Genomic DNA, 56,697 nt, shown 5'->3' with positions numbered 1-56,697 from the left:
CGATCGCCGGCCCGAACTTCGGCAGCAGGATCGAGCCGGACAGGTCGCAGAGGTAGTAGTTGTACCAGGAGCCGTAGGTGCCGGTACGGGTCTGGCGCTCCAGCATCACCGGCAGCCGGGTCAGCACCTCGTCGAGCACTGCCTGGTTGTCGGGCTTGTTCAGGGTCCTCATCACCTTGCGCAGCTGGGCGATGTCGCTCTTGAGGTACGGCCGGCTCTGGGTGAGCAGGTCGGCCAGGCTCGCGGTGAGGTTGGAGAGGTTGGAGACCGAGTCGCCGATGGCCTTGCGGTCCCCGGACAGCTTGCCCATCCAGGTGCGCAGCTCCACGACCAGCGTGTTCAGCTGGTCGTGGCGGTCATCGACGGTCTCCAGCATCGCGGACAGGTTGTCGATGACGTTGCCGATCAGCTGGTCGCGGTCGGCGAGGTCGTTGGTCAACGAAGCCGCGTGGCTCATCAGCGAGCCGATCGTGCCCCCCTCCCCCTGCAGCACCCGGATCAGGTTCATCGAGAGGTCGTTGATCTCGGCCGGCTGGAGGGCCTGGAAGAGCGGCTGGAAGCCGTTGAACAGCTCGGTCAGGTTCAGTGCGGGCCGGGTGCGGGAGAGCGGGATCGTGCCGCCCTCGGGGAGCTTCGCGGCACCCTGCTTGCCCTCGACCAGCGCCACGTAGCGCTTGCCCACCAGGTTCAGGAACCGGATGTCGACGCGGGTCGCCTGGGTCATCGGCACGTCGGAGGCGACCTTGAACGTGATCTCGGCGGTGTTGCGGTTCTTGATCTCGACACCCTTGACCTCGCCGACCGAGACGCCGGCGACCCGGACGTCGTCGCCCTTCTTGATCATGCTGGCCGAGGTGAAGATCGCCTTGTACTCCGACTGGGAGCCGAAACCGAAGGAGCCCATGATCGCGAAGAGCGTGCCCGTCACGATCACCGAGGCGAGCACGAAGACACCGAGCTTGAAGGCGGACAGGATCGTGGCGGTGTTGCGCGAGGCAGCCATCAGTCCCCCTCGATCTTGTTCACGTCGGAGCCGTCCTTGAGGTCCAGCGGTGCGATCGGCACCGGCGGGTTGGGCAGGCCCAGGCACCGAGGGCCGGTGCCCATCTCGCCGTACTCCGGGCGGTCCTCAGGCGTGTAGGCACGCTTCTGCGTGGCCGCGAGGCTCATCGTCTGGGCGACCCGGCCGCTCTCGAAGATCTCGTTGAGGCGTTCGGTGTAACCGGCTGCGCCGTTGAGCAGGCACGGGAACTCCGGGGAGTAGGTGTCGAGCAGCTTCATCAGCGGCCGGGCCAGCGCGGCCTCCCGCACGATCGCCTTCTCGTTGGTCTTCAGCACGCGGGTGGAGGTCGCGCCCAGCCCGGTCACGCCTTCGAAGAATCCCTGGATCTGGGGCTCGATCGAGGAGACCGTTCGGGCAGTGGTGGTCGCGTTGCGCAGCAGCCGGACGAGGTCCGGGGCCGCGATGGCGTAGCTCTGGCTGACATCGGCGAGCAGGACGAGGTCCTTGCGCAGCGTCGGCAGGTGGACGTTGACGTCGGTGAGGTAGGAGTCCAGCTTCACCATGGTCGCGCCCAGCTGGTCTCCCCGTCCCCGGAGGGCGTTGGCCAGTGCCGTGAGGGTGGTGCTCAGGTCCGCGGGGCGGATCGAGCGCAGAAGCGGGAACAGGTCGGCGAGGATCGTCTGCAGCTCGGAGTTGGTCCGCACCCGGGAGGAGGGGATCACGTCGCCGTCGCTGACCATCTTCTCCGAGGGCTCCTCGGGCGGGATCAGCGAGATGAACTTCTGCCCGAACAGGGTCGTGGGCAGGATCTCGACGCTGATGTTCTCCGGGATGCTCTTGGCCGCGGACGGCCGCAGCCCGATCTTGATCTCGGCCTCGTTGCCGTCCTGGCTGATTCCCCGCACCTGTCCAACCAGGGCCCCGTGGATCCGCACGTCGCCGTACTTCGCCAGCTGCAGCCCGGCGCGGTCCGCCTTGACGGTCACCATCGTCACCGTGGTGAACGTCTTGTTGAACACGCCGATCGAGAGCCCGACGAGCAGCGCCATCACGGCGATGAAGACGATGCCCGCGAGCACCAGCCGCCGATGCTCGGCCTTGGTGTCGTGAATGACGTTCACCAGCACGAGATCACCCCCGCGGCGCTCATCCGGTGATCCGCACGGTGGTGGTGGAGCCCCAGATCGCGAAGCTGAGGAAGAAGTCGGCGACCACGATCGTCACGATCGAGGTCCTGATCGCGTTGCCGACCGCCGTACCGACACCGGCCGGGCCGCCGGAGGCGGTGAACCCGTAGTAGCAGTGGATCAGGATCACCGCGACCGCGAGGAAGAGCAGCTTGAAGAAGGACCACAACATGTCGATGGGTGGCAGGAACTGCAGGAAGTAGTGGTCGTAGGTGCCGGCCGACTGCCCGTAGATCAACGTGGTGATCAGGCGTGGGGACAGGTAGGAGGCCGCCAGCGCGACGATGTAGAGCGGGATCACCGCGATGAAGGCGGCGATGATCCGGGTCGTGACCAGGAAGGGCAGCGCCGGGACCGCCATCACCTCGAGCGCGTCGATCTCCTCGGAGATCCGCATGGCGCCCAGCCGGGCGGTGTAGCCGCAGCCCACGGTCGCGGCGAGGGCGATCGCGCTCACCAGCGGGGCCACCTCGCGGGTGTTGAAGTACGCCGAGATGAACGCCGTGAACTTGGCGACGCCGATCTGGCTCAGCGAGGCGTAGCCCTGGATGCCGACCTCGGTGCCGGCGAAGAACGCCATGAACGCGATCACGCCCACGGTCCCCGCGATGATCGAGAGCCCGCCGACGCCGAAGGAGACCTCCGCGAGGATGGCGAGGATCTCCTTGCGGTAGCGCTTGATCGCGACCGGGGTCCACGCGAGCGCCTTGATGTAGAACAGCAGCTGGTCGCCGCGCTGCTCGATGCCCAGGCGCCGCTCCCGCAGGAGCTCCTTGCCGATGTCGGTGACGGTCGCCATGGCTACAGCCCGTCCTGGGGAACGACCTGGAAGTAGATCGCCGTGATGATCGAGTTCAGCGCGAACAGGACCATGAACGCGATGATGACCGCCTCGTTGACGGCACGGCCCACGCCGCTCGGGCCACCGCCGGCCTTGAGCCCCTTGTAGGCCCCGACGATCGCGGCCATGTAGCCGAACATCACCGCCTTGACCATCGAGACGTAGAGGTCGGGCAGGCTCGCGAGGGCGGTGAAGCTGGACAGGAACGCGCCCGCGTTGCCGCCCTGGATGATCACGGTGAAGAAGTAGCCGCCACCGATGCCGGCGGCGATCACGAGTCCGTTGATCCCGAGGGCGACGAAGACCGTCGCCAGCACGCGTGGCACCACGAGACGCTCGATCGGGTCGATCCCGAGCACCTCCATGGCGTCGATCTCCTCGCGGATCTTGCGAGCTCCCATGTCGGAGCAGATCGCGGACCCGGCCGCGCCGGCGATGATCATCGCGGCCGCGATCGGAGCGGCCTCGCGGACCACCGCGAGCACGGCGCTGGCGCCCGCGAACGACTGCGCGCCCAGTTGTCCGGTCAGGTTGCCCACCTGGAGGGAGATCACCGCACCGAAGGGGATCGATACCAGGATCGTCGGCAGCAGCGTGACGCTGCAGATGAACCAGGCCTGGTCGATGAACTCACGGGTCTGGAACTTCGTGGTGAACACGGCCTTGGTCACGTCGACGACCATCGCGGCGACTTCTCCGGGTCCGCGGACGACGGACGCAGCAGTGAAGCCCATCGAACCCTCCCTAGCCCCTGAATCCCGGTCGCGATCTCGCCGGCAGGCCACCCCCGTGACCGCCGCAAACCTAGAACTTGTTCTCGTTTCGTGCAACAAGGCACACGTGCTTGTGGACGTATGAACGAGCCAGCGTCCGGAAGGTCATGGATGTGGCCGCGATCACAAGTTACGGCCCTAGACTCCGTGAGTGGAGGAATCGGCTCGAATGATCAAGAAGTGGCCAGGAGGGCTCAACCACCCCTCTGCCCTGCTGCTCCTCGCGCAGCTGCTGGCGGTGCTCGCCTACCCCTTCCTGGACACCTCACGGGCCGGGTCAGCGGTGCTGGGGGTGATCTCCATGGTGGCGGTCGGCCTGGCCCTGTGGGTGGTCCGCAGCACCCCGGCGCTGACCTACATCGCGGTCGGGCTCGGCGTACCGGCGCTGCTGATGACCGTGCTGGAGGCGTTCATGCCCGGGGAGACGTGGGTGGTGCTCGCCAGCGCCCTGCTGCACGCACCGTTCTACCTCTACGTCTTCTACGGCACGATCCGCTACGTCTTCCACGACGAGAAGGTGACCACCGACGAGCTCTACGCGATCGGGGCCGCCTTCACGGTGCTCGCGTGGAGCTTCGCGTTCCTCTACGTGGCCGTCGAGATCATCTGGCCAGGCTCGATCGACCCGCTGAGCAACGGGTCGGGCCGCTTCTTCGACCTGCTGTTCTTCTCGTTCACCAACCTGACCAGTGTCGGGCTCTCCGACATCCTGCCGACGGGCAGCCATGCCCGGTCGGTGGTGATGATCGAGCAGGTCGCCGGGGTGCTGTACGTCGCGATGGTGATCTCGCGACTGGTCGGGATGACCGTCTACAACAAGCGCCGCTGAGGCCCGTCTGACGACGGGTCCGGCGCCTCCTCCAGGGCGTGGACGAGCTCGTCGGGGTGGTCGAACCCGCCCTGCTCGATGATCAGGGCGCGCGTCCGTCGCCGGTAGCGCACGATCTGCACCAGGCCGATCCCCCACAGGACGTACTGAACGCTCATCGCCCACCGGAAGGCCTCCGGCGGGTAGTCCGAACCGGTCCCCGGGGTGCGCCAGTCCAGCACCAGCCCGATCGCGACCACGAGGCACAACGAGGCGTAGAAGCCCCCCTGGTTGATGATCCCGGTCGCGCTGGCCAGGCGGCGCGAGGGGTTGGAGGTGCGACCGAGGTCGAAGCCGATCACCGATGCCGGTCCACCCAGCCCCACCACGACCGCCAGCACCACCAGCACTCCCAGCGGCGCGTCACCCGGCCACACCAGCACGACCGTCCACACCGCGACGATCGCGCCCACGACCGAGAGCACCATCGTGGAGCGGTGCCAGGGGTGCGCGCCGACGAGCCAGCCCAGGCCGGGGCCGCAGATCGCGTGGGAGAGGACGAGCAGGGTGAGCAGGACCCCGGCAGTCGAGGGCGAGCGGCCCTCACCGAGCACGAAGAACGGGTACCCCCACAGCAGGGTCAGTGCGGTCGCGCTGAACTGGGTGCTGAAGTGCATCCAGAACCCCAGGCGCGTGCCCGGCTGGGCCCACGACTCGGCGAGGCTGACGCCGATGGTCCGGGGGGACAACCGAGGGCCACGCAGGTTGCGGCCCTCCGGCGCGTCGTGGAGGACCAGGAGCACCAGCACGAACAGGACGACCCCGACGCAGGCCGCGCCGAGGTAGGAGCCCGTCCACCCGAGGCGGGCCAGCGCCAAGGTCATCGGCACCGCGGCGGCGATGGCGCCGAACTGCCCCGCAATGCCGGTCAGCTGGGTGATCAGCGGGATCCGCCGCACCGGGAACCACGAGCTGACCAGGCGCAGGACGCAGATGAACGTCATCGCGTCCCCCACCCCGACGAGCGCACGCGCCCCCAACGCCAGGGCGTAGCTCTGCGCGAAGGCGAAGCCGACCTGGCCCAACGTCATCAGCACCAGTCCGACGAGCATCACGCTGCGCGAGCCGAACCGGTCGACCAGCAGGCCGACGGGGATCTGCATCCCGGCGTACACGAGGAGCTGCAGCATGGTGAAACTGGCCAGCTGGGTGGCGGAGATGTCGAACCGCTCCGCAGCGACCAGCCCGGCGACGCCGAGGGAGGAGCGGTGGAACACGGCCAGGACGTAGACCATCAGCCCGACGGCCCACACCGTCCAGGCTCCCCGGAAGGAGGACCGGAAGGAGGACCGGGAGGAGGGCCGGACGCCGGATCCGGCCCGAGACCGAGACCGAGACCGAGAGAAGGTTGTCACTGGCACCAATCTACGCGAGCAACAACTCCCTCGCTCAGCTGCGGCCAAGGCCTCACTACTGCTCGGCCCGTGGGTCCGCCGCGATGATGCGGCGGTCGACCTCGCTCGCGATCCGGTCGAGCAGCTGCTCGACCTCGGTGACGGAGTACCCCTCCCGGATGCGGGTCGGGGTGAACCTCGCCGCGTCGACCAGCGCCCGGACCGAGCCGCCCTCGGTGACGGCGACGGCGAGGCGGTCGAGGAAGTCGTCGACCTCGGGCATCTCGTAGCCGGTGCGCAGGCGCACCGGGGTCAGCAGCACGTCCGCTATCTCGGCAGCGAGGTCCTCGTTCACTGCGGCGGTTCGCTCATCTGGTGCTCACTTGGTCGCTTCCATCATCTGGCGCAGCTCCTTCTTGAGGTCGGAGATCTCGTCGCGCAGCCGCGCCGCCACCTCGAACTGCAGCTCTGCGGCTGCGTTGTGCATCTGGGTGGAGAGCTGCTGGACGAGCTCGGCCAGGTCGCTGGAGGGGATGCCGGCCGTGTCCGGCAGCCGCTCGTGCATCTTCGAGAGGCCCGGCACCGGCGCCTTCTTGCTCTTGTCCCCACGCGCACCGGTCCCCTGCCAGGTCTGGAGCAGTGCCTCGGTGTCCTCGTCGTCACGCGCCAGCATGTCGGTGATGTCGGCGATCTTCTTGCGCAGCGGCTGCGGGTCGACGCCGTGAAACTTGTTGTAGGCGACCTGCTTCTCGCGACGGCGGTTGGTCTCGTCGATCGCCATCTCCATCGAGGGCGTCATCCGGTCGGCGTACATCACCACCTGGCCCGAGACGTTGCGGGCGGCACGCCCGATCGTCTGGATCAGGGACTTGTCCGAGCGCAGGAACCCTTCCTTGTCCGCGTCGAGGATCGCCACCAGGGAGACCTCGGGGAGATCGAGGCCTTCGCGGAGCAGGTTGATACCCACCAGTACGTCGTACTCCCCCAGGCGCAGATCGCGCAAGAGCTCGATCCGTTTCAAGGTGTCCACCTCGGAGTGGAGGTAACGGGTGCGGACGCCGTTCTCGAGCAGGTAGTCGGTGAGGTCCTCGGACATCTTCTTGGTCAGCGTGGTCACCAGCACCCGCTCGTTGCGCTCCACGCGCAGCCCGATCTCGTGCATCAGGTCGTCGATCTGGCCCTTGGTCGACCTGACCACGACCTCGGGGTCGATCAGCCCGGTCGGCCGGATGATCTGCTCGACGACGTTGTCGATGCCCCCGCCCTTGCTGATCTCGTACTTGCCCGGGGTCGCGGAGAGGTAGATGGTCTGGCCGATGCGGTCGAGGAACTCCTCCCACTTCAGCGGGCGGTTGTCCATCGCGCTGGGCAGCCGGAAGCCGTGGTCGACCAGGTTGCGCTTGCGGGACATGTCGCCCTCGTACATCCCGCCGATCTGCGGGACGGCGACGTGGGACTCGTCGACCACGAGCACGAAGTCCTCGGGGAAGTAGTCGAGCAGGCAGTTGGGGGCGCTGCCGGGGCTGCGGCCGTCGATGTGCATCGAGTAGTTCTCGATGCCCGAGCAGGAGCCGACCTGCCGCATCATCTCCACGTCGTAGGTGGTGCGCATCCGCAGCCGCTGGGCCTCGAGCAGCTTGCCCTGCTTCTCGAAGGTCGCGAGCTGCTCCTCGAGCTCGGCCTCGATGCCGGCGATCGCCCGCTCCATCCGCGCCGGGCCGGCGACGTAGTGGGTCGCCGGGAAGACGTAGAGCTCCTTGTCGTCGGTGATCACCTCGCCGGTGACCGGGTGCAGCGTCATCAGCCGCTCGATCTCGTCGCCGAAGAACTCCACCCGGACCGCGTGCTCCTCGTAGACCGGGAAGATCTCCAGGGTGTCCCCGCGGACCCGGAAGGTGCCGCGGGTGAAGGAGAGGTCGTTGCGGGCGTACTGGATCTCCACCAGCCGCCGCAGCACCGAGTCGCGGTCCATCTCCTCGCCGACCTTGAGCCGCAGCATCCGGTCGACGTACTCCTGCGGGGTGCCGAGGCCGTAGATGCACGAGACCGTGGAGACCACGATGACGTCGCGGCGGGTGAGCAGCGAGTTGGTCGCGGAGTGGCGCAGCCGCTCCACCTCCTCGTTGATCGAGGAGTCCTTCTCGATGTAGGTGTCGGTCTGGGGGACGTAGGCCTCGGGCTGGTAGTAGTCGTAGTAGGAGACGAAGTACTCCACCGCGTTGTCCGGGAAGAGCATCCGCAGCTCGTTGGCGAACTGGGCCGCGAGGGTCTTGTTGGGCTGCATCACCAGGATCGGGCGCTGGAGCTGCTCGGCCACCCAGGCCACGGTCGCGGTCTTGCCGGTGCCGGTGGCACCGAGGAGGACGACGTCCTTCTCCCCTGCCTTGATCCGCTTGGAGATCTCCGCGATCGCGGTCGGCTGGTCGCCGGAGGGAACGTAGTCGGACTGCACGTCGAACGGCGCCACACGGCGCTCGAGATCGGTGACGGGACGCATGGAAACGAGCCTACGGGGGACCACCGACAAGCGCAGCGGCGTCCGGGGCCGCTCGGGGGGACGTCAGGGGACAAACGAGTCGTGTGGCCGTTCCCCGCACTCTGGTTGGATGGCGGGGTGTCGTCCCGTCATCCACTCGTCAACTTCGACCACCCGGCGCTCCGCATCGTGAGACGGACGATGCTCGTGGTCTTCGGGATCCCGGTGCTGGTGGCCACCGCGATGAGCCTGGTCGACTCCTACCGGCGACGCGGCAAGAAGCCCAAGCCGTTCCCCACCCGCACCGCCCAGGAGGTGCCGGTCGGCCAGGGCACGGTCACGACGTACAGCTACGGCCAGGACCTGTACGACGACATGCTCGCCGCCATCGAGGGGGCGCAGCGCCAGGTCCTCCTCGAGACCTACATCTGGAAGGGCGACGCCGTCGGGCAGCGGTTCAAGAAGGCGATCACCGACGCGGCCGACCGCGGCGTGGACGTCCGCGTGATCTACGACCAGTTCGCCAACCTCGTCGTACGCCCGCCGTTCAAGCACTTCCCCTCCAGCGTGAAGGTGCTGGTCTTCCCGATGTACTCGGCCGGCTGGCGGTTCTTCGACATCAGCCGCTACGGCCGCGACCACCGCAAGATCCTGGTGGTCGACGACGAGGTCGCCTTCGTGGGCGGCTACAACCTCGGCTCGGCCTACGCCACGGAGTGGCGCGACACCCACTGCCGGATCACCGGCCCCGCCGTGTGGGACCTCAAGCGCGCGTTCGCCGACTTCTGGAACCTGCACCGCGACAAGCGGTTCCGCCGCAGCGAGCACCCGATGGACCTGCCCCCCGCCCCCTCGTGGGAGCCCAAGATCCGCCTGCACCGCAACGTGCCCCGGCTGTGGATGTTCCCGATCCGGGCGATGTACCTCGAGGCGATCGACCGCTCGCAGCACCACGTGTGGCTCACCGTGGCCTACTTCCTGCCCGACGAGGACTTCGTGCGCACCCTGGTGATGGCGGCCCGCCGCGGCGTCGACGTGCGGCTACTGCTGCCCGCCAAGTCCAACCACATCGTCGCTGACTGGCTCTCCCGGGGCTACTTCCGCCAGCTCCTGGACGCCGGTGTCCGCATCTACCGCTTCCGGGGCGCGATGGTGCACGCGAAGACGGCCACGATCGACGGCACCTGGACCACCATCGGGACCGCGAACATCGACCGGCTGAGCATGACGGGCAACTACGAGGTCAACGTGGAGATCATCGACGAGGCCCTGGCCGCGGAGATGGAGCGGATCTTCGAGACCGACCTCACCAACGCCCTCCCGCTGACCCTGACCGAGTGGGAGGCGCGCGACGTCTACAGCAGGTTCACCGAGCTGATCCTCAAGCCGCTGCGGCCGTTCCTGTAGGTCGCTTGTCGGCGGCTCCCGGACGGCGAATACTGAGTCGCGTACGCACTCACTCGTGCCGATCTCGTTGCCGGAGGGCCACATGACGACTGAAACCGCTGCAGGTCTCGACAAGCTCGAGCGGTCTGGGAACGGGCAGGACCAGATGCGCACCGGCGGCCCCGAGCTGCCGCAGGAGCGGCGCCTGGTCACCGAGATCCCCGGGCCCCGGTCGCGAGAGCTCCACGAGCGGCGTACGGCGGCCGTCGCCTCCGGTGTGGGCAGCACGCTCCCGGTCTACGTCGAGGCCGCCGGCGGTGGCGTCGTGGTCGACGTCGACGGGAACTCGCTGATCGACCTCGCCAGCGGCATCGCGGTCACCAGCGTGGGCAACTCCGCCCCCGAGGTCGTCCGACGGGTCACCGAGCAGGTCGCGGCGTTCACGCACACGTGCTTCATGGTCGCCCCCTACGAGGGCTACGTCGAGGTGTGCGAGGCGCTGGCCCGGGTCACGCCCGGCGACCACGCCAAGAAGACCGCGCTCTTCAACTCAGGGGCCGAGGCGGTCGAGAACGCCGTGAAGATCGCCCGGGCCCACACCGGCCGGGACGCGGTGGTCGTCTTCGACCACGCCTACCACGGCCGCACCAACCTGACGATGGCGATGACGGCCAAGAACATGCCCTACAAGCACGGGTTCGGGCCGTTCGCCGGCGAGGTCTACCGCGCGCCCATCTCCTACCCGTTCCGCGAACCGGTCGAGATGACCGGCGCGCAGGCCGCGGCCCGGGCCATCGACGTCATCGAGAAGCAGGTCGGTGCGGACAACCTCGCCTGCGTCGTGATCGAGCCGGTGCTCGGCGAGGGCGGGTTCGTCGTACCCGCTGAGGGCTTCCTGCCGGCGATCGCCGAGTGGTGCACCGAGAACGGCGTCGTGTTCGTCGCCGACGAGATCCAGTCGGGCATGTGCCGCACGGGCGCCTGGTTCGCCTGCGAGCACGAGGGCGTCGTGCCCGACCTGGTGACGGTGGCCAAGGGCATGGCCGGCGGGCTGCCGCTCTCCGCTGTGGTCGGCCGCGCCGAGATCATGGACGCGCCGCACGGCGGCGGCCTCGGCGGGACGTACGGCGGCAACCCGGTCGCCTGCGCCGCGGCCCTGGGAGCGATCGCCACAATGGAGGAGCTCGACCTCCCCGCCGCCGCGAGGCGGATCGAGGACACGATGACCACGCGCCTGCGCGCGCTGGCCGAGAAGGTGCCCGCGATCGGCGACGTCCGCGGCCGCGGCGCGATGATGGCGATCGAGGTGGTCCGGCCGGGGACCACCGAGCCTGACGCCGCCCTCGCCGCGAAGATCAGCGCCGGCTGCCACCAGGCCGGCGTGCTCACCCTGACCTGCGGCACCTACGGCAACGTGCTCCGCTTCCTGCCCCCGCTGGTGATGCCCGAGCACCTGCTCGACGAGGCACTCGACGTGCTCGAGGAGGTCGCGCTCGGACTGGCCTGAGCCCGATAGTTGCACCCGCGCACCCGTGCTGCGTGCCAGTCTGCGCCTTTGACTTCGTGGCGAGACGCTTCCCCCTGAGGCCCTCCAGGAACCCGGGTCAGCAGAACCCGTCAGGGAGAGAAGCTGTTTGCGTCCTCGTCTGCTCTCCCCAGTAATGGGGTCTTACTGGGGGGCCTATTGACCGCCGAGCGCGCCACGCGTTTACCGGATCTGCCGATGACCGGATGCCCCGGCCCGGCAGTGGCATGTTGGGCATAGACGCCATATGAGGCGAGGGGAGGTGCGGGGATGGTGAGAACAGCCGTGGGTACGGGTGACCAACCGCCTGACCCTCCCTACAACGCGGAGGCTCACGCCGAGGCGACGCTGAACGCGCTGCGGCGCATCCGCCGCAACCGACGCACACTCACTCAGGCCGACGCGGAGAACATTGTCCGCGAAGAGGCGAACGCGAGAGCGGTCAAAGTTCCGGCTCACGTCGTACGCCACATGGCGCGCAACGCGCTGCGGTCCTTCTGGTGGCCCTTCCTCCATCCAAGGCAAGCACGAGGCGAGGGCTACCGCTTCATGTGGGAGCGGGACTCTGGGTGAGGATCATCTAGCGTCCGGGCGAACATCCGCTCATGCCGCGATCCGCGCGCGGTCATGCCGAGAGCCAGCGCGCTGGTCCGGTTGACGCCCCTTCACCGGAGGCTTCGCCGGACGGGTCTTGCGGGACGAGAGGGGGGTCGCGCGGACGGCTGACCGCCAGTTTCCCGCAGGAGGTTCGGCTTACGGGACGGCGGGATCCGGCGCGGCCCGCGTGTCGTGGTGTGGATCGCTGTGACGCGAAGCGGTCGCCGGGGGTCGCGTTGGCAGTGGCATCGCGGGGTGACCGAGGTGGTCGCCCTCGCATTTAGGGTGTCGACATCTGGTTGGGCGACAGAAGGGAGGCGTCATCATGGCTGATGAGCGTTCAGTTCAAGCTCACTACCGTGCTGTCGGATTGCTCGATCGCATCGTCGCTGGTTTGCGCGAAGCGGGTAAGGACCCTGACGCGCCGACTGTGGATGACCTTGCGCCGGCCGATGAGTTTCACTCGGCCGGGCGCGCTGCTACGAAGGATCTCGCCGCACTCGCTGCACTCAAGCCCGGAACACGGGTGCTTGACGTGGGCAGCGGCCTGGGCGGCCCGGCACGATTCCTCGCCGCGACGTACAGGTGTGACGTCACCGGTATTGACCTTATGCCTGAGTTTTGCACCGTGGCCACCGAGCTGTCCCGCATGACGCGCCTTGCAGAGCGGACCCAATTCCGTCGAGGCAATGCTTTGGCGCTACCGTTTGATGATGGCGCGTTCGATTGCGTGTGGACGATTCAGACGCAAATGAACATTGCCGAAAAGCGCCAATTTTACGGTGAAATTACGCGCGTCCTGCGACCCGGCGGTCAGTTCGTGTTCCAGGACATCTGTGCGGGCAACGGACAGCCGCTCGATTTTCCCGTTCCCTGGGCGAGTGAGCCGGGGCAGAGCCACCTGATTTCCCCGGAAGACTTGCGAACACTCTTGCGCAAGTTGGGCCTCAAAGAGCACACGTTCCGGGACGTCTCTTCGACGATCCTTGCCTGGCTGGACGCAAACCGACCGCCGGCGGGCACATCGCCTCCTCTTGGAATGCACCTGGTGCTTGGCGAGCGACATGCCCAGAAGCGTGCCAATTCCGGCCGCGCCTTGCGTGATGGGCGGGTGAGGTACGTTCAGGGTGCGTATCTCAAGCCCGAGTGAGTGCCGATGACAGGTTCTTGGAGCCCTTCGGCCGCACTGGGTTGCGGTGCAGCTCGCGCAATCGCTGCAAAAGTCGCCCAACTACCCGGTGGAGCGGACCGCTGGCTCGCATCGGGTCGCCGCGGCCGCTCACCGCAGCGTTGAGTTCATGCACAACGACGATAAGGACCATCCAACACGCTGGCCTGCGGGGGAGCTGAGGAAGGTGAACCCGTCGAGCATCATGCGGCTGTCTGTCATCCCGGAAGGGGATCGTCTTTCGGAGCATCCGGATCTGCCGCGATCCGTGCAGTCAGGTGTCCGAGGCGTCGACACCCGTCAAAGGACAGGTAAGACTTGCGGGCATGCGGAGTCAAGAGGGTCGCGACACGGTGACGGTCGCCATCTCTACGGCGCTCTTGATGTTCGCCCTTGTCCTGGCGGCTGGCGCAGCCCTGATGTTCCTGGTGGATCGGTTCTTCGGAGAGGGCGCTGTTCTAGACGTGCTCGGCTACGTAGTGCTCACCTGCGCGACGGGCGTCTCCATCCTCTACCTCTGGCATCATCGGCGGCCTTAGCAAACGTCCTCTTCTGCCGCGATCGGTGCGCCGACATCGGTATGAGGGACGCGGCGGGGCGCCTTGTGCGAAGCGAACCGCAGTACTTCGTACTCCTTGGCTGACCCATTCGTCTCGAAGGCTTCCGCCGCGCGCGTCGCCTCGGCCTCGGACGCCTAGCGCTGAGCCTGTTTGATCCGCGGGGTCCACTCCGACTGCCACACGCTTCGCAACCGGATCATCAAGATCGTGCTGTGGTCCTTCATGGGCATCACCGTGCTCTCACGATCTACTTCGGCTGGCACTACATCGCCGACGACATCGCCGGCGCCGTGATCGCGTTCATCTCCTTCTACCTCGGGGGGCTCGCTACCGGTCAGAAGTTCGGCGAGCGCGGCCGGCACCCATCCGACCACCACGACGAGCGAGATCCCCATCGAGGCGGACAGTGCCCCCGGCTAGGACCCGCTCCGCAACTCGTCCCACGCGCGCGTCGCGAAGCCCTCGTAGTCGAGCACCAGGCCGTCCTCGTCCACGGTGAGCCGGAACGCGCCGTGCAGCGGGTCGCTGTACTCCCAGGCATCCGGCCCGCCGGCGGGGTCCAGCCGTGTGTAGGTCTGCTCCACCCGGGAGACCCTCAACGTCGGCACCTCGACCCACGCCACCGAAGTCGTGGCCGACTCGCCCGCGTCCAGCGACTGCAGGCGCCTGATCGGGAACGTGTTCGTCAGCGGTGTCGCGGCGATGTCCACATCCACGCAGCCGTCGAGGATGGGCGCCCGCTCTCCGTCCTGCCACCACCGGTCGCCCTCGGCGCGGAGGTGGAGGGTGGCCACCCCGGTGGAGAACGCCTCTACGTGGGCGGCCACGGTGCGCCACGCCTCGTCCAGCTCGACCTGGAAGGTGCAGGAGATCGGGGCGTCCGCGTCGAGGAGGACCTCTGTCGCGCGAGCCGTCCAGCCTTGGCGGGCCTGGGTGAGCCGGGCGGTGCTGTGGCCGGTGGCGGGCGGAATACGTCGCCACATGACCAGGCGGAGATCTGCACTCACGCGACGCATTCTGCCAGGAACGCGTGAGTTACCTCGTTGTAGCAGTCAAGGCGACGCGCGTATTACAACAGAGTAATCTGCTGCTGATCGAGCGCTGACATTCCGATGAGCGGCGGCTCAGCCAGCCGCCAGGATCCGGCTCAGGAACTGCCGGGTGCGCTCGTGCTGCGGGTCGGTCAGCACCTCGGCCCCACCCCGCTCGGCGACGCCGCCTGCGTCCATGAACAGCACCTGGTCGGCCACGTCGCGGGCGAACCGCACCTCGTGGGTGACGACCAGCAGGGTCCACCCCTCCCCCGCCAGGTCCTTGATCACCCCGAGCACCTCACCGACGAGCTCGGGGTCGAGCGCCGAGGTCGGCTCGTCGAAGAGCACCGCCTGGGGCTTCAGCGCCAGCGCCCGGGCGATCCCCACGCGCTGCTGCTGCCCGCCGGAGAGCTGGGCGGGGTAGGTGTCCTCGCGGTCGGCCAGCCCCACCTGGGCGAGCAGGCGGCGGGCATCCTCCACCGCCTCGTCCTCCGGGCGCTTCTGCACCTGGACCGGCCCCTCGATCAGGTTCCCGAGGACCGTCTTGTGCGGGAACAGGTTGTGCGACTGGAACACCATCCCGGAGCGGGACCGGAGCGCGGTGATCTCACGGCGCCGCTCGGACTTCGACTCGGGGAATGCGCTGAAGTCGACGCTGGCGTCGCCGATCCGGACCAGTCCCGCGTCCGGTGTCTCGAGCACGTTGAGCGACCGCAGGACCGTGGTCTTGCCGCACCCCGACGGGCCGAGGAGCACGGTCGCCGTACCTTCGTCGGCGGTGAAGTCGACGCCCTGCAGGACGTGGTGATCACCGAAGGACTTCTCCAGTCCGGTGACCTCGATCAGGGGGGCTTGGGTGCTCATACGGCGAACCTCTCCAGGCGGCGTTCCAAGCGTTGCTGCACGAGTGAGAGCACCCAGCAGATGACCCAGTAGTAGAGGGCGGCCAGCACGTAGAGCGCCATGAACTTGCCGCTCGTCGAGGCGGCGTTCTGGGCCACCCGGAACAGGTCGGTGAGCAGCACCACCGCCACCAGTGAGGTGTCCTTGACCAGCGACAGCAGGGTGTTGGACAGCGGCGGCACCGCGATCCGGGTGGCCTGCGGGAGCACGATGCGGCGCATGGTCATCCGGTAGTCCATGCCGATCGTCGTGGCCGCCTCGAACTGTCCACGGGGCACCGACAGGATCGAGGCGCGGATGATCTCAGCGGCGTACCCGCCGACGTTGAGGCTCAGCGCGAGCACCGCCGCGGTGAAGCCGGGCAGGTCGATGCCGATCTGGGGCAGGCCGTAGAAGACGATGAACAGCTGCACCAGGAGCGGCGTACCGCGGATGGCGGAGATGTAGAACCGGGCGGGCGCGTCGAGCAACCGGTTGTTCGAGAGTCGGGCGAGCGCGGTGACAAGGGCGAGCGCGAGGCCGATCAGGAAGCTGATGATCGTCAGCGGGATGGTCACCTTGACCGCCCCCACCAGCATCCGGCCGGCCGTGTCCTGCACGACCTTCCAGGTGCTGCGGCCGGCGTCGGAGCCCTTCAGGTCGACGTCGTCGGGGTCCTCCACCGACACGTCGGACTTGAAGTAGGACTTCGAGATCTTCGCCAGCGTCCCGTCCTGGCGCAGCTTCTTCAACGCCGCGTCGGCCTGCTCGCGCAAGCGCGTGTCGCTCTTGCGGAAGGTCAGTGCCTGCTCGGAGATTTCACCGCCCGCGTTGCCGGCGATCACCACGTCGTCGGAGCCGGTGGAGGCGAGGTAGTCGAGCACGGCGATGTTGTCGTTGACGATCGCGTCCACCCGGCCCTGCTTGAGCAGGGCGGCGGCCTGGGCGAAGCCCTCGACCGACTCCACCTTCGCGCCGGCGTCGCGGGCGACCTGGGCCCAGTTGCTGGTCTCGGACTGGGCGGTGGTCTTGCCCTTCAGGTCCGCGAGCCGGGAGATCCCCTTGGTCCCCTTGGCCACGACGATCACGCCGCGCGAGTACGTGTACGGCTCGGAGAACAGGTAGCCGGCCTGCCGCTCCGGGTTGATCGTGACCTGGTTGGCGATCACGTCGATCCGCCCGGAGTCCAGCGCCGGGAAGAGCGCGTCGAAGGTCCCCTGGACGAACTCCGGCTTCCAGCCGGCTTCCTTCGCGACCGCCTTGACGACCTCGATGTCGTAGCCGGTGAGCTGGTCGGTCCGCGGGTCCTTGTAGGTGAACGGCGGGTAGGTGCCCTCGGTGCCGACCTTGACCAGGCGCGGCTCCGGGTCGTCGGCGGCGTTCGCGCTGCCCGGGATGACCAGCACGATAGTCAGGGCCATCAGCAGCAGCACCAGCCGGCGTACCCGAGCACTGGTCCGTTCGGGGGCGCGCCTGCTCACGGTTCTCACCACTCGTTCACTGTAGTGAAATCCAGCGTCCGCGGGCCCGCCGCTTCGTGGCGTGGAATCAGCTGCCCTCGCGCTGCCCCCACGGGCTGCCGTAGGCGGTCAGCAGGTCGAGGAACGGCACCGCGTCGAAGGCCTCCGGACCGAGGACGCCCGCGCCCGTCCAGACGCCGGTAGCGAGCAGCTCGAGCGCGACCACCGGGTTCACCGCGGTCTGCCAGACCACGCACTGGTGGCCGTACTCGCGCATGGACCACTCGTTGTCGACCACGTGATAGAGGTACGTCGCCCGCGGCTGGCCGTCCTTGCCGGTCCCGGTCACGAACAGGCCGGCGCAGGTCTTCCCGGTCATCTTGTCCCCGAGCGTGGCCGGATCGGGCAGGCAGGCGGCCACCACGTCGCGCGGGCTGACCGCACCCCCAGGGACCTGGACCTTCTCGGTGCGGTCGAGCCCGAGCTTGTGCAAGGTCTTGAGGACGTCGATGAACTCCTCGCCGAGGCCGTACTTGAAGGTGGCTCGCTCGCAGTCGACCCACCGCGGCATCAGGAGCACCTCCTCGTGCTCGACGTTGACGCACTCCACCGGGCCGATGCCCTCGGGGAACTCGAAGACCTCGGGCTCGCTGAACGGCTCGGTGGTGAACCAGCCGCGGTCGCGCTCCCACACCACGGGCGGGTTCAGGCACTCCTCGATCGTGGTCCAGATCGAGAAGGACGGCGCGAACTCGTGCCCCTCGACGCTGAGGTTCGCCCCGTCGCGGACGCCGAGCTCCTCGATGTGGCTGAACAGGTGGTCGGCGGCGTACCGCGCGAACACGTCGGAGAGACCCGGCTCCACCCCGATGCCGCACAGCGCGAGCCGTCCCGCCCGCTCCCACTGCTCGGCCACGGCGAACTGCTCGTCGCCGAGCTTGACCCCGGTGCGGGAGTACGGCGCCTCCGGGTGCGGCTGGGACAGGGACATCGCCATGTCGAGGTAGTCGGCGCCGCCGGCGTACGCCCCCTCAAAGATCGGCATCACGAACCGCGGGTCCACCGCGTTCATCACGTGGGTGATCGCGTGCTCGCGCACCAGCGCCTCCACCGACGAGGCGTCGGAGGCGTCCACCTGCGCGGCCGCGAATCGGTCGTCCCCCAGCGTGTCGACCGCCTTTCGCGACCGCGCGTCGTCGTAGTCCGCAACGACGCACGACTCGAAGAAGTCACGCCGCGCGGCGATTGCCGTGAAGGCGGACCCGACTCCGCCAGCCCCGACGAGGAGGATTCTCATCTCACTCGCCGAAGTAGGACATCACGTGCTTGATCCGGGTGTAGTCCTCGAGGCCGTACATCGAGAGGTCCTTGCCGTAGCCGGAGTGCTTGAAGCCGCCGTGCGGCATCTCCGCGACGATCGGGATGTGGGTGTTGATCCACACGCACCCGAAGTCCAGGTCGCGTGAGAACCGCATCGCCCGGGAGTGGTCCTTGGTCCACACGCTGGAGGCGAGGCCGTACTCCACCCCGTTGGCCCAGGCGAGCGCCTCGGCCTCGTCGGTGAACTTCTGCACGGTGATCACCGGGCCGAAGATCTCGTTCTGGATCTGCTCGTCGTTCTGGCGCAGCCCGGAGAGGACGGTCGGCTCGTAGAAGTAGCCGCTCTCGCCCTGTCGGTGACCGCCGGCCGAGACCTGCGCGTGGTCGGGCAGCCGGTCCACCATCCCGGAGACCCGCGCGAGCTGGTCGGCGTTGTTCAGCGGGCCGTAGAGGATGTCCGGGTCGTCGGGCATGCCGGTGCTGGTGTTCCTGGCCTGCTCGGCGAGGGCGGCGAGGAAGTCGTCGTGGACCCGGGGGCCGACGAGGACGCGGGTGGCGGCCGTGCAGTCCTGGCCGGCGTTGAAGTAGCCGGCCGCCGCGATCCCCTCCGCCGCGGCCTCGACGTCCGCGTCGTCGAAGACGATCACCGGCGCCTTGCCGCCGAGCTCGAGGTGGACCCGCTTCACCTGCTTGGCCGCGGCACCGGCAACCTCCATGCCGGCGCGGACCGAGCCGGTGATCGCGACCAGCTGCGGGGTCGGGTGGTCGACGAGCGCACGTCCGGTGTCCCGGTCCCCGGTCACCACGTTGAAGACACCCGGCGGGAGGAACTCCTGGGCGAGCTCGGCGAACAGGGTGGTGGACGCGGGCGTGGTGTCGCTGGGCTTGAGCACGATGCAGTTCCCGGCCGCCAGGGCGGGCGCGACCTTCCAGACCATCATCATCAGCGGGTAGTTCCACGGGGTGACCTGCCCGACCACGCCGATCGGCTCGCGGCGTACCCAGGAGGTGTGGTCCTTGAGGTACTCCCCCGCGGACTTGCCCTCCAGCACCCGCGCGGCGCCGGCGAAGAACCGGAGCTGGTCGATCGCCGGCGGCAGCTCCTCCTCGATGGTGAAGCCGATCGGCTTGCCGGTGTCGCGCGACTCCACGTCGACGAAGTCCAGGGACCGCTCCTCGAGGGCGTCCGCGATCTTCAGCAGGGCCTTCTGGCGATCGGCGGGAGTGGCGTCGCGCCAGGTCTCGAACGCGGTCGAGGCGGCCCGGTAGGCGCGGTCGACGTCCTCGGGACCCGACTTGGGAGCGGTGGCGTACACCTCCCCCGTGGTGGGGTCGATGACGTCGTAGGTCTCCCCCGACGCCGCGTCGACGAGCTCTCCGTTGACCACGTTGCGGAACCTGGTGTCTGCCATGCGGTGAGCGTAGTCATTGCGCGACGGATTCGATAGGTCCGACCGGCCTTCACCAAACGATTCCATCGAGATTCGCCGCATCGGCGCGCCGAATCGTTTGCCACCCATGGCGCGGACGGGGCAGACTGACCTCTCCGCCGTACACGACCCGAGGTGCCACCATGACCGATGCCAGCCAGGACGAGGCTCGCCAGCGCGCAGCCAAGGACCACCTCTGGATGCACTTCACCCGGCACTCGACCTACGACACCCACGACGTGCAGACGATCGTGCGTGGCGACGGTGTGCACGTGTGGGACTCCCACGGCAACCGCTACCTCGACGGCCTCGCGGGGCTCTTCGTCGTACAGGCGGGACACGGCCGCACCGAGCTCGCCGAGGCGGCCGCCAAGCAGGCCGCCGAGCTCGCGTTCTTCCCGCTCTGGTCCTATGCGCACCCGAGCGCGATCGACCTCGCCGAGCGGGTGGCCGGCTATGCGCCGGGCGACCTGAACCGGGTCTTCTTCACCACCGGCGGCGGCGAGGCCGTGGAGTCGGCGTGGAAGCTGGCCAAGCAGTACTTCAAGCTCACCGGCAAGCCGACCAAGCACAAGGTGATCAGCCGCGCGATCGCCTACCACGGCACCCCGCAGGGAGCACTGTCCATCACCGGGCTGCCGGGCATGAAGGCTCCCTTCGAGCCCCTGGTGCCCTCCACGTTCCGCGTACCGAACACGAACTTCTACCGCGCCCCCGAGCAGTTCCAGACCGGCGCTCCGGACGACGAGTACAAGTTCGGCCAGTGGGCTGCCAACCGGATCGCCGAGGCGATCGAGTTCGAGGGGCCCGACACCGTCGCCGCCGTCTTCCTCGAGCCGGTGCAGAACTCCGGGGGCTGCTTCCCGCCGCCCCCTGGCTACTTCGAGCGCGTCCGCGAGATCTGCGACGAGTACGACGTGCTGCTGGTCTCCGACGAGGTCATCTGCGCCTTCGGCAGGCTCGGCCACATGTTCGCGGCGGAGCGGTACAACTACCAGCCCGACATCATCACCTGCGCCAAGGGCCTCACCTCGGGCTACTCCCCGCTGGGCGCGATGGTCGCCACCGACCGCCTCTTCGAGCCGTTCTCCAAGGGCGACACCTCCTTCGCGCACGGCTACACCTTCGGCGGCCACCCCGTCTCCACCGCGGTGGCGATGGCCAACCTCGACATCTTCGAGCGCGAGCAGCTCAACGAGCACGTCCGCGACACCGAGGGCGACTTCCGCGCCACCCTGGAGAAGCTCAACGACCTGCCGATCGTGGGCGACATCCGCGGCGACGGGTTCTTCTACGGGATCGAGCTCGTCAAGGACAAGGCCACCAAGGAGACCTTCGACGACGCCGAGTGCGAGCGCCTGCTGCGCGGCTTCCTCACCGGCGCCCTGTTCGAGGCCGGCCTCTACTGCCGCGCCGACGACCGCGGGGACCCGGTCATCCAGCTCGCTCCCCCGCTGGTGGCCGACCAGGCCGTCTTCGACGAGATCGAGTCCATCCTCCGCGACGTCCTCACCCGGGCCTGGGCCCAGCTCTAGCCCGAGGCGCTCGAGCTGGACGCGCCCCATGGGTGGTCGAGCAGCGAGCGCGCCCAAGGTGGTCGAGCAGCGAGCGAAGCCTTGCGTCGAGCAGCGAGCGCCAGCGAGCGAACAGTCGAGACGAGCGGATAGTCGAGACCACTCCGGTGCGCCGGAAATCAGACGTACGCCGGCAGCAGGGTCCCGTGGCCACGCAACCCCATGGTGGTCGAGCAGCGAGCGAAGCCTTGCGTCGAGCAGCGAGCGCCAGCGAGCGAACAGTCGGTTGAAGACGCACTCGACGTGGGGCTACACCACGTTGGAGCCCGGGACCTTCTTGTGGACCAGGCCGCATGGGCTTCAGTTCCTGCGGGATCACCACGGGACGGTGGATGTCACCGCGGATCAGCCGCCGCCGCAGCCAGACGCACCACCGCCCTTCTACTGACTCAGCCCCCTCTGCACGGCTTGCGTCTGCCTGCTACCTCGCCTGAGTGGTCTCGACTGACCACTCGCTGACGCTCGCTGCTCGACCACCTAGTGGTTGCGCCCGACGTACGCCGGCAAAGCGCCCTGGTGTGCCCCCTTGAACACCCGGGGACGGCGGCGGATCGGTCCACAGTGGAACCACTCACCGACGTGGCCACAGGCGACGCAGCCGTGCCGCCCGTTCCTGCCGGCGGTCCGCTCGCCTCTGCTGCTTGGCTGCCTTGTTTTCCGCGCGTAACTCAGCCATCGGCACCCACACCCCGAGCGCAGCGGTCGCGTCCGTGAGTGTCGCAACCTCCTCGGGGCTGAGACACGCCCCGACGCCGTGGGCGCAGTCGTGGAACGTGCCGAGGTCTCCCTCGTGCTTCCTGGCCCAGAGGTCCACGTTGATCGACCAGGCGGCATAGGCCCGCAACAACGCCCACTGCTCGTCGTCCTGCGGATCGACCTCGACCCCCATGCCAGGTCGTCGCTTCCGGGGGCGCTGCCGGGCCGCGAGATCGCGCAGACCTTGCTCCGCCTCCTCGACGCCTTCTGTGAGCTCGTCCGAGTAGTCCGTGAACGCGTCGACGACCACGAAGCCCAGAGCCGGACGCAGTACGTCGAGGGCGGCCTGGCAGACGCGGTCGGCCTGCTCCCGCGAGAGCGGCACGTGCGGCTCGAACGAGTAGTCGATGCGCGCCTGGGGCTGGGCGGTCGAACCGGTCCCGGAAGGCATGGGTGAACTATCGCAGCAGGGGTTCGTCGGCGCGGCGCTTGCGAGTGGTCTCGACTACCTGACTGGCGTGCCCGTCGTACGCCTGTCTGCCTACTCACCGGAGTGGTCTCGACTATCCACTCGACTCGACTGACCACTCGCTGGCGCTCGCTGCTCGACGCAAGGCTTCGCTCGCTGCTCGACCACCATGTGGTGCCGCTGCTCGACCACCATGTGGTTCCGCTGCTCGACCACCTCGGGCCACAGCCTCAGAGGAGACCGAGCTGCTCGGCGTGGCGGCGTACGGCGTCGCTGTCGGCCGCGAGGACGAAGGGGACGTCGTGCTGCCAGTCGCCGGTGACCTTCTCGACCCGGCCGTCGCCGGGGTCGAGGCGGACCTCGCGGATGTAGACGGCGAGGATGCGGCCCGGGTAGGCGCGGACCAGGTCGGCGTACAGCTCGGGGTCCTTCTCGCCGGAGTCCCCGAGCAGGACGAACCTCAGGTCTGGATGGAGGTCGAGGACCTCGTGGAGGCGACCGGTCTTCTGCTCCCGACCCTCGGCGGTGCCGAGCAGGTCGCGCAGCAGGACCGGGCCCAGCGGGAACCCGCGGTGCCGCAGGAACGCCACCAGGAACGCGTGCAGGTTCCACGGGCTGGAGGAGACATAGAAGACCGGGTTCACGCCGGCTGCCAGGTCCCGGTAGAGGTCGGCGGCTCCCGGGAACGGTGTCCGCGTCACCGCGGACCCAGTGATCGTCTGCAGGATCATCTGGCCGACGCGCTGGACGCCGGTCTCCAGGATCGTGTCGTCGATGTCGGAGAGGATCGCGAACCGCCCGGCAGGCTCCGGCACCCGGACCTCGAGGAGCGTGGTCTGCGGTCCGTCCAGACCGCGGTACTCCCCCGCGAGCTCGACCGTGCCGGTCGTCCAGGGAGAGCTGAGCCGACCCGGCTCCGGGTGGAGCCGGGCAAGGAAGTAGCCGTCGATGTCGGTGACGACCTCGGCCACCGCTCCGGCGACCGTCACCCGCAGCGGCACCCGGGGCAGCTCGTTGGTCACGAACTCACGCACCGTGCGGCGCACCGAGGCGCCCACGCCCTCACCCTCGATGGCCTCCGAGGGCGCCGGGGCGTCCAGCACCCTGCCCCGTACGACGACACCGTCGGGTCCGCCGTGCCCGATGTAGGGCTCGATCCGGAAGTACGCCGGCGGCCGCGATCCCACCCGGCGCAACCGGGCGGCGTCCCACGTGCGCTCGAGGCCGATCGCCCAGCGGCGCACGTTCATGGCGACACCGTACGTCCGTGTCGCCGGCTCAGCGCTCCACGCGCTCGGCCAGACGCAACAGCTCGAGGCCCTCGGTGAAGGTCGGCAGCTCCAGGTCGGCCGCGCGCTCTCGCTGCGCGGCCACGTCCACCGGTTCCTCGGTGAGCACCCGGGCAAGGCGGCGCACCAGCCTGGCGAAGGGGTACGTCGCAGCGCCGCTGTCGACCTCGGGGACCTCGCTGGTCTCGGGGACCGAGGGCAGGTCCCGGACCTCGGGATCGTCGCGCCGCGCGCCGGAGAGCCGCACCGGGAAGTGCCCGGTGTGACCGTCCGCCTCGGCAACCAGCATCCCGTCGCTGCCGTACGCCGCCAGCCGCCAGCCGGACCCGTGCCACGCCACCCACGAGGAGTGCTGGGAGTAGACCGCGCCATCCCCCAGCCGCCCCGTGAACGCGACGCTGTCGCGGCTGGTCGCCGGGATGTCCCCGTCTGGCGCGGGCCACACCGGTCGCCTGGTCGCGGCAGTCCCGTTCACCTCGGAGAGCGGCCCGAAGATCCACTGCACCAGGTTGGCGGTGTGCAGGCCGTGGACCCGCAACGTGCTGGCGCCGTACGCCGAGTCGGCACACCACGTTGAGGACTCGACCCGTTCGGGGCGGGTGAACGTCGGGTAGAAGGCACGGACCTCGACGTTCTCGAGCGTCCCCAGCCAGCCGTCCCGGACGAGCTGGCGCAGCGTCCAGATGCCTGGCGAGAACCGGGACTGCATGTCCACGATGCCGAGCCGGCCCGCCGCCACCGCGGCGGCGACCATCGCCTCGCCTGAGGCCACGTCCACCGCGAGGGGCGCCTCGCACAGGACGTGCTTGCCCGACTCCAGCGCCAGCACCGACATCTCGCGGTGCCGACTCGGCCGGGTGGAGACGTCGATGAGGTCCACCTCGGGATCCGCGCACAACGCCTCGAAACCGACGTGGGCGCGCGGGATGGCGAACTGCCTGGCCACGGCATCGGCGGTGTCCCGGTGGGCGGTGGCGACGGCGACCACCTCCACGTCGGGCATCGCTCGGTACGTCGGCAGGTGCGTGGCCGCGGCGTAGCTCGCCCCGACGAGGCCCACCCGAAGAGGCCGCGTCACGAGACTCCAGCGGGCGCCGCCGGCACCGTGACGTGCGGGAGCACCTCGGCCCCGAAGAGCTCCATGGCCTCGAGGACGGACTCCTGGTCCGGGCCGGTCGGGTAGCGGAAGACCATCAGGAAGTCGTCGACACCGGCCTGGTCCTGGAAGCGCTGCATCGTCACCAGGCACTCCTCGGGCGTACCGAAGATGAACCGGTCCCGGACGAACTCCTCGAAGGAGATGTCATCGGCCGACTCGACGCCGGGCAGGTCGGTGATGGCGCCGTACTCGAAGAGGGTGCGGGCCATGGACAGCGCGGTGGTCCCGAACTTGTCCATGGCGTGCTCCAGGTCACGGGTGGGCCAGCAGAATCGGATGGAGGTGATGTGCGGCTTCCGGCCGGCCTCTTCAGCGGCAGCACGATAGGCCGCCGACATCTCGGTCATGGTGCTCAGCGACATCATCGCATTGGTGATCCAGCCGTCACCCAGCCTGCCCGCACGGCGCAGACCACCGGGGCTCCAGGCGGCGAGGTGCAGCGGGACCCCGCCCTGCTGCAGCGGGGGTGGGATCACCGAGACGTCGTCGAAGTCATAGATCTGGTCGCTGAAGGAGAACCGCTCGCGGCTGTGGGCCTCCCGCACGATCCTGACCGTCTCGTCGAATCGCTGGGCGCGGTCCTCCCACGAGACCCCGAGGGTCTTGTAGTCGACGTCCATGTAGCCGGCGCCCAGCCCGATCCACGCACGTCCGTTCGAGAGCTGGTCGAGGGTCGCGATGTCCTGCGCGAGCTCGATCGGGTTGTACAGCGGGGCGATCGCGATCGCCGTACCGACCTTGACCCGCTGGGTGCGGGCCGCGATCGCGTAGGACAACGGGATCGGCGAGCCGAAGTACTCGTCGGAGTACTTGTGCTCGGTGGTCAGGGCGAACTCGAAGCCGAGGCGGTCAGCCGTCTCGGCCTGTTCCAGGATCTCTGCCAAGACCTGGTGGGGTTCTCCGGTCGTCATTCCCTGGGTGAAGAGGACACCTACAGACACTTCGTTGCTCCGCTCGTGGTGATGGTGGGTGAGTGGGTGGGGCTTGTCCCGAGAGGAACAGTGGGGTCAGAGACGGACGAGGGCCATCACCGTGTCGAGGTTGCTGGGCGCGCTGACGGCGAAGGCGGTGGCACGGGGTCGGGCGTCGCTCGCTCCCCGCGCCGCGGCCAGGCCGGCGAGCCTGCCGAGGGTGAAGCCGCCGCTGATGTGGATGCCACCGAGGTCGGAGGCGGGGTTGAGACCACCGAGGCAGTCACCGGCCGCGTAGAGGCCCGGGATCGACTGACCGAACACGTCGATCACCTGGAGGTCCTGGGTGACTCGGAAGCCCCCACAGCTGAAGTTCACGCCGATCACCATCGGCACGGCGGTGAACGGTCCGGTGGAGATGTCGCGGCGCCCGGGGGGCAGCACCACGCGACCGAAGGCCGGGTCGCGCGCTTCCCCGGTCGCCAGGAAGGCGTTCCACCGCGCGACGGTCTCGGCGAGGGCCGGTGGCGGCACCCCGATCGCCTCGGCCAGCTCGGCGAGCGTCTGCCGGGTGATCGCAGGCTGGGGCATCTGGGCGATCAGCGTCGACTTCTCGGTCGCGACCACCTCGTCGAAGACGTAGTGGGCCCGGCGGCCCGGCGCCTCGACCAGTCGCTCGACCCGGTCGTCGTACGGGCCGGCCTCGTCGTGGAACCGGTTGCCGGAGCTGTCCACGGCGATGGCGTCCTCGACCAGCGAGGAGGAGACGATCACCAACGGCGGCACGAACGTCATGTTCACCAGGTCGGCACCGGCCGACTGGCCCAGCAGATGGCCGTCACCGCGCGCGGTGTCGATGCCCAGGTAGGGGCCCTCCGCGAGGAACCCCGGCTGGTACCGGCGGCGCAGCTCGGGGTTCGCCTGGTAGCCGCCGGCGGCGAGCACGACGCCTCGCGAAGCGTGCACAGTCGTCTCGGCCCCGTCCGCGGCGCGGACCACGACGCCGCCGACCCGACCGTCCTCGACGAGCAGGCGCACTGCCTGGCTGCCGAACATCGTGGTCACGTGTGGCAGCTCGAAGTCGCGCTGAAAGGCGCGCTGGTAGGCCCAGGTGTCCTCGGTGGCGAGCATGCGGTCCACCGAGTGCTGGGCAGGACGCGGGATGAACCTGCTGAACCGGACCCCTCGCTCGGTGAGGATCCGGTAGGTCTCGGCGCTCTCGCGGGCGAACAGCCTCGCCAGCTCCTCGTCCCAGACGATGCCGAAGTCGTTCTCGGCATCGGCGACCATCCGCCGTGCGTCCTCGAGGAAGACCTCCTCGCTGTCCTCGATCCCCGCCTCCGCCTGGGCCTGCGAGCCCACGAAGGCCAGGTAGCCGGTCGACCACACGGCGTTGCCGCCGATGTGCTCACGCGCCTCGACCGCGACAACGTCGACCTGCTCGCTCGCAGCCGCAGCGACCGCGGCCATCCCGGCCGGTCCGGCGCCGATCACCACCACGTCCGTGGTCAGGGACCGGTCTGTGTCGTCTGGCTCGGGCGTCACCAGTGCTCCTCGTTCTCGTCGGCCGGTCACGAGCAGACTTGCTCGGATCTGATTAGGCGTCAAGGTTCTAACCACTGTTGCTTCACCGTGTCGACATGCCCGCCCCTGAGGTCGCTTCCCGGCGATGTGGGCGCGCCTGCACCTGTGATGCACCTAACAGCAAACCCTTGTATCGCCGCACGTGCTGGGCCAGACTGTCGCCGAACGAGCGTCGGAGTGCTGCTAACGACTAACCCCCGCGACGCCGGAAGGGACACACCATGACGGCGTTGATCGGCACCTCGGTACTGCGCAAGGAGGACCCGGCCCTGCTCACCGGACGGGGCCAGTTCGTCGACGATGTCCGGCTCGCCGGGACCGTGGTGATGGCCTACGTGCGCAGCCCTGTGGCGCACGGGCGGATCGAGCAGGTCGACACCAGCGAGGCGCGGGCGCTGCCCGGCGTGCTGGGCGTGTGGACCGCCGAGGACCTGCCCGGTCTCCCGTTCACCAGGTCCGTCCCGGGCATGGAGCGTCCGTGCCTGGCCCAGGGCACCGTGCGGTTCGTCGGGGAGCCGGTCGCTGTCGTGGTGGCGACCGACCGCTACGTCGCGGCCGATGCCGTCGAGCTGGTCAGCGTCGACTACGCGGAGCTCCCGGTGCTCAGCACCATCGATGCCGCGATGGCCGAGGGAGCCGCCCCGATCGTGCCGAACATGGCGAGCAACGTGGTGATGGAGGTCCCGCTCACCGAGGACGACGCCCAGGCCGAGCTCGACGCCGCTCCCCGACGTTCGTCGCTGCGCATCCACAACCAGCGCGTGGCCCCGGTGCCGGTAGAGCCGATCGGCTGCGTGGCGGAGTGGAGCGGCGACCGGCTCACCCTCTGGGCCACGGTGCAGGCACCGCACCCCATCCGCAACGAGCTGTGCACGATGTTCGGGCTCGCCCAGCACCAGGTGCGGGTGGTGGCACCCGACGTCGGCGGGGCGTTCGGGTCCAAGGCCAGCTTCTACCCCGAGTACATCCTCACCGTGGAGCTGTCCCGACGCCTGGGGCGTCCGGTGAAGTACGTCGAGACCCGCAGCGAGAGCCTGGTCGCGATGACCCACGGCCGCGCCCAGGTGCAGGACCTCGACGTCGGGTACGACGACGACGGGAAGCTGCTCGCGATGCAGCTCAAGATCATCCAGGACTGCGGCGCCTGGCCCGACGTCACCGGCAGCGGCCTGCCCACGCTGACGATCTTCATGTCCCAGGGGTGCTACAAGATCCCCAAGATCGGCGCCTCGTTCCGCAGCGTCACCACGAACACGACGCCGGTGGCCGCCTACCGCGGTGCCGGGCGGCCGGAGGCGGCGTACCTGATCGAACGGCTGATGGACGTGATCGCCTTCGACCTCGGCATCGACCCCGCAGAGGTGCGCCGGCGCAACTTCATCCAGCCCGAGGAGATGCCCTACGCCGCGCAGTTCCCGGTCGTCGTCTATGACGAGAGCGACTACCCGAAGCTGCACTCGATGCTCCTCGAGGCCCTCGACTACGAGGGGCTGCGTCGTGAGCAGGAGGAACGCCGCGCGACCCCGGGCGCCCGACTCCTCGGCGTCGGCACGTCGGTGTTCGTGGAGATGGCCGGCTTCGGCCCCTCGGCGTTCTTCGAGGCCTTCGGGTACGTCGGCGGCTGGGAGTCCGCCACCGCCCAGATGAGCCCGGACGGGTCCCTGACCCTCTCCATCGGCACCAGCCCGCACGGCCAGGGCCACGAGACGGTGATGGCCCAGATCGCGGTGGACGCACTCGGTGGGGCGGTCCCGTTCGAGTCGGTGAACGTCGTCCACGGCGACACCGGCCGGGTCCAGGAGGGCATCGGCACCATGGGCAGCCGCGCGATGCCGGTCGCCGCCCCGGCGGTGAAGATGGCCACCGCCCGGCTCGCAGACCGGCTCCGCGAGGTCGCCGCGCACCTGCTCGAGGCCTCGGTGGAGGACATCGAGATGCGACCGGGCGCGTTGGGGGTCCGCGGTGCGCCCGACTCCACGATCAGCCTCGCGGAGGTCGCGCTGAGCGCCTACAAGCCGCACCGGCTGCCCGAGGACAGCCCGGTGGGCCTGGAGTTCACCAGCTACCACGAGCCCAAGAACCTCAGCTACCCCAGCGGTGCGCACGGGTGCGTGGTCGAGATCGACCAGGACACCGGGGAGGTCGAGGTGGTCAGGTACGTCGCGATCGACGACTGCGGCGTGGTGATCAACCCGCTGCTCGCCCGGGGGCAGGTGCACGGCGGCGTCGTCCAGGGCATCGCCCAGGCGCTGCTCGAGGAAGTGCGGTACGGCGAGAACGGCCAGCCACTGACCTCCACGCTGGTGGACTACATGGTCCCGACGGCTCCCGACATGCCCTCCATCGAGACCTCGCACCTCGAGATCCCGACCTCGTTCAACGCTCTGGGCGCCAAGGGGCTCGGCGAGGCCGGCGCCACGGCCGCACCGCAGGCAGTGGTGAACGCGGTGCTGGACGCACTGGCGCCGTACGCCGTGCGCACCCTGGACATGCCACTGACCTCCCAGAAGGTGTGGCGCACGATCCAGGCCGCCCGCAACGAATCGCAGGAGAAGGAGCGCGCATGAACGACACGGTGAACCTGACGGTGAACGGACTGCCCGTCCAGGTGAGCGTGGAGCCGCGGCTGCTGCTCGTGCACCTGCTGCGCGAGCAGCTCGGGCTGACCGGGACCCACGTCGGCTGCGACACCTCGAACTGCGGCGCCTGCACGGTGCTGCTCGACGGCGAGGCGGTCAAGTCCTGCACCGTGCTCGCGGTCTCGGCGGCGCAGTCCTCGGTCGTCACGGTCGAGGGCCTCGCCCACGAGGGCGAGCTCAGCCCGGTCCAGGAGGGCTTCCGGCAGTGCCACGGGCTGCAGTGCGGCTACTGCACGCCCGGCATGCTGATGGCCTCCACGAGCCTGCTCCTCGACGAGCCCGACCCCAGCGCGGAGACGATCCGCTCGGGGCTCGAGGGCAACCTGTGCCGGTGCACCGGCTACGAGATGATCGTGGAGTCGGTGCAGTGGGCGGCCGCCAACGGAGGCCCGGGGCCAGTCGCCCGTCGTGAACGCGACGCGTCCGCCGACGAGGCGGTGGCGCGATGATCCCGGCGCGGTTCGACTACGTGCGGGCCGACTCCGTGGAGGGGGCGAGCAAGCTGCTCGTCGAGCACGGCGAGGAGGCGAAGCTGCTCGCCGGCGGCCACTCGCTGCTGCCGCTGATGAAGCTGCGGCTGGCGAACCCCTCCGTGCTGGTCGACATCCGGCAGCTCCCCGAGCTCGGCGGGATCGAGGAGTCCGGCGACGGCCTGCGGATCGGTGCCGGCGTACGCCACCGCGAGCTCGAGCGCAGCCCGCTGGTCCAGCGGCTGGCGCCACTGCTGTCCAGGGCAGCGGCCACCGTGGGTGACCCCCAGGTGCGCAGCCGCGGCACGATCGGAGGGTCGCTGGCACACGCGGACCCCGCCGCCGACCTGCCGGCCACGCTGCTGGCCCTCGACGCCGTCGTGGTCGTCACCGGACCCGCCGGAGGCCGCGAGGTCTCCGCTGCCGACTTCTTCGTCGACTTCTGGGAGACCGCCCTGGCCCCCGACGAGATCCTGATCGAGGTCAGGGTGCCCAGCACCGAGGGGCTCCCCTGCGACTTCCAGAAGTTCCGTCGCCGCAGCCAGGACTGGGCGATCGTGGGAGTAGCCGCGGTGGGCGGCGACGCGCCCCGGATCGGGCTGGTGAACATGGCGGCCGTGCCGTGCCGGGCCACCGCGGTGGAGCAGGCGCTGCGTGACGGAGCGTCGCACCACGAGGCGGCCCAGTTGGCCGACGAGGGCACCGCGCCGACCAGCGACCTGGCCGCCGAGGCCGACTACCGCAGGCACCTGAGCAGGGTGCTCGTGGAGCGCTCGCTCACCGCCATGGCCGCCGGCTGAGCCGTACGCCGACAGCGACGACCGGCGCCCGCGGAGGATCAAGGACCGCGGAGGATCAAAGGAGAGGACGACCGATGGCCTACACCGTGCACCTGGACCAGGACCTGTGCATCAGCTCGGGCAAGTGCGTCGCGGACGCCCCTGCCGTCTTCGGCTTCGACGACGACGACATCGCCGAGGTGCTCGCGGACCCGGCGCCGATCCCGGACCCCCGGCTCCTGGAGATCGCGCGGAACTGCCCGTCCGGGGCGATCACCCTGCGCGACGGCGCCCGCGAGGTCCCCACCTGGTGAGTCCGGCACTCACAGCCGCAGCAGCCGGGTGGCGTTATGGGAGAGCGTGTCACTGAGCGCGGGCTCGGGGGCGGTGCCGCCGTCCCAGCCGGCGAAGTTGGTCCCGTAGACGAGGCGCTCCGACCCCACGGCGTCGATCAGGCAGTCCAGGGCACGGTCGCTGTGCACGTGGGTGTCGAACCAGATCCTTCGCAGGTGGTCCTCGAACCCGCCGTCCTGCAGGTGCGGGCCGGCCCATGCGCGGCGCTGGGTCGCGCTCTCGAACCGGCCCGCGAGCAGCGCGGTGGCTCCCCCACCGTGCGAGACGCACACGTCGAGACCGGGGTGCCGTTCGAGCACCCCTCCGAAGACCAGCGCGGCCACGGCCAGGGTCTCGTCGTAGGCGAAGCCCAGCAGCAGGTCGAGGTCGAAGCGGCGCAGCCGCGGGTCGGCCGGTGGCCCGTCCGGGCCGAGCGGCGAGGGGTGCACGAACAGCGGCACGTCGAGGTCCACGACGGCCTCGTAGAAGGGGTCCATCTCGGGATGGTCCAGGGTCCGGCCGGGATCGGTGTCGACGTACGCCGCGACCAGGCCCAGGTCGCGGACCGCTCGCCCCAGCTCCGCGGCGGCCGCTGCCAGGTCCTGGGTCGGCAGCTGGGCCGCGCCGAGGAGGCGTCCCGGGTGCCGCGCCACCACGGCCGCCAGGGCGTCGTTGTGGCGGCGGCAGTAGTCCGCGGCGGTGACCGGGTCCAAGTCGCCGAAGTAGGTCAGCGGGTTGGGCGAGAGCAGCTGCACGTCGATCCCGGCGGCGTCCATCTGCGCGATCCGCAGGTCGGGATCCATGAACGGGCTGTTGCGGTAGCGCACCCCCTCGAGCACGTAGCCGCCGACGCGGAACCAGGGCCGCTCCGGGTCCGGGCTGAGCTCCGGGCCGTCCGACCCCGCTGCGCCCAGGGACTCCTCGAGCACCGCGTGGGCGTGCACGTCGATGACCGGCAGCAAAGGTTCCATCTGCGGGACCATACGGGTGGACAGTCCCCCACGGAAGACCTATCGTCGTTAGGAACTACACGCCGCTTGTTCGGAGGCCCTGTTGACGGTCGACCACTGTCCCGTCGCGGGCACCCCCACCGACCTGACCGGCTACCACGAGGTGTGGGACGCCTTCCGGCAGCGCGAGCTGCGCCAGGCGCTGTACGACGCCGGCGGCGTGGTGATGGCCGACTGCCTGCTCGACCTGCACGGGTCCGCGCACCAGGCCCGTCGGCGCCTGGAGAACCGGCTGTTCCGCCGGGGCACGTTCCGCTGGTGGGAGGCCGAGGTGGTGCCCGGCCTGATCGAGGAGGCGATGGCGCCGTACGTCGCCGCCGGCCGCGGCGACCTGATCGAGCTCGGCTACCGGATCACGATGAACCTCACCGCGCAGGTGGCCGGGGTCGACCGCCCCCTGGGAACCGCGGAGGAGACCGAGGCCCTGCTGGGGTTCACGGTCAAGTTCAGCGAGGGCGCCGTCCTCGTCCACTCCACGCGCGACCACGACGAGGTCAACGCCGAGGTGGCCGAGGTCCTGGAGCACTTCAGCGAGGTCTTCCTGGCACCCTCGATCACCCGTCGGCAGGCACTCCTGGCGCAGCTCGAGAACGGAGAGATCGAGGAGGCGGACCTGCCGCGCGACGTGCTCACCGCGCTGCTGCGCAACGTCGACGCCCTGGAGCTGACCCCCGAGGTGATCCGTCGCGAGGTCGTGTTCTACCTCCAGGCCGGCTCGCACAGCACCGCCAACGCGTTCGCGCACTCCGTCGACGAGATCTTCACCTGGTGCGAGGAGCACCCCGACGAGCTCGACCGGCTCGACGACGACGTCTTCCTGCAGCGCTGCGTCCACGAGGCGTTCCGGATGCACCCCGCCAGCCCCGTCGCGTGGCGGCGGGCGCTGACCGACATCACCCTGCGCGACGGTCGCGTGATCCCGGCCGGAGCCTCGGTCAACATGGACCTGCGCGCCGCCAACCGGGACTCCGAGGTCTTCGGCGCGAACGCAGCAAAGTTCGACCCCGACCGGGTGGTGCCTGACGGGGTGCAGCCCTGGGGGCACACCTTCGGTGGGGGCATGCACGCCTGCATCGGCATGGAGCTCGACGGCGGCACCGTCCCGCGCCCCGAGGCGAGCGCCGACCACGTGCTCGGCACCGTCCCCCTGATGGTCAGGGCGCTGCTGGACAACAACGCTCGCCGCGATCCCCAGCATCCGCCGACCCGCGACCCGAACACCGAGCGCGAGCACTTCGGCACCTACCCCGTCCTCCTCGGGTCGGCGCAGTGATGCCGGCCGACACGGGTCCCGGGACGACCTGGGCCGTGGTGACCGGGGCCGCGAGCGGCATCGGCGCGGTGGTCGCGGAGCACGCGGCCAAGGCGGGGTACCGCGTCGCGGCGTGGGACATCGACGGCGCCGGACTGGACGCCCTGACCACCCGCGTCGAGGGGGTGCGGGGAACGGTCGTCGACGTCACCGACGAGGCCGCCGTGGCCGAGGCCCTGGCTGCGCTTCCCGAGGTCCCTGCCCTGGTGGTGAACAACGCCGGGATGGTGCGCTTCGGCCCGCTGCTCGACCTCAGCGTGGCCGACTGGGAGGCGGCACTGCACCTCAACCTCACCGGAACCTTCGTCGTTGCCCGCTCCGCGGCGCGTCTGATGGCGCGTGCCGGCGGTGGCTGCATCGTCAACCTGGCCTCGATCAACGGGGTCGCCGCAGCCATCAACGCCGGGTCCTACACCTCCAGCAAGGCCGCGGTGATCCGGCTGACCGAGCAGATGGCGCTGGAGTGGGCCGAGCACGGAATCCGGGTGAACACGGTCTCCCCCGGCCTGATCGACGCCGGCATGTCGGAGCCGATCTACGCCGATCCCGTCACCCGTGCCCAGCGCACCTCCCACGTCCCCCTGGGCCGCCTCGGCTCCGCGGAGGACATCGCCGGGGCCGTGCTGTTCCTCGGCTCGGACCAGGCGTCGTACGTCTCAGGACAGAACCTCGTCGTCGACGGCGGCATCACCAAGGCCACCCTGGCCGGGCTCGCCCGGCCCAGGAGCGTCGACTCCCCCGGGCAGGACTGAGGGCCCCGGCCCTCACCGCCCTCACACTCGCGAGCGAACTCGGACTAGGAGAGACACAGTGCGCCCAGTGGACGGGATCTCGGTGGTCGTCACCGGCGGCGGATCAGGGATCGGCGAGGGAGTGGCACGCCACTTCGTCGGGCTCGGCGCCAGGGTCACCATCGCGGGCCGCCGCAGCGAGAAGGTCGCCGCCGTGGCGGAGTCGCTCGGACCCAGGTGCCTGGCAGTGCAGGCCGACGTGACCGTCGCGACCGACCGCGCCCAGCTCGTCGACGCCGCCGTGGAGCACGGCGGCGGGATCGACGCCCTCGTCAACGCTGCCGGCAACATGTACCGCGGCCCGGTGGAGTCCCTCGACGAGTCGGAGATGCTCGCGCTCTTCCACGCCAACGTGGTCGGCCCCGTGCAGCTGCTGCGCGACGCCCTCCCCCACCTGCGCCGCAGCCGGGGCGCCGTGGTGTTCTTCGGGTCGGTGCACACCCAGCGGGCGTTCCCCGGGGCCTCGCCGTACGCCGCCACGAAGGGCGCGCTGGAGACCCTCACCGGAGTGCTGGCGGCCGAGCTCGGCCCTGACCAGGTGCGGGTGAGCTGCGTACGGCCGGGAGCCGTGTTCACCGAGCTGAACCAGCGCGCGGGGCTCGGCGACTCGACCCAGGCCGAGGAACGGCTCAAGGGGCTCGCCTCCGCCCACGCCCTGGGCCGGATCGGCACGGTGGAGGAGATGGCCGAGGCCGTCGAGTACCTCGTCCGCGCCGAGTGGGCGACCGGCAACGTGCTCACCGTCGACGGCGGCCTGGGACTGGGAGTGACCCATGCCTGAGCCCACCTGCCGGGAGCCCGCCCGGCCCGTGCACCTCCCGGAACCGACTGCCCACGACGTAGCGAGGAGAGACTGATGAGCGATCTTCTGATCCGAGGCGGGACCCTGATCGACGGCACCGGCGCCGTACCGGAGCCGAACCTCGGCCTGCTGATCTCCGGGGACAGGATCGTGGCGATGGGCCAGGCTGCGCTGGACGCCGTGGCCGAGCGCACCGACGTCGTGGAGGTCGACGCCACCGGGAAGACCGTGATGCCCGGCCTGATCGACGCGCACACCCACCTCAGCTTCGGAGAGCCCACCGGCAACGACGAGCTGTTCTTCCACCGCACCGAGGCCTACAGCTCGATGCTCTCGGCCTACAACGCACGCAAGGTGCTGCGTGCCGGGGTCACCGGCGTCCTGGACGCCGACTGCCTGTGGAACATCGGCGTCGAGCTGCGCGACGCCATCGAGGCCGGGATCGTCGAGGGTCCCCGGATGACCTCGGGCGGCAACGCGCTGATGACGTCGGTGGGAGGCACGGCCGGCCGGCTGATCAAGGACGAGGGGCGCACGGCGTACGCGACCGTCGTACCGAACCGCAGCGTGATGGTCAGCGAGATCCGCCGCCAGATCAAGTACGGCGTGGACTGGATCAAGGTGCACGTCACCGGCGTGATCCCGTCTCAGAAGGGGCCCGAGGTCAAGGTCTGGACCCAGGACGAGATCCGGACCGTCTGCGACACCGCGCACGAGCTGAACACCCTCGTGGTCGGCCACTGCCGCAACTCCAGCAGCACCAAGGAGTCGGCGCTGGCCGGGATGGACCTGATCTACCACGCCTCCTACATGGACGACGACGCCCTCGAGGCCGTGATCGAGAACGGCTCGGCGCTGTGCCCGACGTTCACCCTGCTGGGCAACCTGGCCGACTACGGCTCGAAGATCGGCACTGCCCCCGAGCTGCTCGACATGTTCCGCGCCGAGATCGAGTCGACCGGCCAGATGATCCACAAGGCCCACCAGGAGGGCGTGAAGATCCTGGCGGGGTCCGAGACCGGCTTCGCCGTCACCCCGGTCGGGGAGTGGCACGCCCGCGAGCTCGAGCTCCTCGTCGAGTACGCCGGGCTCTCCCCGATGGAGGCCATCGTCGCCGCCACCGGCAACGGCGGCATGGCGATGCGGCGCGAGGGCGAGGTCGGCACGCTGCAGGAGGGCTGGCTCGCCGACGTGCTGGTCTTCGACGGGGACCCGCTGGGCAACATCAAGCTGCTCAACGACAAGACGCGGTTCCACGAGGTGATCAGCCGGGGCAAGCGGATCGACCTGGTCACGCCGATCCCCGAGCGCAAGATCCACCCCTCCGAGCAGGTGCGGTTCCTGGCCGCCTGCCCGCTCACGCAGACGCTCGCCCTGACCGAGGACGACATGGTGGCGCTGTCCCAGATGTGAGGCGACGGACACCCGAATCGGCGCTAGCTGCCTAGCCACTCGACCTCGCATATCGGTTCAGCCGGGCAGCTCCAGGCCCCCGGCCCACCTGGCCAGCCTGCGGACCAGCTCGCGGTGCGCGGGCGGGTCGAACGAGGGCAGGTGGTGCCCGAGCGCGTCGTGGGCGACCCGCCCCCCGCCGTACTCCCGGACCCAGGCCAGCGGCTGCTCGCGTCCCTGGTTCGGCGTGGTGAGCAGCGGCCGGACGTCGTCGGCCAGGCGCAGCTCGCTGTAGGCCTCGTCGTCGGTCTCGAAGTCGTCGAGGCCGTGCGTCAACGGGTGCGCGCAGACCCGCACCGAGATCGGCCCCACCGGCGGGTGGGAGGACCTGTCCCAGTCCCAGGCGGCTCCGAGCAGGGCCTCCCAGTCGGCCCAGTCATCGAAGCAGATGCTCGCCGTGTGCATCGCCAGGATCCCGCGGCCCTGCTCCAGGTGGGCGAGGACCCCGTCACGCATCGGGCCCGAGGGGCTGAACCCGCGTGCCGCGGCCTGGGCGGCGTAACGCTCCGGGACCCGCATCGTCCATCTCAAGGTGTTGAACACGAGCAGGTCCGCCGAGGGCATCCAGCGGACGAAGTCGGCGTCGGTCTCCGTCACGACGGTGCGCCACCCGTCGTCGGCGAGCACCGTGAACAGCCGGGCGCTGGTGGCCTCGAAGTCGTGGGTGACCCCGCCGGAGAAGAACACGGCGAGCGGCGCCGAGCGGGCTTCGGACATGGCGCACGGACCCCCAGGTGCTTGACGTGTGTGTACTAACGACTACATGCTGTGGGGGCTGTGCGCAAGCACCCGAGGGGAGAAGCCGACATGACCCAGGACGCGATGGTCGAAGAGGTGTTCACGGTGGAGACCTTCGAGGAGGCCAAGGAGGCCTACCGGGCCAAGGACCTGCGCCAGTCGCTCTACGACGAGGGCGAGGTCGTGATGGCCGACGTGCTCGTGAACCTCCACGGGGCCGAGCACCGGGGCCGGCGACGCATCGAGAACCAGATGTTCCGCCGCGACACCTTCGAGCACTACGAACGCGAGCTGTTCCCCGCCGTCATCGCGGACACCCTCGCGCCGTACGTCGCCGACGGGCACGTCGACCTCGTGCACCTCGGCCACGAGCTGATGCTCAACCTGGCGGCGGTCACCGCGGGCGTGGACCGGCCGCTCGGCACCACGACCGAGACCCAGCGCCTCTACGACTACCTGATGGTCTTCATCTCGGGGGCCACGCTGGCGCACTTCACCGGCGACAAGGTCGAGCAGCGCGCCTGCGTCCACCAGAGCCTCCTGGACTGGGACGCGGAGTTCCTGAGCCCGTCCGTACGCCGCCGCGAGGACCTGCTCGCGCGGCTCGAGGCCGGCGAGGTCGACGAGGCGGACCTGCCGCGCGACGTGCTCACCGTGCTGCTGCGCAACCGGGAGAGCCTGGAGCTGACCGACGAGGTGATCCGCCGGGAGGTGGCCTTCTACCTGCTGGCCGGCGCGCACACCAGCGCGACCGCCTTCGTCCGCTCGATCGACCACATCCTGGGCTGGCTCGAGACGCACCCCGAGGACCGGCCGCTGCTCGCCGACCGCCTGTTCATCCAGCGCTGCATCCACGAGACCGTGCGGCTGAACCCGTCCAGCCCGATCGGCAAGCGCCGGGCCCTGGCACCGGTGCGGTTCAAGTCGGGGATGGAGGTGCCGGCCGGGGCGACCCTGGTGATCGACCTGATGAAGGTCAACCGGGACCCTGCCGTCTTCGGGCCGAACGCCGGCGACTTCGACCCGCACCGCACTCTCCCCCACGGCGTGGCCCCGTTCGGGCTCTCCTTCGCCGCCGGGATGCACGTGTGCATCGGCCAGGACCTCGCCGCAGGTGTGGTGGGGTCAGCGGACCCCGAGGCCCACCTCTACGGCCTCGTGACCGGGGCGGTGCAGCAGATGTTCGATGCCGGCGTCGCCCGCGACCCGGAGCGTGCGGCCCAGCGCGACGCGAACACCGCGAGGCCCTACTGGGGCACCTACCCGGCGATCTTCGCGGAGGACACCCGATGAGCTTCAGGCACGTGGTGATGTTCCGGTGGACGACCGAGTCGACCACCGAGCAGCGGGCCTCCGCGATCGAGGCGCTGCGCAGGTTCGGCGAGGAGATCTCCGACCTCGGCCGGCTCGTCGTGGGAGAGGACGCCGGGCTCGCCCAGGGCAACGCGGACGCCGTCGTGACCGTGGACTTCTCGGGTCCCTCCGGCTACACCGTCTACGCGACCGACCCCCGGCACCTGCGCCTGCTCGACGAGCACATCCGCCCGATCCTGCGGGATCGCTGGGCCGTCCAGCACGAGCTGTGACCGGGTCTCGGTGATCGGCAAGTTGCGTTCTCGCCGGGTCCCCCGTGGGAGACTGGGACCCAAGCGACGACCTCGAAGGGACGCCCACGCATGTCGCACGAAGCGGTGATCGCGGAGCTGCAGCGGCTCGGCCTGTCCGGCTACGAGGCCAAGTCCTACCTGGCCCTGGTCGCGGGCGGAGAGCCCCTGAACGGCTATGAGGTGGCCAAGCGCTCCGGGGTCCCTCGCAGCACCGTCTACGAGACCCTGAGCAAGCTGGTCGCCCGCGGGGCGGCGTACGAGGTGCGCGCACAGGAGGGCGGCGTGGGATACCTCGCGCTGCCGCCCTCGTCCCTGCTCGGACGGATGCGCCGCGAGTTCGAGCAGTCCATCGACCTCCTCAGCGAGCAGCTTCCCGAGATCGCCTCACCGCCGGCCATCCACCTGCTGCACGGCATGGAGAGCCGGGCGTCGCTGATGGAACGCACCAAGGACGTCGTCTCGGCCGCGCGGCACGAGCTGTTCGTCTCGGGCTGGCCCGAGGAGATCGCCGAGCTCAAGTCGCTGATGAAGGACGCGGCCGCCTCGGGGGTGGAGTCCTCCGTGGTCAGCTTCGGTCCCGACTCCGACCCCGTGGGTCACACCACCGTCCACCGCTACTCCTCCCCCGAGGTCGTGCTGGAGAACCTCGGCTGCCGGCTGCTGGTCACCGCGGCCGACCGGCAGCAGGCCGTGATCGGCGGCCTCACCGCCACCGGCGCCTGGGGCGTCTACACCGACGACCCCGCGGTCGTGCTCGTGGCCGTCGAGTACGTCCGTCACGACATCGCCATGCACCGGATCGCCGAGCGCTTCCTGGACCCCGACGAGTTCGAGGAGTTCTGGACCAAGGATCCCGAGGTCCAGCGCCTGCGCGCCGACCACGGGGAGGCCGCCAAGGTGCTCAGCCGGGGCTACCGGGTGACCCGGCTCCCGACGGATGGCAGGGCCCGGGGCTCCGGCAGCTGAGCGGCCACCGGGCGGCACCCCGCCCTTGCGCCCGCATGGCAGCCCGTTGGACCATCAGTCCCCCGACGGCGGAGGACATCCATGGACCACACGCATGGCTGAGGACCTGGGCTCGCTCCCAGGGATCGGAGGACCCGCGACCAGGGCCCTGACCCAGGCCGGCTACCGGTCCTTGCGAGAGCTCGCCGGGGTTCCCCGCAAGCAGCTCGCCGAGCTGCACGGCGTCGGCCCGAAGGCACTCCGGATCATCCAGGAGGCACTCGAGGAGCACGGGCTCACCCTGGGCTGATCCTCGGGCGGCGCCCTGCACGACTAGGAGTCGAAGCCCAGCCCCACCTTGCCCATCGCCTTGAGCCAGAGGTTCTCCTTGCCTCCGTTGGCGTCGGCGCGGGCCAGGGAGCGACGGGTCGCCTCGATGCCGACCCAGCGCAGCGGCTCGGGCGGGAACGGGACCGGCTTCTTGCGCACCATCTCCAGCCGGGTGCGTGGGGTGTCCTCTCCGGCGAGCAGGTCCAGGAGCACGTCGCCGGCGAAGCGGGTGGCGCCGACCCCGAGCCCGGTGAAGCCGGCCGCGTAGCCGACACGTCCCGACATCGCCGTGCCGTAGAACGCCGTGAACCGGGTGCAGGTGTCGATCACGCCGCCCCACGCATGGCTGAAGCCGAGTCCGGCGAGCTGGGGGAAGGTGCGGAAGAAGTTGTCGGCGAGGACGTCGAAGGTCTCCAGCCGTTGGTCGTGCTCCGGCCCGATCCCGCTCCCGTAGTGGTAGATCGCGTCGTACCCGCCCCACAGGATCCGGCCGTCGCGAGTGGTGCGGAAGTAGTGGAACTGGTTGTTCAGGTCCGAGACTCCCTCGCGCCCGCGCCAGCCGATCGACTCGCGCTGCGCGGCGGTCAGCGGCTCGGTCATCAGTGCGTAGTCGTAGACCGGGACCGTCATCAGCCGCAGCCGGCGCAGCAGCGGCGGGAACGCGTTGGTGGCCAGCACGACGTGGCGCGCCCGGACCGAGCCGAGGCCGGTGCGCACCTCGACTCCCCCGGTCACCGACGAGAGTCCTGTGACGGGAGTCTGCTCGGCGATCCGCACTCCGAGCGAGAGGCAGGCGTCTCGCAACCCCCACACAAGTCGGGCCGGCTCGAGGATCGCCACGTCCGGATCATGTACGCCGGCCAGGAACGTCGGCGAGTCCACCCGCTCGCGCACCTGGTCGCGGTCGAGCCAGGTGCTGCCCATGCCGAGGGACCGCATCTGCTCCCACTCCTCGCGCAGCTCGGCCACCTGGTGCGCCTCGGTCGCCACCGCCAGGGTGCCGGTGCGGAGGAAGTCGCAGTCGATGTCGTGCTCCTCGACGGTGCGCTCGATGCCGTCGAGGTTCTCCCGGCCCATCGCGAGCAGCACCTCCATCTCCCCCGGCCACCGGGAGAGACCGTTGCCGAACCCGTGGGTCAGGCTGGACTCGCAGAAGCCGCCGTTGCGCCCGCTGGCGGCGTGGCCACACGTCGCCCCCTCGAGCAGGAGCACGTCGCGGTCGGGGTCGCGCTCCTTGGCGAGCAGGGCCGTCCACAGCCCGAGGTAGCCGCCGCCGACGACCACGAGGTCGGCCGAGTCGGCGCCGGAGAGCACGGCGGATCCGGGCAGGACCGGAGGCTTCTGCGGGTCGTCGAACCAGTACGGCGTCGGGCTGGCCGACCGAAGGGTGGCAGTCACGTGATCAGCAGGCATGCTCAGGCGAGCGCCTTCTCCTGCCGCCGGCGGTTCAGCTCGACCCCGACCACGATCGCGATCGAGATCACGAACATCACCGTGCCCACGACGTTGACCTGCATCGGCACGCCGCGCTGGGCCACACCCCATACATACATCGGGAACGTGGTCGTGTTGCCCGCGGTGAGGTTGGTGATGATGAAGTCGTCGAAGGACAGCGAGAACGACAGCAGCGCGGCGCCGAGGATGCCGGGGAAGACCAGCGGCAGCGTGATCCGCCGGAAGGTCTGCGCCTCGGTGGCATAGAGGTCCATCGCCGCCTGCTCCAGGTTGTCGTCCAGCCCGGCCAGCCGGGCGCGCACGGTCACCACCACGAACGACAGGCAGAACATGATGTGGGCGATCAGGATCGTCCAGAAGCCGAGCTGGCCGCCGAAGCCCGCGGCGACGAACAGAGCGAGCAGCGAGGAGCCCATCACGATCTCGGGCGAGGCCATCGGCAGGAAGATCAGCAGGTTCGCCCCCGACCGGCCGGCGAACCGGTGCCGGACCAGGGCGAAGGCCATCAGGGTGCCGAGGATCGTCGCGACCACCGTGGCGAGCAGCCCGATCTGGATGCTGCGACCCAGGGCGCTGCACATGCTCCCGTCCTGGCAGGGGTTCAGCCAGTTCTGCAGCGTGAACGAGTCGAAGCGGTAGATCAACTTGCTCTTCGGCTTGTTGAAGCTCATCAGGACGACCACGAAGATCGGGATGAACATGTAGACGATGACCAGCAGGCCGCCCATCAGCACCAGGTGCTGGCCGACCCAGCGGCCCATCCGTTGCAGCACAGACATCAGAGCAGCTCCTCGGTCCCCGCGCGGCGGATGTAGAACAGCACCATCACCAGGATCAGCAGCATCAGCATCATCGAGAGGGCACCGGCGGCCGGGTAGTCGTTGGCGTCGGTGAACAGGTTCTGGATGACGTTGCCGATCATCCGCTGGCTCGGGCTGCCGAGCAGCTCGGCGTTGATGTAGTCGCCCACCGCCGGGATGAAGGTCAGCAGGGTGCCGGAGACGACGCCGGGCAGCGACAGCGGCCAGGTGACCTTGAAGAACCCGACGATGGGCCGCGAGTACAGGTCGCCGGCGGCCTCGATCAGGCGATGGTCGATCTTGTCGATGCTCGCGAACAGCGGCAGCACCATGAACGGCAGGAAGTTGTAGACCAGGCCGGCGATCACAGCGACCGGCGTGGCGAGCAGACGACCGTCGTCACCGAGGATCTGGAAGAACTGCAGGGTGTTCACGATGAAGCCGTTGTCGCCCAGGATCAGCTTCCACGAGAGCGTGCGCACCAGGAAGCTGGTGAAGAACGGGGCGATCACCAGCACCAGCATCAGGCTCTTCCAGCGACCCGACTTGAAGGCGATCGCGTAGGCGAGGACGTAGCCGAGCACCAGGCAGATCACGGTCGCGATGCCGGCGTACACCAGCGAGCGGACCAGGGGCCGCCAGTAGTTCTGGACAGCGGAGAGGTAGTTGCCGAAGTCCCAGGTCATGTCGTAGCCCTGCAGCACCGACCCGTCCGGGTCGTAGAGGCTGGTGGCGACCAGGGAGTACAGCGGCACCACGAAGAAGACGACCAGCCAGAGCAGGCCCGGCAGCAGCAGCCAGTAGCCCACCCGCGACCGCTTGCGCGGGGGCGGGCTGTCCGGCTGCTCCGGTGGCGTGGCCGGTGCGACCGGAGCCGCCGCCGTCGAGGCGCTCACGACGCCGCGTCCACCCTGTCCACCCCGGCCGAGGCGTCCTGGTTGTGGTCGAGCAGGAAGGCGTACTCAGGCCGCCAGGAGATGTCGACCGGCTCCCCCTGCCGGAACAGCCGCCGCCTGCCGGTGTTCTGCTCGAAGACCTGTATCTCCTGCCCCCACGGCATCCGGACGAGGTACTGGGTGCTGACGCCGATGAAGCTGACGTCGCTGACCACGCCGCCCGGGATGCTGTTGCCGGGCGCGTCGATGGTCTCGCCCACCGCGGCGATCAGCACCTTCTCGGGGCGGATGCCGACCCAGGCCTTCTCACCGGAAGTTCCGCTGACGTGGGCCCGGGCGGTGGGGATCGAGGCGAGCGTGCCCTGCATGTCGACGGTGACGAAGTCGCCGTCGGGTCCGCGGACCTCGACCTCGATCAGGTTGGACTGGCCCAGGAAGTTGGCCACGAACGTGGTCTGCGGGTTGTCGTAGAGCTCGGCCGGAGCACCCATCTGCTCGATCACGCCCTTGTTCATCACCGCAATGGTGTCGGCCATCGTCATGGCCTCCTCCTGGTCGTGCGTCACGTGCACGAACGTCAGCCCGACCTCGCTCTGGATTCGCTTGATCTCCACCTGCATCGAGCGCCGCAGCTTGAGGTCGAGCGCGCCCAGCGGCTCGTCGAGCAGCAACACCTCGGGGCTGTTGATCAGCGCCCGCGCGAGCGCGACCCGCTGCTGCTGCCCACCGGAGAGCTGGGGTGGGCGCTTGCGGGTCTGCGACTCGAGCTCGACGAGCTCGAGCATCTCGCGGACCTTCGTGTCGACCTCCTTGGCCTTGCGGCGGCGCAGGCCGAAGGCGACGTTCTCGTAGATGTCGAGGTGCGGGAACAGCGCGTAGTTCTGGAACACGGTGTTCACCGGGCGCCGGTAGGGCTTGTCCCAGGTGATGTCCTTGCCGCTGAGCTCGATCGAGCCGGAGGTCGGCGTCTCCAGGCCGGCCACCATCCGCAGGGTGGTGGTCTTGCCGCACCCGGACGGACCCAGCAGGGCGAAGAACGAGCCACTTGGTACGTCGAGGTCCAGCGACTTCACGGCCGTGAAGCTGGCGAACTCCTTGGTCAGGCTGCGCAGGCGCAGGCCCTCGAAACCGCTGTCCGGGCCGGCCTCTTGCCGGTACTCAGCCACCTGTGACATCCGACCAGTCTCCTTCGTACTGCTTGTTCTGCTCGTCGTCGAGCACCATGAAGTCGAACGTGTCCTTCAGATCCTCTTCGCTGGGGAAGATCAGCGGGTTGTCCACCAGCGAGTCGTCGATCTTGATCATCTCCTCGCGCGCGCCCTCGACCGGGCAGATGTAGTTCACCCAGGCGGCCAGCTTCGCCGCGACCGCCGGCTCGTAGTAGTAGTCGATCCACTTCTCGGCGTTGGCCTGGTGCAGGGCATTGTTGGGCACCTGCATGTTGTCGCTCCACAGCGACAACCCCTCCTCGGGGATCACGAACTTGATGTCCGGGTTGTCGAACTGGGCCTGGATCACGTCACCGGACCAGGCCTCGCACGCGACGATGTTGCCGGCGGTGAGGTCCTGGATGTACTCGTTGCCGGTGAAGGCGCGCACCTGGCCGGACCGGACCACGCCTCGCATGTTGTCGATGGCGTTGTCCCACTCGTCCCTGGTGAAGTCGTCGGGGTCGCCGCCCTCGATCCTGACCATGAACGCCATCGTGTCCCGCATCTCCGAGAGCAGGGTGATCTTGCCCTTGAGATCCGGGCGGGTGAGCAGCTCGGTGAAGCTGCCGACCGGCTTGGTCAGCTTGGCGTTGTAGGCGATGCCGGTCAGGCCGGTCTGCCACGGCGCGGAGTAGGTGCGGTCGGGGTCCCACTGTCGGCCACGCAGCGCCTCGAGCAGGTTCTTGTGCAGGTTCGGCACCTTGTCGCGATCGAGCGGCTGGACCCAACCGAGGCCGATCATCCGGGCGGCCATCCAGTCGGTCAGCATCATCAGGTCGCGACCGATGGGCTGGCAGTCGCCGAGCTGGTTGCGGACCTTGGCGAAGAACTCCGCGTTGTCACTGACGTCGTCGGTGTAGTCGACCTTGATGCCGGTGCGGGCCTCGAAGTCCGCGAGGGTGTTCCGCTCGCCCTTCTCGGCCTCGTCGAGGTAGGCGGGCCAGTTCGAGACGACCAGCCGCTTCTGCGACGCCGAGAGGTCGGTGGCCTTGCAGTCCGCGGGGTCCTGGACCGCCGACGGCGTCCCGAACAGCGGGAGCACGGCGGCGCTGCCGATGCCGAAGGCGGCGAAGCCCGCCCCCTTGAGCAGGGTGCGGCGCGACGGTCCCGGCGACATGGCGGAGCTCAGCCCGCTCGCACGTCGACCGGCGCCCTGCGCTCTCCGACTGCCACTGCCTGAGCCGACCACCTGGACTCCCTCCGTGTCGCGCACACTTTTACACGGCGGGTGCAGCCTGACAAGGGATTCCGTCGCCGCGACACATGAATGCCACGGAACCGTTACGTCGCCGACCTCTCTGGAACGGTTTTCGTGACTTCTGGGACGTTCTCAGACTTGCCATGCACGGTGCGGGCGGTGACGATGAGCCGCATGATCGACAAGACCTCCCCTGCGAGCAAGGGCATCCCAGGCCTCGACGACGTCTCCAAGTCGATCATCGAGGAGCTCCAGCAGGACGGCCGCCGTTCCTATGCCGCGATCGGCAAGGCGGTGGGCCTCTCCGAGGCGGCGGTGCGCCAGCGGGTGCAGCGGCTCACCGAGGCCGGGATCATGCAGATCGTCGCCGTCACCGACCCCCTGCAGCTCGGCTTCGCGCGCCAGGCGATGGTCGGGATCCACGTGGACGGGCCGGTCGAGTCGGTCGCGGAGAAGCTCACCGCCATGGAGGAGGTCATCTACGTCGTGATGACCGCCGGCACCTACGACGTCCTCTGCGAGGTGGTCAGCACCGGTGACGAGGAGCTGCTCGACCTCGTCTCGGGCCGCATCCGGTCGGTGCCCGGCGTACGCAGCACGGAGACGTTCATGTACCTCAAGCTCGCCAAGCAGACCTACTCCTGGGGTGTGCGCTGAGCCTGGTCGCGGGAGGTGCCGACTACCGGTCCCTCTCGTTGTGGCACGAGACGGCCGAGGACGACTTCGCCGCCCGGGCACCGCTGCCCGGCCCGGCGTCGTACGACGTCGTGGTCGTCGGTGCCGGCCTCACCGGGCTGTGGTCGGCGTACTACCTCGCGCGGGCCGATCCCTCGCTGCGGATCGCCGTCCTCGAGGCCGAGGTGGCCGGCTTCGGCGCCTCGGGACGCAACGGTGGCTGGTGCAGCGCGCTGTTCCCCACCTCGTGGGACCGCCTCGTCGAGGAGTCCTCGGCCGACGGCGCCCTGAGACTCCACCGGGCGATGCAGGAGACCGTGCGCGAGGTGGGCCGAGTCAGCGAGCTCGAGGGGATCGACGCGCACTACCGGCGCGGCGGGACGATCACGCTGGCGAGCAACCCGGTGCAGCTGGAACGACTGCGGGCCGACGTGCGTACGGCGCACGCGCGGGGGTTCTCCGAGGACGACGAACGGATGCTCGAGCCCGACGAGGCACGGGAGGTGCTGGCCGCGCGCGCGGTCCTGGGCGCGGCGTACACGCCCCACTGCGCGGTGGTCCATCCGGCCAGGCTGGTGCGCGGGCTCGCCCGCGTGGTCGAGGCCGCGGGAGTGACGATCTTCGAGCACACCCGGGTGCACGCCATCGAACCGGGACGCGTCCTGACCGGCGCCGGCACGGTCCGCGCCGAGGTGGTGCTCCGGGCCACCGAGGGCTACACCCCCCAGCTCGCCGGGCTGAAGCGGGCCGTGGCCCCGGTCTACTCCCTGATGGTGGCCACCGAGCCGCTCGACGACGCGACCTGGGAGTCGATCGGTCTCGCCGACCGGCCGTCGTTCTCCGACGGACGCCACCTGATCATCTACGGGCAGCGCACGGCCGACGGCCGGCTGGCGTTCGGGGGCCGCGGGGCGCCGTACCACTTCGGGTCGCGCGTGCGTGCCTCCTACGACGTCGAGCCGCGCGTCTTCGAGGACCTGCGCAGGGTCCTGCGCAACCTGCTCCCCCAGCTCGGCACCGAGCAGGACGGGGTGCGGTTCACCCACCAGTGGGGAGGCTGCCTCGGGATCGCCCGGGATTGGGCCGCCTCGGTCGGGCTCGACCGCCGCACCGGGATCGGCTGGGCCGGCGGGTACGTCGGTGACGGGGTCGCGACCACGAACCTCGCCGGGCGCACGCTCGCCGACCTGGTCACCGGCGCCGACAGCGACCTGGTCGACCTCCCCTGGGTCGACCACCGCAGTCCACGCTGGGAGCCGGAGCCGTTGCGCTGGCTGGGGATCAACGCCGGACTGCGGGTGATGTCGCTCGCGGACGCGGAGGAGGTCAGGACCGGGCGCCGGAGCCGACTCGCCCGCCTGATGGCGCCGCTGACCGGCGGACACTGAGCCCCACGGGGCCCGCGCTGAGACGAAGCAGCCTGATCGGCCACGCCGCAGCAGGGCGCGGGATATCGTGCGGCCACGTCCCGCGGAAGGTCCGACCACTGTGATCAAGGGCGAACTGGGCGACGACACCGAGCGATCGCGGCAGGTGCCCGCCAGAACCCCCCAGCTGAACATCGACGCTGTCTCCAAGCAGATCATCGAGCAGCTTCAGCAGGACGGACGCCGCCCCTACGCCGAGATCGCCGCCTCCGTGGGCCTCACCGAGGAGGCCGTCAGCCGGCGGGTGACCCAGCTCGTCGAGGCCGGAGTGATGCAGATCGTCGCCGTGACCAACCCGCTCCAGCTCGGGTTCGCCCGGCAGGCGCTGGTCGGGATCATCGTCGAGGGTGACCGCAAGACAGTGGCCGTGGCGCTGGCCGCCATCGAGGAGGTCGACTACGTGGTGATCACCGCAGGCGGGTTCGACATCCTGGCCGAGGTCGTCGGCCGCAGCGATGCGCACCTGCTCGAGCTGGTCACCTCCCGGATCAGGCCGATCCCCGGGGTGGTCTCGATCCACACGTTCCTCTACCTCGAGCTGGAGAAGCAGACCTACACCTGGGGCGTGCACGACCCCCACTGAGCCGGCGACTCCCGGGTCACACCGGGGGTCCTGGACGGCGGCGGCGAGGTCAGCGCACGGCCGCGTAGTTCGCCAGGGTCACCCCGCCCGGGAAGCCTCGCGTCTCCACCAGCCGCAGGTTCACCCTGGAGTCGAGGGTGCTGAAGAACGGCGTGCCGCCGCCGACCAGCACCGGGTGCGTGACCACGCGGTACTCGTCGATCAGGCCGGCGCGCATCGCCGTCCCGGCCAGGCCGGCGCCGCCGATCTCCATCGGGGCGCCGTCCTCTGCCTTGAGCCGGGTGATCTCCTCCACGGCATCGCCGGAGACCAGGCGCGCGTTCCCGCTCACCTCGTCGAGGGTCGTCGAGAACACCACCTTCGGCGTCCGCTGCCACACCTGGGCGAACTCGACCGTCACGGGCGACGCATCCTGCTCCTGGTCCGCGGTCGGCCAGTACGCGCTCATCAGCTCCCAGAGCTTGCGGCCGTACAGCGAGACGCCGATCTCGCCGGCCCAGTCGTTGAACCACTGGTGCAGCTCGTCGCTGGGGGTGCTCCAGCCGATGTCCTCGCCGGGCGCGGCGATGTAGCCGTCCAGGCTCGTGTTCATCGAGTAGATCAGCTTGCGCACGGGTCGACTCCCATCAGCTGTGTCGGTCTCGTGGGTTCCGACCCGCAGCGGGGTCCAGAACTCATCGGCTCACCGGCCCGGCGAGACCGGCTCACTGCGAGGTCTCGACGTCGATCTGGTCCTCGGCGTACCACTTGCGGATCACCTTCTTGTCGAACTTCCCCACGCTGGTGCGCGGGACCTCGTCGATGAAGGCCCAAGCGTCGGGCAGCTGCCACTTGGCGAAGTCCTTGCTGAGGAACTCGCGCAGGTCGGCGGGAGTCAGCTTCGCCCCCTTGCGTACGACGACCGAGGCCAGCGGCCGCTCGTCCCACTTCTCGTCCGGGATGCCGATCACGGCAGCCTCGACGACGTCGTCGTGGGCCATCAGCGCGTTCTCGAGGTCGACCGAGGAGATCCACTCTCCGCCGGACTTGATCACGTCCTTGGCGCGGTCGGAGAGGCGGATGTAGCCGAGCTCGTCGATCGAGCCCACGTCCCCGGTCCGCAGCCAGCCGTCGTCGAACTTCTGGTCGACCTCGGGGTCGTCGGAGTTGTAGTAGGCGGCCGTGACCCAGGGACCGCGGACCTGCAGCTCACCGACGGCCTTGCCGTCCCACGGCTGCTCGCTGCCGTCGTCGGCCACGATGCGCCCCTCGACCCCGCACAGCACCCTGCCCTGGCTGCCCCGGTAGGTCCACTGGTCGTCGCCGTCGGCTCCCACAGGCGGCATCCCGGCACTGGCGACGGGCGAGGTCTCGGTCATCCCCCAGGCTTGCCGGACGAGCAGTCCGTGGCGGTCCTGGAGCGCCTTCTGCAACGAGACCGGCACCGCGGAGCCGCCGCACAGGATCAGCCGCAGCGACTCGGGCTTCTTCTCGGGGTTCTTGTCCAGGTAGGCGAGCACGTCGTTCCACACCGTCGGGACGGCGCCGGACACGGTCGGCTCCGACTCGTTCATGAACCGGCACAGCGGCTCGGCCTGCAGCCACCGGTCGGGCATGCACAGCGAGGCGCCGCTCATCAGCGCCGCGTAGGCCAGGCCCCAGGAGTTGGCGTGGAACATCGGCACGATCGGGAGCACCCGGTCGTGGAAGCTCAGGGCGCCGACGTTGCCGGTGGAGACGGCCTGGGAGTGCAGCCAGGCGGAGCGGTGGCTGTAGACCACGCCCTTGGGGTTGCCGGTGGTGCCGCTCGTGTAGCACATCGCGGCGGCGTCACGCTCGTCCAGCTCGGGCCAGTCGAACTCCTCGGACTGGTCGGCGAGGAGCTCGTCGTAGAGCAGCACCTCCTTGCCGCTGGCGCGCAGCGAGTCCAGGTCGGCCGAGGCCGCCTCGGGCCCGGCCACCAGCACGTGGTGCACGGTCTTCATCTCCGGCAGGTGCGGCGCCAGCAGCCCCACCAGTGAGTCGTCGACGATCACCACCTGGTCCTCGGCGTGGTTGGCGATGTAGACGAGCTGCTCGGGGAACAGCCGGATGTTCAAGGTGTGCAGCACCGCCCCCATGGACGGGATCGCGAGGTAGGCCTCGAGGTGCTCGGCGTTGTTCCACTGGAAGGTGCCGACGCGCTGGTCCCCTTCGATCCCCAGCGAGCGCAGCCCGTTGGCCAGCTGGGCGGCCCGGCGGCCCAGCTCGGCGTACGTCTGGCTGCGGGTGCCGTCGGCGGTCGCGGTGACGACCTCCGAGTCCCGGTGGACGGTGGTTCCGTGCCTCATCAGCTCGGCGATGGTGAGCTGGCCGTCCTGCATCGTGCTGCGCATCGAAGGTCCTCCAGTGTCCAGTGTCTGCCGGGTGAGCCGGGCGATGGTCTGTAGCTGCCCCGTGTGCCCCGAGCCTTGCGCACCGGACAAGCGTTGGCCAGACCCAGGACCCGCCGGGGCGCGCTTCGCCCCTACGGGGTACGCCGGGACGGTGCATCCCCCGCGGCTGGGTACTCCCCAAGCTGACGGAACCCACCACTCCGACCTCGGGAGGCAGCATGCGCATCGCCATCACCGGAGCCAGCGGCAACCTGGGATCTGCCGTCGTGCGCAGGCTCGCGCCCGACCACGACCTGGTCGGGATCTCGCGGCGCCCGCCGCACCCCGGGTTCGCCGACATCGAGTGGGTCACCGCAGACCTCACTCAGGACAGTGCGATGCCGACGCTGCGGGAGGCCTTCCGGGGAGCCGACGCGGTGGTCCACCTCGCCTGGGGTTTCCAGCCCTCCCACGAGCTCGACTGGCTCCAGGAGCTCGGGGTGGGCGGCACCCGGCGCGTGCTCGAGGCGGTCGACGCCGCGACCGTCCCCCACCTGGTGCACCTGTCCTCGGTCGGCGCCTACGCCCCGAAGCGGGACGACCGGCCGGTCGACGAGAGCTGGCCCACCACAGGGGTGCCGACCTCGCCGTACAGCCAGCACAAGGCGGCGGCCGAGCGGCTCCTCGACGCGCACGAGACCACCCGTCCCGACGTGCTGATCACCCGGATCCGACCGGGCATCATGGGCCAGCGCAGCGCCGGGAGCGCGCTGCTGCGCTACGGCGTGCCGGCGATCGTGCCCGGGAAGGTGCTGGACCTGCTCCCCGTGCTGCCGCTGGACCGCGGGCTGGCCATCGCGATGGTGCACGCGGACGACGTCGCCGAGGCGATCGAGCGGGTCCTCGTGCAGCGGGTCGGTGGGGCGTTCAACCTCGCCGCCGAGCCGCCGATGACGACCGACCGCATCGCCGAGGTGCTCGGGGCCCGCCCGGTGCACGTGCCCGCGCGTCTCGTCCGCGCCGCGATGGCCGGGGCGTGGCACGCCCGCCTGCAGCAGGTCGATCCCGGGTGGCTCGACCTCGGCTTCGCCTCGCCCCTGATGGACACCTCGCGCGCGCGGCGCGAGCTCGGCTGGAAGCCGACGACGGACGCCATGAGCGTGTTCGGCGAGATCGTCGCCGGCATGCGGGCCGGCGACTCGGACGACACCCCGGTGCTGCGGCCACGCACGGTGGCCCGCCAGCTGCGCGACGCCGTACGCCGCGGCCCGGTCAGCCGGCGTCACCACCCCTGAGGACCCCGCTCCCTTCTCCCCCTGCGGCGCCCATGGTGGTCGAGCAGCGACCGCAGTGGCGACCCCAAGGTGGTCGAGCAGCGAACGCAGTGAGCGGACAGTCGAGACCACTCCGGCGACCCCAAGGCGGTCGAGCAGCGAACGCAGCGGCGAACCCCCAAGGTGGTCGAGCAGCGAACGAAGTGAGCGGACAGTCGAGACCACTCCCGGCACCCCGGCCACAGACCTCACCCATCAGGCGGCTCCCGCCCACCCAGGCTCATCCGGCGTACGCCGGCCGGTGGCACGAACGCGAACTCGTTGGGTCCGGTGGCCCTGATCTGCCAGGGCCCGGCGTGGACGAGCCGGTGGTGGTGCCCGCAGAGCAGGATCAGGTTGGCCAGAGAGGTCTCACCGCCGTCTGCCCAGTGGACGAGGTGGTGTGCGTGGCACATCACCGGTGGCCGGGTGCAGTTCGGGAACCGGCAGTGCTTGTCCCGGGCGACCAGGGCCCTCCATATCGCCGCGGTGACCAGGCGCAGCTGCCGGCCGACGTCGAGGACCTCACCGGCAGTGCCAAGGACGATCGGGATCACGTAGGCATCACATGCCATCCGGCGCACCGCCGCGACGTAGAGGTCCTCGCCGGTCTCCGTGGTCCCGAACCCGGTCCCGTTGCGGAGGTCGTCCAGGGTGATGGTCACCGATACCCGTGGACTGGCTCCGTGACACTCCGGCAGCAGCTCCACCGCCGCCGCGCGGTCGCAGAGCTCGACCAGGGCGTCGAGCATCCGAGCGCCGTGGTCGCGGGGGTCGCGGCCGTCGTGCCCGCACCCGGGGATCACGCAGGTGCCGGGGTCGCAGACCGGGCCGGCGGTGGGCTGGGGCTTGGCCAGGGGGAGGAGGGTGGCGCGGAGCTTGGCGCCGTCCTCGGCCGAGCAGCGGCCCTTGATCCAGGCCCCACCCGCGGTGTCGAACCGCACCGAGAGATCACGGTCCAGGTGGGCAGCGCGGTCCTCACGCTCCATCTCCCGCTCGGCCCGGCGTTCCGCGCCGTCGGGGTCCACAAGGGTGACCAGGATCCGGCCGACCTTGGCCAGGTCGGTGGCATCGAGTGCCTTGGCCTCGGCCAGCATCGCCTGGCACCCGCGGGTGCGGAGGCCGGGATTGGTGGGCAGGTCCTCGACGGCTCGCTCGATCACCTGGGCCTTGGTGACCGAGAGCCACCCGTCAGCGAGCGCCACACCGACCGGGGCCAGCACCGCGGTCCGCACCGCGGCCGCGAGCCGCACCGTCGAAGACCCCGCGCCCTTGCGACCACCCGCAACGGCGGTGACGAAGTCCTGGGTCGAGGCCCACCCGACCGGCTTGACGGCGTTGGTGACCTCGAGCTCGTGCACGATGCCCAGTTCGAGGGCATCGATCGTGGACTTCAGCGACTCCGCCTCGGCGACCGCGTCCATCAGCTCCTCGCCGCGACCGGCCGCCCACAACGTGTCCTGCAGCCCCTGGACCTCGCGGCGGATCCGGGCCAGCTCGGCCGCGACCCGACCGGCGCAGGAGGCGCCCGACGGGGTGTCCGGAGGTGTCCGGCTGGCTGGTCATGAATCAATCCAAGCAGCGACCACCGACAGAAACTGACGAGATTCCCCTTGTTCTACAGGGGATTCTCGAACTTTCTGGGAAGTTTCCTGTGTGAAGATCAGCGACTGAATGTACGCGCCATCACAACTTCCCACTGCAGTGGTGGTTCACGGTGTCCGCTAGCGCTTCACCGTCTTCCTGACCGCTGGTGCCGGCTCCCCGAACATCTCGAGCGCCCGGATGTATCGGCCACCGAACTCGATGCGAGTGATGTCCTTCAGCTTCCACGATTCGACGAAGTCCACCCAGACTCCATCCCTGCCGATGAACTGCAGGTCCAGACGCTTCTCTCCGATGCGTACGACCTTCCCGACGTTGAGCCAGTAGTCAGCACGAGTCTCGAGGTAGATGCAGATCAATTCGGCACGGGCATCCACCAGACGAAGCAGGTCGCTGGTCGAAGCCTCTCGGGGACACTCGAACTCGGCCAGCGGCACTCCGCGACCCGAGACTGCTCGGCTCACGAAGGCACGATTCTCGTGTGACTGCACCTTCGTCACGTGGTCCAGCCGCAGGAGGACCACAGCATCGAGGCGGCCTCCCTCAACCAGACCCTGGAGGATGAGCCAGTCGTCAGCGATCGCGAGCACGAAACCCGAGTCCATGTCGACGTCGAGGTGCTTGCGCCGGATGGTCACCGGATCCCGATCCCGCTTGGCAACTGCCAGTCGGTGCAACATCTTGCTCCGCGACTGACTCACCGAGGCAGTGTGGCAGGTCAGGCCGTGGCGATCCTCTCCTTTACCGATCCCGGCAGCGCGGAGCACGAGCGCGCCTTTCCATGGTGTGGGACGGCTGGTGCGATGTGGTCCTCGCCTCACCCGGTGTGGTCTCGACTTTCCGCTCGTCTCGACTGTCCGCTCGCTGGCGCTCGCTGCTCGACGCAAGGCTGCGCTCGCTGCTCGACCACCATGGGGTCGCGTTCTCCGGCGCAACTCGGGTCAGGGTGCCGCCCTTCAGCTGCGCGGCTGCGGCGGCACCATCACCGCGTTGAGCGCGAGCGCCTTCGCGCGGTCGCCCTTGACCTTCATGGCGCCGGTCAACACGCCGCGGACAGGGTGGAGCTGGCCGGTGGCGAGCCGCAGGAAGTCGGCACCGTCCAGCGAGATGGTGGCGTCGCGGCGCTGCCCCTCGGGCGGGCTGGTCTCGATGCGGCAGGTGCCGTCCTCCACGTGCACGGTGTAGCGGTCGACCTCCCCGTCCTTGCGGCCGCCGATGCGGAAGCCGACGCACAGCTGGAGATCCACGGCCTTCCCGGTGTCGATGAAGTCGGGGAAGCGGCGGAACACCTCCTCGAGCACGATCGGGCGGAAGCCGCCCTCCATCACCGCGCGCATGTGCTTGCCCGACGACGTGGAGACCGCGGTCGCGACGTCGACCGGGTCCAGGGCGGTGGGGTCGAGCACGGCCCGGTCGCTGCCGGGGACGGTGAACACCGTGCCCACGGCGAGCGCGAGCAGCTCGGCGCCCTCGATCCCGAGGTGTCCGCCGAGGTAGAGCAGTGCGGCGTTGGCCTGTCCCGTGGCCAGGCGCACGAAGTCGACGATGTCGGCCCGGATGCTGACGTCGGGGTCGGCGCCCTCGTCGAGACTCACGTCGCCCGCCGCGAAACGTGCGGTGTGCACCTCGGGCTTCTTCTTCGAACGGGTGAGCTCGAACCGCACCACCCCGTCGACCTCAGCGAGGCGCTCCGCGTCGGAGAACTCCTCGAACCGATCCAGGATCGCGGCCACGGCGGCGGCCCGGAACTCGTCGCGGTCGAGGAGCTTCTTCAGCTCCTCGTCGGAGGCGTCGCGGATCATCGCGGTGACCTCGTCGATGGCGGTGGTGCAGAAGTAGTCGCTCACCTCGGCGGGTGACATGGCGACGAATCGGTCGAGCAGGGCGGACACGGGCGACTCCTGGTGTGGGGTACGTCGCACACGTTAGGGGCTCAGCGGCCCGGAAGGTGGGTTCTCGGCGCCATTCGTGGGCCGTGCCGCGGCCGTCGTAGGCCCGCGAGCTCGACCAGCCGCTGCACGCGGTGCCGGTGCCCGGCGTACGGCTCGAGCAGGACGGCGAGTCCCTCGTCGTCGACCGGCTCCCCGGTCAGCACGAAGCCGATGTTCGCCGCCACGTGGTAGTCGCCGAAGCTGACCGAGTCGGGGTCGCCGAGGGCTCTGGAGCGGGTCTCGGCGCTGGTCCACAGCCCGACCCCGGGAAGGGTCCGCACCCGACGGTCGAACTCCTCGGGCGTCTCGCGCCCGGCGCGCTCCAGGGAGGCAGCGACCCGGGCGGCGTGCTGGACGGGACGCGACCGGGCGCCGTCCACGGGCAGCCGCAGCCACTCCCACGACGGGATCGCCCGCAGCTGCTCGGGCGAGGGCTGGATCCACAGCCGGACCGGCGGGTCGGGCTCGCTGGGCGGGCCGGGTGCCCGCTCCCCGAAGCGGTGCACCAGGGTCCGGAAGGCGGCGAACGCCTCCAG

The 56,697-nt window shown here is 69.6% G+C and carries 53 protein-coding genes (2 of these 53 running past the window's edge); 22 read left to right on the top strand and 31 right to left on the bottom strand.

Going from position 1 to position 56,697, the window contains the following annotated elements; all coding sequences use genetic code 11:
* The 4 genes in view from AC4BGC_RS20890 to AC4BGC_RS20875 are tightly spaced (at most 25 nt apart) and all read right to left on the bottom strand, a layout consistent with a single transcriptional unit that may run on beyond the window.
* Positions 1-1,003, bottom strand: the 5' portion of a protein-coding gene (locus tag AC4BGC_RS20890; protein WP_490557502.1) for an MCE family protein. Its footprint begins 77 nt before the window's first position; the window shows 1,003 of its 1,080 coding nt (coding positions 1-1,003); the start codon lies at positions 1,001-1,003; its stop codon lies beyond the left edge, outside the window.
* Positions 1,003-2,124 carry an MCE family protein gene (locus tag AC4BGC_RS20885; protein ID WP_490557501.1) on the bottom strand — a complete coding sequence of 374 codons (1,122 nt, stop codon included), beginning with the start codon at positions 2,122-2,124 and terminating at the stop codon, positions 1,003-1,005. The genes AC4BGC_RS20890 and AC4BGC_RS20885 overlap by 1 nt, the downstream gene beginning before the upstream one ends.
* 25 nt (positions 2,125-2,149) lie before the next feature.
* Positions 2,150-2,989 (bottom strand): ABC transporter permease, encoded by an 840-nt coding sequence (locus AC4BGC_RS20880; protein WP_490548765.1) that lies wholly within the window; start codon positions 2,987-2,989, stop codon positions 2,150-2,152.
* Positions 2,990-2,991: 2 nt separating this feature from the next.
* Complete coding sequence (locus AC4BGC_RS20875; RefSeq protein ID WP_490548764.1) at positions 2,992-3,765, bottom strand: MlaE family ABC transporter permease; 774 nt, start codon at positions 3,763-3,765, stop codon at positions 2,992-2,994.
* Positions 3,766-3,955: 190 nt separating this feature from the next.
* Here AC4BGC_RS20875 and AC4BGC_RS20870 point away from each other — a divergent pair, with 190 nt between their 5' ends.
* Positions 3,956-4,633: an ion channel gene (locus AC4BGC_RS20870; RefSeq protein WP_490548763.1), complete on the top strand. Its 678-nt coding sequence runs from the start codon at positions 3,956-3,958 to the stop codon at positions 4,631-4,633.
* On the opposite strand, the gene AC4BGC_RS20865 is transcribed toward AC4BGC_RS20870, so the two are convergent.
* The 3 genes from AC4BGC_RS20865 to uvrB all read right to left on the bottom strand — a co-directional run bounded on the left by AC4BGC_RS20865 (position 4,615) and on the right by uvrB (position 8,503).
* The gene (locus tag AC4BGC_RS20865; RefSeq protein ID WP_490557500.1) at positions 4,615-5,925 is read right to left on the bottom strand and encodes an MFS transporter; all 1,311 of its coding nucleotides are present in this window, start codon (positions 5,923-5,925) and stop codon (positions 4,615-4,617) included. The two genes, AC4BGC_RS20870 and AC4BGC_RS20865, sit on opposite strands and share 19 nt — an antisense overlap.
* A 157-nt stretch (positions 5,926-6,082) precedes the next feature.
* Complete coding sequence (locus AC4BGC_RS20860; RefSeq protein ID WP_490557499.1) at positions 6,083-6,361, bottom strand: DivIVA domain-containing protein; 279 nt, start codon at positions 6,359-6,361, stop codon at positions 6,083-6,085.
* A gap of 24 nt (positions 6,362-6,385) precedes the next feature.
* A complete protein-coding gene (uvrB, locus tag AC4BGC_RS20855; RefSeq protein WP_490548760.1) occupies positions 6,386-8,503 on the bottom strand; it encodes an excinuclease ABC subunit UvrB in 2,118 nt (705 codons plus the stop codon).
* A 180-nt stretch (positions 8,504-8,683) separates the two neighbouring features.
* Between uvrB and AC4BGC_RS20850 the strand changes: the two genes are divergently transcribed.
* From AC4BGC_RS20850 to AC4BGC_RS20835, 4 genes are all read left to right on the top strand, one after another.
* Entirely contained in the window at positions 8,684-9,889 is a 1,206-nt protein-coding gene (locus AC4BGC_RS20850) for a phospholipase D-like domain-containing protein (RefSeq protein ID WP_490548901.1), read from the top strand.
* A 145-nt stretch (positions 9,890-10,034) separates the two neighbouring features.
* Positions 10,035-11,375, top strand: a complete 1,341-nt coding sequence (gabT, locus tag AC4BGC_RS20845) for a 4-aminobutyrate--2-oxoglutarate transaminase (RefSeq protein ID WP_490557603.1) — start codon at positions 10,035-10,037, stop codon at positions 11,373-11,375.
* Positions 11,376-12,315: 940 nt separating this feature from the next.
* Positions 12,316-13,140, top strand: a complete 825-nt coding sequence (locus tag AC4BGC_RS20840) for an SAM-dependent methyltransferase (protein ID WP_490557498.1) — start codon at positions 12,316-12,318, stop codon at positions 13,138-13,140.
* 371 nt (positions 13,141-13,511) lie between these two features.
* On the top strand, positions 13,512-13,697 hold the full coding sequence (locus AC4BGC_RS20835) for a hypothetical protein (protein WP_490557497.1): 186 nt from the start codon (positions 13,512-13,514) through the stop codon (positions 13,695-13,697).
* A gap of 155 nt (positions 13,698-13,852) precedes the next feature.
* Here AC4BGC_RS20835 and AC4BGC_RS20830 read toward each other — a convergent pair whose 3' ends face one another.
* The 6 genes from AC4BGC_RS20830 to AC4BGC_RS20805 all read right to left on the bottom strand — a co-directional run bounded on the left by AC4BGC_RS20830 (position 13,853) and on the right by AC4BGC_RS20805 (position 19,826).
* Positions 13,853-14,113, bottom strand: a complete 261-nt coding sequence (locus AC4BGC_RS20830; protein WP_490557496.1) for a hypothetical protein — start codon at positions 14,111-14,113, stop codon at positions 13,853-13,855.
* Positions 14,114-14,134: 21 nt separating this feature from the next.
* Positions 14,135-14,725, bottom strand: coding sequence for a putative glycolipid-binding domain-containing protein (locus tag AC4BGC_RS20825; RefSeq protein WP_490557495.1), 591 nt, complete (start codon positions 14,723-14,725; stop codon positions 14,135-14,137).
* Between the two features lie 117 nt (positions 14,726-14,842).
* Entirely contained in the window at positions 14,843-15,616 is a 774-nt protein-coding gene (locus AC4BGC_RS20820) for an amino acid ABC transporter ATP-binding protein (protein ID WP_490557494.1), read from the bottom strand.
* The gene (locus AC4BGC_RS20815) at positions 15,613-17,115 is read right to left on the bottom strand and encodes an ABC transporter substrate-binding protein/permease (RefSeq protein ID WP_490557493.1); all 1,503 of its coding nucleotides are present in this window, start codon (positions 17,113-17,115) and stop codon (positions 15,613-15,615) included. Before AC4BGC_RS20815 ends, AC4BGC_RS20820 begins: the two co-directional genes overlap by 4 nt.
* Before the next feature lie 67 nt (positions 17,116-17,182).
* A complete protein-coding gene (locus AC4BGC_RS20810; protein ID WP_490557492.1) occupies positions 17,183-18,391 on the bottom strand; it encodes a saccharopine dehydrogenase family protein in 1,209 nt (402 codons plus the stop codon).
* 1 nt (position 18,392) lies between these two features.
* On the bottom strand, positions 18,393-19,826 hold the full coding sequence (locus AC4BGC_RS20805; RefSeq protein WP_490557491.1) for a gamma-aminobutyraldehyde dehydrogenase: 1,434 nt from the start codon (positions 19,824-19,826) through the stop codon (positions 18,393-18,395).
* 161 nt (positions 19,827-19,987) lie between these two features.
* Between AC4BGC_RS20805 and AC4BGC_RS20800 the strand changes: the two genes are divergently transcribed.
* Entirely contained in the window at positions 19,988-21,379 is a 1,392-nt protein-coding gene (locus AC4BGC_RS20800) for an aspartate aminotransferase family protein (protein ID WP_490557490.1), read from the top strand.
* A 610-nt stretch (positions 21,380-21,989) separates the two neighbouring features.
* Here the strand turns inward: AC4BGC_RS20800 and AC4BGC_RS20795 are convergent.
* The 5 genes from AC4BGC_RS20795 to AC4BGC_RS20775 all read right to left on the bottom strand — a co-directional run bounded on the left by AC4BGC_RS20795 (position 21,990) and on the right by AC4BGC_RS20775 (position 27,487).
* Positions 21,990-22,565 carry a hypothetical protein gene (locus AC4BGC_RS20795; protein WP_490557489.1) on the bottom strand — a complete coding sequence of 192 codons (576 nt, stop codon included), beginning with the start codon at positions 22,563-22,565 and terminating at the stop codon, positions 21,990-21,992.
* Positions 22,566-22,813: 248 nt separating this feature from the next.
* The gene (locus AC4BGC_RS20790; RefSeq protein WP_490557488.1) at positions 22,814-23,833 is read right to left on the bottom strand and encodes an App1 family protein phosphatidate phosphatase; all 1,020 of its coding nucleotides are present in this window, start codon (positions 23,831-23,833) and stop codon (positions 22,814-22,816) included.
* 28 nt (positions 23,834-23,861) lie between these two features.
* Complete coding sequence (locus tag AC4BGC_RS20785; protein ID WP_490557487.1) at positions 23,862-24,950, bottom strand: Gfo/Idh/MocA family protein; 1,089 nt, start codon at positions 24,948-24,950, stop codon at positions 23,862-23,864.
* On the bottom strand, positions 24,947-25,972 hold the full coding sequence (locus AC4BGC_RS20780; RefSeq protein WP_490557486.1) for an LLM class flavin-dependent oxidoreductase: 1,026 nt from the start codon (positions 25,970-25,972) through the stop codon (positions 24,947-24,949). Before AC4BGC_RS20780 ends, AC4BGC_RS20785 begins: the two co-directional genes overlap by 4 nt.
* 66 nt (positions 25,973-26,038) lie before the next feature.
* Positions 26,039-27,487: an FAD-dependent oxidoreductase gene (locus tag AC4BGC_RS20775; protein WP_490557485.1), complete on the bottom strand. Its 1,449-nt coding sequence runs from the start codon at positions 27,485-27,487 to the stop codon at positions 26,039-26,041.
* Positions 27,488-27,747: 260 nt separating this feature from the next.
* Here AC4BGC_RS20775 and AC4BGC_RS20770 point away from each other — a divergent pair, with 260 nt between their 5' ends.
* The 4 genes from AC4BGC_RS20770 (at position 27,748) to AC4BGC_RS20755 (ending at position 31,728) form a co-directional block, all read left to right on the top strand.
* Positions 27,748-30,093: a xanthine dehydrogenase family protein molybdopterin-binding subunit gene (locus tag AC4BGC_RS20770; protein ID WP_490548738.1), complete on the top strand. Its 2,346-nt coding sequence runs from the start codon at positions 27,748-27,750 to the stop codon at positions 30,091-30,093.
* Entirely contained in the window at positions 30,090-30,614 is a 525-nt protein-coding gene (locus tag AC4BGC_RS20765; RefSeq protein ID WP_490548737.1) for a (2Fe-2S)-binding protein, read from the top strand. Before AC4BGC_RS20770 ends, AC4BGC_RS20765 begins: the two co-directional genes overlap by 4 nt.
* On the top strand, positions 30,611-31,435 hold the full coding sequence (locus AC4BGC_RS20760; RefSeq protein ID WP_490557484.1) for an FAD binding domain-containing protein: 825 nt from the start codon (positions 30,611-30,613) through the stop codon (positions 31,433-31,435). Before AC4BGC_RS20765 ends, AC4BGC_RS20760 begins: the two co-directional genes overlap by 4 nt.
* A 74-nt stretch (positions 31,436-31,509) precedes the next feature.
* Positions 31,510-31,728, top strand: coding sequence for a ferredoxin (locus AC4BGC_RS20755; protein WP_490557483.1), 219 nt, complete (start codon positions 31,510-31,512; stop codon positions 31,726-31,728).
* A 9-nt stretch (positions 31,729-31,737) separates the two neighbouring features.
* Here AC4BGC_RS20755 and AC4BGC_RS20750 read toward each other — a convergent pair whose 3' ends face one another.
* Positions 31,738-32,718, bottom strand: a complete 981-nt coding sequence (locus tag AC4BGC_RS20750; RefSeq protein ID WP_490557482.1) for an amidohydrolase family protein — start codon at positions 32,716-32,718, stop codon at positions 31,738-31,740.
* Between the two features lie 82 nt (positions 32,719-32,800).
* Here AC4BGC_RS20750 and AC4BGC_RS20745 point away from each other — a divergent pair, with 82 nt between their 5' ends.
* The 4 genes from AC4BGC_RS20745 to AC4BGC_RS20730 all read left to right on the top strand — a co-directional run bounded on the left by AC4BGC_RS20745 (position 32,801) and on the right by AC4BGC_RS20730 (position 37,075).
* Positions 32,801-34,030 (top strand): cytochrome P450, encoded by a 1,230-nt coding sequence (locus AC4BGC_RS20745; RefSeq protein ID WP_490548733.1) that lies wholly within the window; start codon positions 32,801-32,803, stop codon positions 34,028-34,030.
* A complete protein-coding gene (locus AC4BGC_RS20740; protein ID WP_490557481.1) occupies positions 34,030-34,821 on the top strand; it encodes an SDR family NAD(P)-dependent oxidoreductase in 792 nt (263 codons plus the stop codon). Before AC4BGC_RS20745 ends, AC4BGC_RS20740 begins: the two co-directional genes overlap by 1 nt.
* Positions 34,822-34,879: 58 nt before the next feature.
* Complete coding sequence (locus tag AC4BGC_RS20735) at positions 34,880-35,641, top strand: SDR family NAD(P)-dependent oxidoreductase (protein ID WP_490557480.1); 762 nt, start codon at positions 34,880-34,882, stop codon at positions 35,639-35,641.
* Between the two features lie 75 nt (positions 35,642-35,716).
* Positions 35,717-37,075: a metal-dependent hydrolase family protein gene (locus tag AC4BGC_RS20730; protein WP_490548730.1), complete on the top strand. Its 1,359-nt coding sequence runs from the start codon at positions 35,717-35,719 to the stop codon at positions 37,073-37,075.
* A 57-nt stretch (positions 37,076-37,132) separates the two neighbouring features.
* On the opposite strand, the gene AC4BGC_RS20725 is transcribed toward AC4BGC_RS20730, so the two are convergent.
* The gene (locus AC4BGC_RS20725) at positions 37,133-37,831 is read right to left on the bottom strand and encodes a ThuA domain-containing protein (RefSeq protein ID WP_490557479.1); all 699 of its coding nucleotides are present in this window, start codon (positions 37,829-37,831) and stop codon (positions 37,133-37,135) included.
* Between the two features lie 90 nt (positions 37,832-37,921).
* On the opposite strand from AC4BGC_RS20725, the gene AC4BGC_RS20720 reads away from it, so the two are divergent.
* From AC4BGC_RS20720 to AC4BGC_RS20705, 4 genes are all read left to right on the top strand, one after another.
* Positions 37,922-39,145 (top strand): cytochrome P450, encoded by a 1,224-nt coding sequence (locus AC4BGC_RS20720; RefSeq protein ID WP_490557478.1) that lies wholly within the window; start codon positions 37,922-37,924, stop codon positions 39,143-39,145.
* Entirely contained in the window at positions 39,142-39,438 is a 297-nt protein-coding gene (locus AC4BGC_RS20715; RefSeq protein ID WP_490548727.1) for a Dabb family protein, read from the top strand. Before AC4BGC_RS20720 ends, AC4BGC_RS20715 begins: the two co-directional genes overlap by 4 nt.
* A 90-nt stretch (positions 39,439-39,528) precedes the next feature.
* The gene (locus AC4BGC_RS20710; protein ID WP_490557477.1) at positions 39,529-40,425 is read left to right on the top strand and encodes a TrmB family transcriptional regulator; all 897 of its coding nucleotides are present in this window, start codon (positions 39,529-39,531) and stop codon (positions 40,423-40,425) included.
* A 94-nt stretch (positions 40,426-40,519) separates the two neighbouring features.
* Positions 40,520-40,714 (top strand): helix-hairpin-helix domain-containing protein, encoded by a 195-nt coding sequence (locus tag AC4BGC_RS20705; protein ID WP_490557476.1) that lies wholly within the window; start codon positions 40,520-40,522, stop codon positions 40,712-40,714.
* Between the two features lie 23 nt (positions 40,715-40,737).
* On the opposite strand, the gene AC4BGC_RS20700 is transcribed toward AC4BGC_RS20705, so the two are convergent.
* From AC4BGC_RS20700 to AC4BGC_RS20680, 5 genes are read right to left on the bottom strand one after another with little or no spacing between them, the layout of a single operon-like run.
* A complete protein-coding gene (locus tag AC4BGC_RS20700) occupies positions 40,738-42,132 on the bottom strand; it encodes an NAD(P)/FAD-dependent oxidoreductase (protein WP_490557475.1) in 1,395 nt (464 codons plus the stop codon).
* A 17-nt stretch (positions 42,133-42,149) separates the two neighbouring features.
* On the bottom strand, positions 42,150-42,968 hold the full coding sequence (locus AC4BGC_RS20695; protein ID WP_490557474.1) for an ABC transporter permease: 819 nt from the start codon (positions 42,966-42,968) through the stop codon (positions 42,150-42,152).
* The gene (locus AC4BGC_RS20690; protein WP_490557473.1) at positions 42,968-43,885 is read right to left on the bottom strand and encodes an ABC transporter permease; all 918 of its coding nucleotides are present in this window, start codon (positions 43,883-43,885) and stop codon (positions 42,968-42,970) included. The genes AC4BGC_RS20695 and AC4BGC_RS20690 overlap by 1 nt, the downstream gene beginning before the upstream one ends.
* Positions 43,882-45,060 carry an ABC transporter ATP-binding protein gene (locus AC4BGC_RS20685; protein ID WP_490557472.1) on the bottom strand — a complete coding sequence of 393 codons (1,179 nt, stop codon included), beginning with the start codon at positions 45,058-45,060 and terminating at the stop codon, positions 43,882-43,884. The genes AC4BGC_RS20690 and AC4BGC_RS20685 overlap by 4 nt, the downstream gene beginning before the upstream one ends.
* Entirely contained in the window at positions 45,044-46,213 is a 1,170-nt protein-coding gene (locus AC4BGC_RS20680; protein WP_490557471.1) for an ABC transporter substrate-binding protein, read from the bottom strand. Before AC4BGC_RS20680 ends, AC4BGC_RS20685 begins: the two co-directional genes overlap by 17 nt.
* A gap of 246 nt (positions 46,214-46,459) precedes the next feature.
* On the opposite strand from AC4BGC_RS20680, the gene AC4BGC_RS20675 reads away from it, so the two are divergent.
* The 3 genes from AC4BGC_RS20675 to AC4BGC_RS20665 all read left to right on the top strand — a co-directional run bounded on the left by AC4BGC_RS20675 (position 46,460) and on the right by AC4BGC_RS20665 (position 48,979).
* Positions 46,460-46,951, top strand: coding sequence for an Lrp/AsnC family transcriptional regulator (locus AC4BGC_RS20675; RefSeq protein ID WP_490557470.1), 492 nt, complete (start codon positions 46,460-46,462; stop codon positions 46,949-46,951).
* 38 nt (positions 46,952-46,989) lie between these two features.
* The gene (locus tag AC4BGC_RS20670) at positions 46,990-48,357 is read left to right on the top strand and encodes an NAD(P)/FAD-dependent oxidoreductase (RefSeq protein WP_490557469.1); all 1,368 of its coding nucleotides are present in this window, start codon (positions 46,990-46,992) and stop codon (positions 48,355-48,357) included.
* Between the two features lie 100 nt (positions 48,358-48,457).
* Positions 48,458-48,979 carry an Lrp/AsnC family transcriptional regulator gene (locus AC4BGC_RS20665; RefSeq protein ID WP_490557468.1) on the top strand — a complete coding sequence of 174 codons (522 nt, stop codon included), beginning with the start codon at positions 48,458-48,460 and terminating at the stop codon, positions 48,977-48,979.
* A 49-nt stretch (positions 48,980-49,028) separates the two neighbouring features.
* Here the strand turns inward: AC4BGC_RS20665 and AC4BGC_RS20660 are convergent, their stop codons facing one another.
* Positions 49,029-49,592 carry a dihydrofolate reductase family protein gene (locus AC4BGC_RS20660; protein WP_490557467.1) on the bottom strand — a complete coding sequence of 188 codons (564 nt, stop codon included), beginning with the start codon at positions 49,590-49,592 and terminating at the stop codon, positions 49,029-49,031.
* Between the two features lie 91 nt (positions 49,593-49,683).
* Entirely contained in the window at positions 49,684-51,333 is a 1,650-nt protein-coding gene (locus AC4BGC_RS20655) for a long-chain fatty acid--CoA ligase (RefSeq protein WP_490557466.1), read from the bottom strand.
* Between the two features lie 218 nt (positions 51,334-51,551).
* Between AC4BGC_RS20655 and AC4BGC_RS20650 the strand changes: the two genes are divergently transcribed.
* Positions 51,552-52,607, top strand: coding sequence for an NAD-dependent epimerase/dehydratase family protein (locus AC4BGC_RS20650; RefSeq protein WP_490557465.1), 1,056 nt, complete (start codon positions 51,552-51,554; stop codon positions 52,605-52,607).
* A 227-nt stretch (positions 52,608-52,834) separates the two neighbouring features.
* On the opposite strand, the gene AC4BGC_RS20645 is transcribed toward AC4BGC_RS20650, so the two are convergent.
* From AC4BGC_RS20645 to AC4BGC_RS20630, 4 genes are all read right to left on the bottom strand, one after another.
* Positions 52,835-54,049, bottom strand: a complete 1,215-nt coding sequence (locus AC4BGC_RS20645; protein WP_490557464.1) for an HNH endonuclease signature motif containing protein — start codon at positions 54,047-54,049, stop codon at positions 52,835-52,837.
* A 300-nt stretch (positions 54,050-54,349) separates the two neighbouring features.
* A complete protein-coding gene (locus AC4BGC_RS20640; protein ID WP_490557463.1) occupies positions 54,350-54,997 on the bottom strand; it encodes a hypothetical protein in 648 nt (215 codons plus the stop codon).
* A gap of 189 nt (positions 54,998-55,186) precedes the next feature.
* Positions 55,187-56,122: an SCP2 sterol-binding domain-containing protein gene (locus AC4BGC_RS20635; protein ID WP_490557462.1), complete on the bottom strand. Its 936-nt coding sequence runs from the start codon at positions 56,120-56,122 to the stop codon at positions 55,187-55,189.
* Between the two features lie 41 nt (positions 56,123-56,163).
* Positions 56,164-56,697: the 3' portion of a DNA-3-methyladenine glycosylase family protein gene (locus AC4BGC_RS20630; RefSeq protein WP_490557461.1), read on the bottom strand. The gene runs 414 nt beyond the window's last position; the window shows 534 of its 948 coding nt (coding positions 415-948); the start codon falls outside the window, past its right edge; the stop codon is at positions 56,164-56,166.

The sequence above is a fragment of the Nocardioides sp. Z38_18 genome (genome assembly GCF_058215695.1).
Note: the sequence above shows the minus strand (reverse complement) of the source record. Positions and strands in the feature narration are given on the sequence as shown.

Bases quoted from the DNA above. Each gene is read 5' to 3' on its own strand.
- AC4BGC_RS20880 (WP_490548765.1), bottom strand. From the start codon at position 2,989: ATGGCGACCGTCACCGACATCGGCAAGGAGCTCCTGCGGGAGCGGCGC.
- AC4BGC_RS20875 (WP_490548764.1), bottom strand. From the start codon at position 3,765: ATGGGCTTCACTGCTGCGTCCGTCGTCCGCGGACCCGGAGAAGTCGCC.
- uvrB (WP_490548760.1), bottom strand. From the start codon at position 8,503: ATGCGTCCCGTCACCGATCTCGAGCGCCGTGTGGCGCCGTTCGACGTG.
- AC4BGC_RS20850 (WP_490548901.1), top strand. From the start codon at position 8,684: ATGCTCGTGGTCTTCGGGATCCCGGTGCTGGTGGCCACCGCGATGAGC.
- gabT (WP_490557603.1), top strand. From the start codon at position 10,035: ATGCGCACCGGCGGCCCCGAGCTGCCGCAGGAGCGGCGCCTGGTCACC.
- AC4BGC_RS20840 (WP_490557498.1), top strand. From the start codon at position 12,316: ATGGCTGATGAGCGTTCAGTTCAAGCTCACTACCGTGCTGTCGGATTG.
- AC4BGC_RS20830 (WP_490557496.1), bottom strand. From the start codon at position 14,113: ATGGGGATCTCGCTCGTCGTGGTGGTCGGATGGGTGCCGGCCGCGCTC.
- AC4BGC_RS20820 (WP_490557494.1), bottom strand. From the start codon at position 15,616: ATGAGCACCCAAGCCCCCCTGATCGAGGTCACCGGACTGGAGAAGTCC.
- AC4BGC_RS20810 (WP_490557492.1), bottom strand. From the start codon at position 18,391: ATGAGAATCCTCCTCGTCGGGGCTGGCGGAGTCGGGTCCGCCTTCACG.
- AC4BGC_RS20805 (WP_490557491.1), bottom strand. From the start codon at position 19,826: ATGGCAGACACCAGGTTCCGCAACGTGGTCAACGGAGAGCTCGTCGAC.
- AC4BGC_RS20800 (WP_490557490.1), top strand. From the start codon at position 19,988: ATGACCGATGCCAGCCAGGACGAGGCTCGCCAGCGCGCAGCCAAGGAC.
- AC4BGC_RS20795 (WP_490557489.1), bottom strand. From the start codon at position 22,565: ATGCCTTCCGGGACCGGTTCGACCGCCCAGCCCCAGGCGCGCATCGAC.
- AC4BGC_RS20790 (WP_490557488.1), bottom strand. From the start codon at position 23,833: ATGAACGTGCGCCGCTGGGCGATCGGCCTCGAGCGCACGTGGGACGCC.
- AC4BGC_RS20770 (WP_490548738.1), top strand. From the start codon at position 27,748: ATGACGGCGTTGATCGGCACCTCGGTACTGCGCAAGGAGGACCCGGCC.
- AC4BGC_RS20765 (WP_490548737.1), top strand. From the start codon at position 30,090: ATGAACGACACGGTGAACCTGACGGTGAACGGACTGCCCGTCCAGGTG.
- AC4BGC_RS20760 (WP_490557484.1), top strand. From the start codon at position 30,611: ATGATCCCGGCGCGGTTCGACTACGTGCGGGCCGACTCCGTGGAGGGG.
- AC4BGC_RS20755 (WP_490557483.1), top strand. From the start codon at position 31,510: ATGGCCTACACCGTGCACCTGGACCAGGACCTGTGCATCAGCTCGGGC.
- AC4BGC_RS20750 (WP_490557482.1), bottom strand. From the start codon at position 32,718: ATGGAACCTTTGCTGCCGGTCATCGACGTGCACGCCCACGCGGTGCTC.
- AC4BGC_RS20740 (WP_490557481.1), top strand. From the start codon at position 34,030: ATGCCGGCCGACACGGGTCCCGGGACGACCTGGGCCGTGGTGACCGGG.
- AC4BGC_RS20730 (WP_490548730.1), top strand. From the start codon at position 35,717: ATGAGCGATCTTCTGATCCGAGGCGGGACCCTGATCGACGGCACCGGC.
- AC4BGC_RS20725 (WP_490557479.1), bottom strand. From the start codon at position 37,831: ATGTCCGAAGCCCGCTCGGCGCCGCTCGCCGTGTTCTTCTCCGGCGGG.
- AC4BGC_RS20720 (WP_490557478.1), top strand. From the start codon at position 37,922: ATGACCCAGGACGCGATGGTCGAAGAGGTGTTCACGGTGGAGACCTTC.
- AC4BGC_RS20715 (WP_490548727.1), top strand. From the start codon at position 39,142: ATGAGCTTCAGGCACGTGGTGATGTTCCGGTGGACGACCGAGTCGACC.
- AC4BGC_RS20710 (WP_490557477.1), top strand. From the start codon at position 39,529: ATGTCGCACGAAGCGGTGATCGCGGAGCTGCAGCGGCTCGGCCTGTCC.
- AC4BGC_RS20705 (WP_490557476.1), top strand. From the start codon at position 40,520: ATGGCTGAGGACCTGGGCTCGCTCCCAGGGATCGGAGGACCCGCGACC.
- AC4BGC_RS20695 (WP_490557474.1), bottom strand. From the start codon at position 42,968: ATGTCTGTGCTGCAACGGATGGGCCGCTGGGTCGGCCAGCACCTGGTG.
- AC4BGC_RS20685 (WP_490557472.1), bottom strand. From the start codon at position 45,060: ATGTCACAGGTGGCTGAGTACCGGCAAGAGGCCGGCCCGGACAGCGGT.
- AC4BGC_RS20680 (WP_490557471.1), bottom strand. From the start codon at position 46,213: ATGTCGCCGGGACCGTCGCGCCGCACCCTGCTCAAGGGGGCGGGCTTC.
- AC4BGC_RS20675 (WP_490557470.1), top strand. From the start codon at position 46,460: ATGAGCCGCATGATCGACAAGACCTCCCCTGCGAGCAAGGGCATCCCA.
- AC4BGC_RS20655 (WP_490557466.1), bottom strand. From the start codon at position 51,333: ATGCGCAGCACGATGCAGGACGGCCAGCTCACCATCGCCGAGCTGATG.
- AC4BGC_RS20650 (WP_490557465.1), top strand. From the start codon at position 51,552: ATGCGCATCGCCATCACCGGAGCCAGCGGCAACCTGGGATCTGCCGTC.
- AC4BGC_RS20645 (WP_490557464.1), bottom strand. From the start codon at position 54,049: ATGGACGCGGTCGCCGAGGCGGAGTCGCTGAAGTCCACGATCGATGCC.